Origin of the sequence: Rouxiella silvae (genome assembly GCF_002093625.1) — a bacterium.
GTDB classification, from domain to species: Bacteria; Pseudomonadota; Gammaproteobacteria; order Enterobacterales; family Enterobacteriaceae; genus Rouxiella; species Rouxiella silvae.
This window is the reverse complement of record NZ_MRWD01000010.1, coordinates 1-57671: the sequence shown is the minus strand read 5'-3', so window position 1 is coordinate 57671 and position 57671 is coordinate 1. Positions and strand designations below refer to the sequence as shown.

Below are 57671 nucleotides of genomic sequence, written 5' to 3'. Positions count from 1 at the left end.
GCGGCTTTCGCGCTTGCCCGGCTCACGCGCCAATCGCACGCAAAAGGGGCCGTCTTCGCGACTGGCCATCTCGTTAAGGGTGCGCTCAACGTCGGTGACATCGGCAAAATCATGCAGCCGATGGGTACGTGTGCGTAACTCTCCCGGCGTTTGCGCACCGCGCAGCAGCAGCGTGGCGGCGAGGGCCACTTCTGCAGGCGAAAATTTAAGATTCCCAAACTCGGAATTACAAAAACGATGTTCGTACTTCATGGTACGACTGCCGCTGACGGAGCGAATGAGGTGTTTACGCAGCAGTAAATCCAGCGTTTGTTGAACCTCTGACTCGCTGAGGTCCATCACGGGTTCACGATTGGTCTTTTGATTACAGGCGGTAGTGAGGCCGTTAAGGCTGAGCGGATACTGCTCCGGCGTAGTGACGTGCTTTTCTAACATACAGCCAATGACACGCGCTTCTTTGGCGCTAAATTCGAATTTCATGATGCTCTCGTTCCTTATCTCGGTGGCAGCCATTGATTGTCCGTTAAGGCCATCAAAACGTGGTCCTGCCATTTCCCATCAATCAGCAAAAAGTCCTTCGCATAGCCTTCACGCTCAAAGCCCAAACGCTCGAGCAGGTCACCGCTGCGATGGTTATGTGGCATGTAGTTCGCCATAATGCGATGCATTTTCTGCTGACGCTGCATGTAACGAATTAGCGACTGTAGCGCTTCGTGCATCAATCCCTGCCCCTGCCATTGCTGTCCGAGGGAATAGCCCAGAAAGCAGGCGTGGAAGGATCCGCGCAGTACGTTGCTAAAATTTGCCACGCCGCGGACCTGATTCTCATCGGAGTCGAGCAGAATAAAATAGTAGGCCGTTCCCTGTTTTTGCATCTCGTTAATCAGGCCAAGTCGCGCCTGCCAACCGGAAGGATAACAGTGGCTTTCATCCCTGATGGGTTCCCACGGCTTTAAAAACGCGCGGTTTTCCGCATAATAATCCGCAAGACGATGCGCGTCGCGTTCATAGACTAAACGCAGTACCATTCGGTCTGTAGTAAGCCTCACTTTTGGTGCTGCTGATCGATAGCCAAACATCCCTTCCCTCCACGTTATGTGCGGCTCGATAAGAACATTTCATAGGAAATAGTCGTCTTTCTTCCCGCTTGTCCAAAACCACCCGCACTGCCCCTCACTGCATCATAGCCGAGACCTGTACTCTATATTGAGTTAGCCGAAAATTTATTCAGTAGTTTCAGTCACTGGTCTCTGATTTTGCCAGTCTACTCGCCTATTGACGATAAAAAAATATTATCTATAGCGCCCTATCTAATTGCCTGTTTCGGGTTCAGACTGGTGTGGATTCTTTTTCTCGGCATCTTCCGGAATGGATGCCAATATTTGGTCAGGGTGACACATGTCTCTGGTATCGCAAGCGCGCAGCTTGGGAAAGTTTTTCTTACTGTTTGACAACGCTTTAGTCATATTAGGGTTCTTTGTCGTCTTCCCGCTTATCTCAATTCGCTTCGTTGACCAACTCGGTTGGGCCGCGATGGCAGTGGGCTTGGCGCTAGGGCTAAGACAGCTCACGCAGCAGGGATTAGGGATTTTTGGCGGTGCCATCGCCGACCGTTTTGGCGCCAAGCCAATGATTATCACCGGCATGCTGCTGCGTGCGTCGGGATTTGCCACCATGGCGCTGGCAGACAGCCCGTGGATATTGGTGTGTTCTTGCATTTTATCCGGCCTCGGCGGCACATTATTCGATCCACCGCGCACCGCATTGGTCATCAAGCTGATTCGTCCCCGTGAACGCAGCCGATTCTTCTCGCTGTTAATGATGCAAGACAGCGCGGGGGCGGTGATTGGCGCGCTGATCGGCAGTTGGCTGCTGCAGTATAATTTTCATTTCGTATGCTGGGTGGGTGCGGGGATCTTCGTGCTCGCGGCGCTGTTTAACGCCATTTTCCTGCCTGCCTATCGCATTTCTGCCGGACGCGCGCCAATGCGTGAAGGCATGATGCGCGTTCTGCGCGACAAACGCTTTATCAGCTACGTATTAACGCTGACCGGCTACTACATGCTCACCGTACAGGTGATGCTGATGTTGCCCATCGCGGTGAATGACATGGCCGGAACGCCAACGGCGGTAAAATGGATGTACGCTATTGAAGCGGCACTGTCTCTAACCCTGCTTTATCCGATTGCGCGTTGGAGTGAAACGCGTTTCAGCCTCGAAAAACGCCTGATGTGCGGCCTGCTAATTATGACCCTGAGTTTAATTCCCGTGGGCATGGTGAGCGGAATTAATCCTCTGCTGCTGCTGATTGGCTTCTTCTATATCGGGGCAATTATTGCCGAGCCCGCCCGCGAAACGCTGAGTGCCTCCTTGGCCGATGCACGAGCACGCGGCAGCTATATGGGCTTTAGTCGTCTCGGGCTGGCCATCGGCGGTGTGATAGGTTATACCGGCGGTGGATGGATGTACGACACGGGTCGCGCGTTGCAACTTCCTCAATTACCCTGGTTTTTACTGGGTATTGTCGGGCTAATCACTCTCGCCGGTCTCTATTGGCAGTTTTATCTGCGTCGTATCGAACCCGCGATGCTTAGCGGAAATCAGCTTCCCTAGGTGCCGTCCTAAAACCTGTTCGGTGGTTTGATCTCAGCACCAATCTTCACCATACTCATTAACTGACACGCCTCTGGTCACTGAAAACCTAACGGCTGAGGCCACGCCTCGGCCGGTACAAAAGGAGCGACGTACTATGAAGTTATATGTTTATGAACACTGCCCCTACTGCGTGAAAGCGCGCATGATTTTTGGGCTTAAAAATCTTCCGGTTGAAGTAAAAGCGCTGCTCAATGACGACGAGAAAACGCCAACGTCGATGGTCGGTCAAAAGATGGTCCCCATCTTGCAGAAACAAGATGGCAGCTTTATGCCAGAGAGCCTCGACATAGTAAAATATGTTGATAACTTAGACCGCAAACCTCTGCTCACCGGCCCACTCAGCGCCGCAGTCGAAACCTGGCTGCGTCATGTCTCTGAATATACACAAAAACTGCTGATTCCCCGCTTTGCCAGCGCGCCTTTTGAAGAGTTCGCAACCCCGCAGGCTCGTCAGTACTTCAGTGACAAAAAGCAGGCAAAAATGGGCGATTTCAAAGAGCATTTGCAGCATTCGACGGGACTCGTCAAGAAAATCAATCAGGACCTGCGTGAGTTGGACAAACTCATCAAGGAGCCTAATGCAGTGAACGGTGAGCTTTCAGAGGACGATATTCACCTGTTCCCGGTACTGCGCTCATTGTCGATTGTTAAAGGCGTCGAACTGCCGACTCGCGTACAGGCCTATCGTGACAACATGGCCAAGCAAACACAGATAAACTTGCTGACCAGCATCGCCAGCTAGCGCAATGTTTGCACAAGGACTGCGCTTTCGGTGCGGTCCTTGGTATTCACCTCCCTGATTATTTCCCTCGTCATTTAAAAAGCAGGCATACTAGGCGCCTTCTACCTGTCAATTGAGGAAGTCATGAGAAAGTTATTTTTAGGGGCCGCTGCCCTGATTTTTACCGGCCTACTTGCCGGATGTAATCACCTCACCCAATACTCGCTGAGCGAGCAGGAAGTTAATGATTACCTGCACAAACACAATGACTTCCAGAAACAGCTTGGCGTGCCCGGGCTAGTAGACGCACGCATTACGTTAACCAATTTGAGCAGCCAGATTGGCCGAGCGGAGCCTGGAAAAGTCACCCTAACCGGCGATGCCGATATTGATGTCAACTCGCTGTTCGGCGCGCAAAAGGCCAACATGACGCTCACGTTGAAGGCGACGCCAAGCTTTAACAAAGACGAAGGCGCGATTTACCTGAAAGATATGGAAGTTGTCGACTACACCGTTAAACCGGAAAAAATGCAGTCGGTTATCAAAGGTCTGATGCCTTACCTGAATCAGTCGTTGAAATCATACTTTGATCAGAAACCGGCCTACGTGCTGAGCAGCGATCGCAGTAAAGGTGAAGCGATGGCCAAAAAGTTGGCCAAAGGAATTGAAGTGAAGCCGGGCGAACTGGTGATCCCGTTTACTGATTAAAAGAAAACGCCTGAGTCTGTAATCATACAAGTTTGCACATCACCTCAGGCGTTTTTTACCCTCCTCTTTTCAGAAAGTCAGGGCTTACTGCTCGTCTTCTTCACCGTCTTCAATATCTTCAGGCAGTGCTTCTTCAAGCTCATCCCGCATGGCAGTGATGGCTTCACGGCTGATTTCAGACAGCGTGCGGTAAAAACCACTGGTTGCGTGGGCTTCTACCTTCCCCAGAAACTTTCCACACCACGGCAACATGTACTCATCAAACAGCGCAATTTGCGCCGCCGCTTCATCCTGCTGTGACTGGTCTTCAAGCCAGGAAGCGGCGAGCAACATTGCGCCAAAGTGGTCGGCCGGGGCTTCGCTCAATGGCATACCGCGTTGCTTGAGGAAAGTGCGCACTTCCTGCTCTGAATCGCCTTCCACATAGCTGCTGCGAAATGGAGAGACGGCGGATTCATTGCCCACGAACAGGTGATTAAACTCGGCGGCCAGCGCCTGCGGATCAGCGCTTTGCTGCAGGCGAAGCAGCAAGGCGTCCTGCTCCAGCGGCCAATGTTCGCGAAGCTTACCCTGCTGAATCAGGCCAAACAGTGGCACCAACAGCGGGTCTTGTGGCTGACGGTAAAACAGGGTGCCCAGCACGCGGCAGACAATCGAAAACTCATTCATAGTAAAACCCTGACTATGGTTGGCAACGTAAAAGTTGGCAAAGCAAAAATTTGCGTGACAATGTCACAGTTCGCTGAATTCTGCAATTGCCGGGCGACCGCGTCTTTGCAGAAAGTCCAGGAACCGGCGCGGACTGACGTTCAGAATACGATCTTCAGGAAAACCGACTTCCTTAATTATACGCTCACAGTGTTCAAAACCCCCCAAAGAATAGGCAATATGCGAATCTGATCCCAGGGCTAGCCAGCCACCGGCTTCTTTCACCGCCGCCACAATCGCCCGACAGTTTGGCTCACTGCCCTTGCGTGAATGGGTAAACGATGAATTATTCAGCTCTAGCGCCACGTCGTATTTCGCTGCCGCTGCGGCAATTGCAGGAATATCGACGGGGTATTTCGGGTTGCCCGGATGGCTGATAATATGCACTTCCCCCCCGGCCATGGCGGCAATCATCGCCTGCGTGTGAGTTTCTTTATCCACCGGCGGCATCACCGGCTCGTGGAATCCGGCAATCACAAAATCCACCGCCGTCAGCATAGGCCCTGTACAGTCGATATCGCCGTCTATATTTTTAATGTTGGACTCGATACTGCGCAAAATACCCACGCCGTCTATCACGCGTGGCCAAACTTGCATGTTCATAAAGTGCCAATAGTGAGGCGCATCGGCCATATCGGGGCCGTGATCGGTGATAGCAAACAGCTTGATGCCCTTTTGCTGAGCCTCATCAATATAGTCGTGCAAGGTGCTGTAGGCGTGAGTACTGGCAACGGTATGCATATGTAAGTCAACGGGAAACATAGCTCTGCTCCTGAAATAATCAGGCCGTCGCAGTGTAAGCAGCGACGGCGTTAATGGTCTGTCAGACACCTTCTGGCAAACGTTGAAGATGAGTTTGCCGCGAAAGTTAATATCCTAGCGTGCGGTCAACCAATCCTATCGGCTCACGCCCTGATTCAATGGCCCGGATATTGGCAACAATATTGTCCATGGCTTCTTCAGGCAACGTGTCGGCACCGATATGAGGCGTAATGCTAACACGCGGATGTGACCAAAATGGGTGCATGCGCTGCATCGGTTCTTCAACAAAAACGTCTAACGTCGCGGCAGCAATTTGGCCGCCGTCGAGCGCCTTAAGCAGGTCACCTTCAACCAGATGCATACCCCTACCGAGATTAATCAGATAGGCACCGCTGCACAGTTGAGAAAATAGATTTTTATTAAGGATGCCCGCGGTCTGAGGCGTGTTTGGCAGCAGATTAATCAACAGTTTGCAGCCTTTGGCAAAATCAGCCAGCCGATCATCGCCGTAAAAACTTTCAACGCCCGGCAGTGATTTTGGTGTGCGGCTCCAGCTGCGAACCTTGAATTTAAGTTCGGTTAATTTTTGCGCCACCGCACTTCCCAGCACCCCTGCGCCAAGGATGCCAATCGTAAACTCGCTGTGCTGATGCGCCGGAAGCGGTCGCCACTGTTTCTGCTGCTGAAAAAGCTGATATTCATCCATACGGCGGAAATAGCGCAGAACGCTAGCCAATGCATATTCCTGCATTTGCAGCGCCATGCCGGTGTCTTCGAGTCGGATAAGCGGTACGCCCGCGGGCAGCGTGCCGGGGTGACGCAGCTCTTGAGTGAGAATAGCGTCAACGCCTGCGCCCATCACAAAGATACCTTTTAGATCGATGCGCGGCGCCAGCATCTCCTGCGGCGGATGCCACACCAGCGCGTAGTCGGCAGGGTCCTGATCTCCACGGTGCCAGGCGCGAACCTTGGCGTCAGACAGTCGCTGATTGATGCCCTCAATCCATGACTTTGAATCAAATGTAGGGTGGTAGAAAATTATATTCATCTTGGTGCCTCCTTAGCCCTGTTAGATTTCATCTAAAATCACCAGGATGCAACCTTTGCTTGCAAAAAATTGCTTAAAAAAAAGGCCCTGAGAGTCAGGGCCTGAGCGTGCAATTTTCGCGTAGGTTACGCGGGAACCCGTTGAATTAAACGACGTAGCAGCGGAATAAGCAGCATCAGCACCACGCCGGTTGCCACCGAACCCCACCCTAAAACGTTGAATACTTCACTGTAGCCGGGATTAGTCAGCACTGGCGTACTGCCGGTATTGGCCGGCATCAGCCCCGAAACGTAGCTGGCCAGCACGGATGCTACCCCAGTCACCATCATCCAGCAGCCCATCATTACGCCCTGATAACGCGCCGGAGCAAGTTTGCCAATCATCGCGTAGCCGATGGGGGAAATCATCAGCTCACCCACACTCTGGAACACATAGCTGATCACTATCCATTTAAAGGCCATCAGGCCATCACTGCCGGCAAAGTGAATACCCAACGGCAGTACCAGCATGCCAATGCCGATGCAGAACAAAGCCCCTGAGAACTGCAGCGGAATATCAATACGCCAACCGCGCTGGCGAAGACGTTTGAACCACAGCGCCATCAGCGGGCCGCCCACGACGATGACCACGGTATTAATGTCTTGGATCCACTGCGGCGCTACGCGAAAACCATAAACATTAAGGTTGATGTTGTTTTCCGAGAACAGCATCAGTCCCATCGGGGCGAGCTGATACAGCGTCCAAAATACCAGAGAACCCGCAGCCAGTAGCAGATAAGCCACCATGCGGCTTTTCTCATCCTGCTGACGATGACGGGTGGTGACTACGCCCATAATAATAAATATTACGATACCCAACGCCACCACGAAATAGCTGCTGAAGGCTGCGTGCGTCAGCATGATGCGAATAATCGGCACCAGCACCACCAAAATGGCGATACCTATCAGCATGCGCTGTTTAAACTGGCGAGAGGTAGCCTGCTTAAGCGGTGTATTGATATCTTTTAGGATACTCCAACGTGACAGGGTCACTAAAATGGCAACTGCATTACCTAAGGTGGCAAACATAAACAGTGCGCGATAGTTGTCACTGAGTTGGAAATAACCTGCAACCGCAAAACCGATAAAGAAGCCAAGATTCATTCCGGCGTAGTTCCACAGGAAGGCGGACTCGCGGCGGTCGTCTTCTGGCGCAAAGCGCTGAGTCAGCATCATGTTAAGGCAGGTGACGTTTAGCCCGCTGCCGGTCAGGAACATCGCCAACCCCCAGTAGAGTCCACTCACGCCCGCGACAGCTATCAGTGCACAACCGATAACCTGCAGCACCATCCCGAGTACGAACAAGTTACGGTTACTCAGATAACGGCCGCCGAGGTAGCCACCAAACATGTGCAGGCCATAGTTGAAGGCACCAAAAACGCCCATAATGGCGTTGGCATCGTTTTCGCTAAAGCCTAGGCGCTTGGTGGCATACAGCACCAGCGTGGAATAAAGAACTGCAAACCCTAGGGTCGAGAAGGTTTGAATGAAAAATAGTGCGCCGGAACCCGCCGGTATCACCGAGCGATGATGTGATGTATTTTCTAGCTGACTCAAAAAGAACCCCTGTGCTGCCTTGTTAAAAGCTTATTGATGAGCTTGGTAAATAAGAACGTGATAATAAACGTGCTCAAAAACTCGGCGGATTTTTATGCTCTGGTTTTCAAGCCGACCCATGTTATACCGCTGCGTTGATGCAAATTCACAGCATTTATTGCGAAAAATCATTTCAAAGCGTTAGGCGTTGCTTTTATCTTCAAAACGGGCATCAGCTGTCGCGGTAAGCGTTAATGAATAAAAACAGCGTGGATTTACAATAGCGATAACCGGTTTTTTTGTTCTATAAATCAGCAAATTGCTTTTAATTTCGCTAATCAGAGCACAACGGTAAAAAGTCTGTTGACGCTGGCTGAAGATTTCCCTACATTAGCGACCGTTGAGCAGCACAGCGTGTTGGCTCGACTTACGGTGAGGTGTCTGAGTGGCTGAAGGAGCACGCCTGGAAAGTGTGTATACGCTAACGCGTATCGAGGGTTCGAACCCCTCTCTCACCGCCAAATTCATGTTAAAGGGTCCAGATGAAAATCTGGGCCCTTTTTCGTTTTGTGGGGAAATGACTCAGCGATGGCAAAGGCGTTTATTCCGCTCGCACTGCGCATAATGCGACATAAGCGTTCGTTTTTTAAACTTATTGTCGAACTCATAATCATACGCGTAGCATTCGGGAAATAATCCTTGACCCAAAAGGCTTGTCTCCCTATAGTACCGCCCCGTTGCACTGCACAGCGGCGTAACGAAACGGTGAGGTGTCTGAGTGGCTGAAGGAGCACGCCTGGAAAGTGTGTATACGCTAACGCGTATCGAGGGTTCGAACCCCTCTCTCACCGCCATCTTATAGAAAACGGCCCTGATGAAAATCAGGGCCTTTTTCTTTTTTGTTACCGCAAGAATCGCTTTAGTATTTTACGTTAAAGATTCGGTTTGCCTCGATGCTATTCGCCTCAAGAGAAAGTACAGCGGGTAAGTTGTCCGTTTTCCCCTCTATCCAATCATGAATTCGTGAAAAGTTTTCCTCAAATTCCTTATAGTTGCGATGTTTATGCTTGTCATCAGCATTAAACACCCGTGTCAGGCTTAACATGGAATGTTCCGTATCGGTGACCAAAACAATCAGCATCTGTTTCGCTAGTCCGGCAGCCACTGATTTGCCTAACGACTGGAACTCATCGCAGGAGAGCGTTTCTGACTGATAACGCTCTACGTCAATTCTAGAAGGCTTCACTGGCTTTCCTTCAGCTGATATCACGTCGCCAAACAAAAGAGGTGCAGCATTGAAGCGGCTAAATTCTCGTAGCTGTTTAATCGCCATAAGCATGTCGTGCGTAAAGCTTGAGATATCGAGTAATGACGATGTTACCGCATGAATGCTGCATTCCTTCTTGGAGCCTGCGGCTGCGGCTGCGAGAATGGTCTTGTTAACACTAAAGCGATAATCATCGAACTGATTTTTAAACAACAGTACCGATTCGTTATCTAGAGCAATATTATTAAAACGGCTAAGTCTTTCACAAAGATCTTCAGGCGAAGTTATAGCGGCATGCGGGAAATTATCGTGGGTGATTTTATCCCGCGAAATAGTGTTTGTAATTTGGGATTTATCAATCTTGTCATCCCCCTGAGAGCCATAAATAAAGGCCTTACTTTGCAATGTCAAAGCGGGTATGCTTCTCATTTTTCATTCCTTTGAGTATTTCAAATAACCTATCTAGTTAATATCCAATACTAGCTGCATGCAGAAGAGAAACTGTCGAAAACCGATAAAACCTTCTGTTTTCTGGTATAGAAAAGCCATTAAAAAAGGCGACCCACAGGCCGCCTTCAATGTTTTGAATCTGCGCGGGATTACTTGCTCGTGTCCAGAGCCGCGAAACTTTTTACCAGGTCGTCGATAGCTTTCATCTGCACCAGGAAAGGCTCAAGCTTCTCGAGCGGCAGTGCTGAAGGACCGTCACATTTCGCATTGGCAGGGTCTTCGTGTGCCTCGATAAACAGACCGGCAATTCCCACCGCCATGCCAGCACGCGCCAGCTCTGCAACCTGTGCACGGCGGCCACCTGAGGCTGCACCAAACGGGTCACGGGTCTGCAACGCGTGGGTCACGTCGAAGATAACCGGATGTCCGCCAGTGGCGTTAATCATGACGTTCATGCCGAGCATATCAACAACCAGGTTGTCATAGCCGAAGTTGCTGCCGCGATCGCAAAGAATAACCTGATCGTTGCCGCCTTCTTTAAATTTATCAACGATGTTACCCATTTGACCTGGGCTGACGAACTGTGGTTTTTTAACGTTAATGACCGCGCCGGTTTTCGCCATCGCTTCAACCAAGTCGGTCTGACGTGCCAGAAATGCAGGTAGCTGAATGACATCCACCACGTCCGCGACCGGCTGTGCCTGCCAGCTTTCGTGAACGTCGGTAATGATTTTCACGCCAAACGCCGCTTTCAGGTCCTGGAAAATCTTCATTCCTTCATCCAGGCCCGGGCCGCGATAAGAGTGAATTGAAGAACGGTTGGCCTTATCAAAAGAGGCTTTGAAAACATAAGGAATGCCGAGTTTGTCAGTCACTTTAACGTAGTGCTCACAGACGCGCATCGCCATGTCACGTGATTCCAGCACGTTCATGCCGCCAAACAACACAAACGGCAAATCGTTTGCTACGTTGATGTCCTTAATGCTAACCACTTTATGTTTCATGCTTTGGCCTTAATCTATTGTAAAGTAATGGTACAAAAGTCGATGTTACCGCCGCTTAGGCTGTTAATGTAACGTTATCTGTTTTTGTTCAATTGAGTGAATTTGGATTTTTATCACTTCTGAAATCGGATCTTCAGGGCACTGCTCGACGAAGTAATTGAGGTCGGAAATCGCCACATGATTACAGTCAAGCTGTGCATAAATCAGCCCGCGATCGCGAATTTCATAAGGATCGTCGGGATCAAACTCAAGAACCGCTTCGCTGGCACTTAGCGCCAGTTCCATCTGCTTTTCTTCCATTAGCGCGGCTTTAAGCGTATCCAGCATTTTACGAATAATCATTGTGTGGTCGGCTTCTTCGAGGTCATCATCCTCAATGACCGCGCTTACGCCGAGATTACCTTTGAGCCACACTTCCAAAATATGTTCACTCAGGGTTTCGCCGTTGAGCGGATTCACCAGCCACATCTCTTCATCGAGCCAGTCGGCACGCAGAATAAGCTGAGTCGGAAAAATTACCGGCATTAGCGGCAGCTCAAGCGCGTGGGCAATATGCAGGAAAATTACGCCCAGTGAAACCGGCGTACCCTGACGTGAGGCCAGAACCTTATCTATCCACATTGCATCGGACAGGCGATAAACGCCCCCAGCTCCGCCAAAACCCCAGGTGCGATAAAATAACTCAATCAAAACTTCAAGCTGCTGATCCTGACTCAGGTCTTCAGGTACTTTGCTTCGGGCTTCTTCAACCAGAACCTGCAACTGACGATTTACGTCATCGGCTTTAAAATCAAAGCGAATTGCCTGCGTTACCAGGATGACACCTGCGCTTAGTGGCGCTTCGTTAAATTCAAAATCAGCAATAGCGCTCATAGTTATCCCATTAGCAGCGGTACTTTTGTCATAGCCAGCTTAACAATCAAATACAAACAACCCAAGGCCAGAATAAAAGCCACCCAACGCGTCTTTTGACTGCGCGAACCGTTTTTGCCTGACCCCAGAGCCATAAATCCAAGAGCGATATAGATGATAACGCCAAAAAGCTTTTCGGTCAGCCATGAACCTTGTGAGGAAAATGGATAAAAATGGGTAATAATCACCAGCCAGATGCCGCTTATCAGCATAAAAGTGTCGATAATGTGCGGCACTATTTTCACCCAGCGTTTCTGCGCAATCGGTGAGTTTGCCCATTTCCAAAAAAATCGCAGAATAAACAGAACGATACTGACAGTAATTACAACGATATGGAAATTTTTCACCCAAATATATGACGACATTACTGCTTCCTTGTTATCAGGTTAACCTTGAGGCTCAATCACTGTGGACATTTCCCCCTGCTCGTTCATTCCGGCGCAGGAGATAAGGGCCTCAGCGTCAAACAGACGGCGGCGAACCAGGCCATTGTCCAAACGTCACTCGGTCATTATCGCCATAATCTTTTATGGTCTCGATTGCCGTAAAACCGGCAGTCATTAAGAGAGCCCTCACCGACTCACCCTGCTGCCAGCCGTGCTCCAACAACAACCAGCCCTGCGGATTAAGAAACGCCGGGGCGTGAGTGACAATATAGTCAATGTCCGCTAGCCCTTTATTGTCGGCAATCAACGCGGTGGCGGGTTCAAAGCGAACATCGCCCTCATCAAGATGCGGATCGGTTGCGTCTATGTAAGGAGGATTGCTGACAATGAGCTGAAAGATGCGGCCACTTACCGGTGTAAACCAGCTGCCCTGCAAGAATTCTGCATTGGGGATCGCCAGTTTATGGCCGTTATACTGCGCCAGCGCCACGGCCTCAGGCTGGAGATCCACGCCGGTGAACTCGCAGTCTGGACGCTCGCTGGCCAATGCCAACGCAATAGCACCGGTTCCCGTACCTAAATCCAATGCGCAAGCAGGTGTGCTGCCAAGGTGCAACAGGGCCTGTTCAACCAGACATTCTGTATCAGGACGAGGGATGAGTGTGGCGGGGGAAACGGACAGCGACAGTGACCAGAACTCGCGTTCACCGACCAAATAGGCGACGGGTTCGCCCTTCTCGCGTCGGCTCAGCAATGACTCAAGCTGTCGCTGCTGCGGGTCGGTGAGCACTGTTTCACCAAACGCCATAATGTAGGTTCTTGCACGGCCAGTAACGTGCCCAAGCAAGATTTCAGCATCTCGCTTAGGGCTGTCGCTGGCCGCCAGACGACCAATAGCTTGGGTCAGCCAGCGGGTAAAGTCCATTATTCCTGCTCGGACAACGCGGCGAGCTGGTCGGCCTGATATTCCTGCACAATCGGTTGGATAAGCATATCGAGCTTACCTTCCATCACTTCATCAAGACGATAAATTGTCAGGTTGATGCGGTGGTCGGTGACCCTTCCCTGCGGGAAGTTGTAGGTGCGGTTACGGTCAGAACGGTCGCCACTGCCCAGTAGGTTACGACGTGTGGACGCCTCTTCGAGCTGACGCTTTGCCACTTCTGCCGCACGAATGCGCGCACCCAACACGGACAATGCCTTAGCTTTGTTTTTGTGCTGAGAACGTTCATCCTGACATTCCACGACAATACCGGTTGGCAAGTGGGTAATACGGATTGCAGAGTCGGTGGTGTTTACGTGCTGACCGCCTGCGCCGGATGAGCGGAAGGTGTCAATGCGCAGGTCACCGGCGTTAATTTCCGGCATTTCTGCTTCTGGCACTTCTGGCATAACCGCCACGGTGCAGGCCGAGGTGTGAATACGGCCCTGCGACTCAGTTTCAGGCACGCGCTGAACGCGATGTCCGCCCGATTCGAATTTGAACTGACCATAGACGCCGTCGCCGCTGACTTTGGCAATTACTTCTTTATAGCCGCCGTGCTCGCCGTCGTTGGCGCTGATAATTTCTACACGCCAGCGGCGCGTTTCGGCGTAACGACTGTACATGCGGAACAGATCGCCGGCGAATATCGCCGCTTCGTCGCCGCCGGTTCCTGCACGAACTTCAAGGAAGCAGCCGCGTTCGTCGTCGGGATCTTTAGGTAACAGCAGCAGTTGCAGTTCTTGCTCAAGCTCTTCGAGTTTGTTCTGGCACTGTTTGATTTCATCCTGCGCCATTTCACGCATTTCGGGATCGTCGAGCATCTCCTGTGCGGCGGCCAAGTCTTCCTGCGCCTGACGCCAGGTCAGAAAACAGGCGGAAACGTCGCTCAACTGAGCGTATTCGCGGGAAAGATTGCGGAATTTGTCCTGATCGGCAATCACGGCAGCATCGCCGAGCATAGCCTCAACTTCTTCATGGCGCTCTTGTAACACTTCCAGTTTGGCAACAATAGAAGGCTTCATGCGTAGTGTTTAACCCTGTGATAATAAAAACTGAACCCGACATCCATCCAGACGCAGGTGTGTTGGCCGCCTTTCGGTACTCGACCTTTTGGGTAGTTTACTGATCTAACCCGAGACTATCGCGTAAAATTTGCAAACGCTCAACATCGCCATCGCTGGCTGCCTGCTGAAGTGACCGGGTAGGTGCATGGATGAGGCGGTTGGTGAGTTTATGGGCCAGGTCGTGAATAACGCTTTGCACATCAGCGCCCTGAGCAATTGCCGCTAGGGCTTTTGCTTCCATATCGGCGCGCACGAGGTCGGCGCGGGAGCGATAATCACGAATAATTTCAACCGCGCCCTGAGAACGCAGCCAGGCCATAAAATTAGAGCTTTCCTGCTCGACGATAGATTCGGCCTGAACCGCGGCCGCCTTACGTTGGGCAAGATTATTTTGAATAATACTGTGCAGGTCATCAACGCTATAGAGGTAGGCGTTGGCCAGTTTGCCGACTTCAGGCTCGATATCGCGCGGAACGGCAATATCAACCATCAGCATAGGCTGGTTGCGGCGCGCCTTGAGCGCACGCTCGACCATGCCCTTGCCGATTATAGGCAGCGGACTGGCGGTAGAGCTGATAATAATGTCGGCCTCGGCCAGGCGCGAATCAATGTCCTGCAGCGAAACCACTTCCGCTCCAACCTCATCGGCCAGCAGCTGTGCGCGCTCACGCGTGCGGTTGGCAATCATCATATGACGCACTTTATGCTCACGCAGATGACGCGCTACCAGTTCGATAGTTTCGCCCGCGCCAACCAGCAGCACGTTGACTTCAGACAGGGACTCAAAGATTTGACGCGCCAGCGTACAGGCAGCAAATGCGACGGAAACGGCGCTGGCACCAATGTCTGTTTCAGTGCGCACGCGTTTGGCGACCGAGAAAGATTTTTGGAATAAACGCTCAAGTTCGCCGGACACGGCCTGGCCGTGCTGTGATTCTGCAAAAGCTTTTTTAACCTGCCCCAGAATCTGCGGTTCACCGAGAACCAGCGAATCGAGACCGCTGGCAACGCGCATCAGGTGACTGACGGCGGCATTATCCTGATGCCAGTAAAGGCTCTTTTTGACGTCATCGGCACTCAGATGATGGTAATCACATAACCACGACACCAGTTGCTCATGCACTCCCCCTTTACCCTGCAGTTGCTCCTGCTGCTCGACGCTGAGATAAAGCTCGGTGCGGTTACAGGTAGACAACACGACGCCTCCCTGCACCAGCGGTTGCTGAAGCAGACTTGAGAGCGCCTGTTCGATAGTGTCTGGCGAAAACGTAATCTTTTCACGCAGAGATATCGGGGCGGTTTTGTGGTTAATGCCTAATGCAAGTAGGGTCATGGGAGCGATAGTCGAATTGAGACTTTTCTTTGTATGGGTTTACGTCTGAGGCGCATTCTACAAGATGCGCGAGATCAATTAAAGCCACACCGCACTATCTGTCCGGTTTTTATAAAAAGCTGTGATTAAAGGCACTTGGCAACGGAGAGTGATTATCATTTACAACATTTACACCCCCACAAACAGACAAAGCTGATTACAATTACCGACTGTTAAAGCCACGATGACTGCCTCACCATCGCGTGATTTTTCAAACTCAAGGATGACGGGCTTATGCTAAACTGCCTGCGTCTGCTACACGATTTTAATGAAAGGACCCGACTCGTTATGCCAATGCATAAAGTAAACCTGCTCCGCCTGCTCCCTCTCGCCAGTCTGGTGCTGACCGCCTGTACGACCTTCTCGCCGACCACCGGGCCGTCAACCAGTCCAACGTCCCCCGAGTGGCGTCAGCACGAACAGCAGGTTAAGCAGCTCGAGCATTATCAAACACGCGGTGCCTTTGCTTATATCTCTGATAAACAGAAAGTTTATGCGCGCTTCTTCTGGCAGCAATACTCCCCACAAAGCTACCGCCTGCTGTTGACCAATCCACTTGGCAGCACAGAAATGGAGCTAAAAGTGCAAAACGGCGTTGCACAGCTGACCAACAATCAGGGCAAACAGTACACCAGCGACAATCCTGACGACATGATTCAAAAACTGACCGGGATGTCGATTCCGCTGGTCAACCTGCGTCAGTGGATGCTAGGCCTGCCGGGTGACAGCAGCGACTTCAGCCTCGACAGTCAATATCGCCTGCGTCAGGTTAATTACAAACAGCAGGGCCTGAACGGCAGCGTTACCTATCAAAGTTACGACACCACCACGACACCTTCGTTGCCTAACCGCCTCGAGATGGCTCAAGGGTCGCAGAGAATTAAACTGAAAATGGACAGTTGGACATTAAACTGAGATGACGCAAATCTGGCCATCTCCGGCTAAACTCAATTTGTTCCTCTATATCACCGGTCAGCGTGCCAACGGTTACCATGACCTGCAAACGCTGTTTCAGTTTATTGACTACGGCGACAGCTTGGCCTTTACGCCGCGTGATGACAATAAAATTACGCTCATCCCCTCGATTGAGGGTGTGCCTGATGAACAGAACCTCATTGTTCGGGCAGCGAAACTGTTACAGCAGCATGCGTCTGCTGCCTGTGGGGCAGATATCGTCCTCGATAAACGTTTACCCATGGGCGGCGGTCTGGGCGGTGGGTCATCTAATGCCGCCACGACGCTGATTGCGCTGAACATGCTGTGGAACTGTGGACTTAGCGACCACCAGCTTGCCGAACTAGGGATAAGTTTGGGCGCCGACGTGCCGGTGTTCGTGATGGGTCACTCGGCATTTGCCGAAGGCATCGGTGAGGTGTTAAAACCGGTTTCACCCGCAGAAAAATGGTATCTTGTTGCTCATCCCGGCGTCAGCATTCCAACGCCGGCAATTTTTGGCGATCCTGAATTGATTCGTAATACGCCAAAGCGCTCGATTGATGTGCTATTGCACACAGATTACAGCAATGATTGTGAACCGATTGCAAGAAAACGTTTTTACGAGGTTGAACAGCTGGTTTCATGGCTGCTAGAATACGCGCCGTCGCGCCTCACTGGTACAGGTGCCTGTGTGTTTGCCGAATTCGACACAGAGGCGTCCGCCCGCGAGGTGCTGAGTAAAGCTCCGGCATGGATCAACGGTTTTGTTGCCCAAGGCGTTAACGTTTCGCCTCTGCATAAAACCCGCGCCGAGCTGATGAGAGCCGCAGCCAAAGCGTAGACAATCACAGTTTCCCGTTATTGTGTCTGTTCTTTGCCAGCCTCTTGGAATTTTTAGATTTAATCTGTATACCCAACAGACTTCCCCGCGCAGGGGGCAACGCCTGCAAGGGGAAAGAAGAAAGGTAAGATGTACGTATGTATATTGCTGTGGTTTCGCTCACCGCCCGGTGGAGCCATGTGCCGTATCTTCTCTGGACGCAAGCCTGAGGTTCTTCTCGTGCCTGATATGAAGCTTTTTGCTGGTAACGCCATCCCGGAACTAGCACAACGAATTGCCAACCGTTTATACACCAGCCTAGGTGACGCCGCCGTTAGTCGTTTCAGCGACGGCGAAGTAAGTGTGCAAATTAACGAAAATGTACGTGGCGGAGATATTTTCATTATCCAATCCACCTGCGCGCCTACTAATGACAACCTGATGGAATTAGTGGTGATGGTGGATGCACTCCGGCGCGCGTCTGCCGGTCGCATCACGGCAGTTATCCCCTACTTCGGTTATGCACGTCAGGATCGCCGCGTGCGTTCAGCGCGTGTTCCGATCACCGCCAAAGTTGTTGCAGACTTTCTTTCCAGCGTTGGCGTTGACCGCGTATTAACCGTTGATTTGCATGCAGAGCAAATTCAGGGCTTCTTCGATGTCCCGGTTGATAACGTGTTTGGTAGCCCAATCCTGCTCGAAGATATGTTGCAACAAAACCTGGAAAACCCAATCGTGGTTTCTCCAGACATCGGCGGCGTAGTGCGCGCCCGTGCCGTTGCCAAGTTGCTCAATGATACCGACATGGCCATCATCGACAAACGTCGCCCACGCGCAAACGTTTCGCAAGTAATGCATATCATCGGTGACGTTACCGGCCGTGACTGTATTCTGGTTGATGACATGATCGACACTGGCGGTACACTGTGTAAAGCCGCAGAAGCGCTGAAAGAACGCGGTGCTAAACGCGTCTTCGCTTATGCTACTCACCCAATCTTCTCCGGCAATGCGGTAGAAAACATCAAACACTCCGTGCTTGATGAAGTGATTGTTTGCGATACCATTCCGCTGTCAGCTGAAATTCGCGCCCTGAAAAACGTTCGTACTCTGACCCTGTCCGGCATGTTGGCTGAAGCCATCCGCCGTATCAGCAATGAAGAATCGATTTCAGCGATGTTCGAGCATTAATCACTGTTTCCACCCGGTGAGTGATTAATAACAAAAAGCCCCAGCGAAGGTTTAGCTGGGGCTTTTTAGTTTGTCAGTGCTGAAATCAGGGTTTAAGACACTACGTTTATCAATGCTTATGGTTTATGAATGCTTATGGCCCTTACGGCAGCGGGCATCATAATGACGCACCCAATAGTAACGGTCGGCTACGCCTTCGCGCCCGCCGATTCTGGCCCCGGTCAGCCACAGTAGCGCGCCGATAAAAATGCACATAATGGCGCCGTGAGCAAAGAACTGTGGTAAACCGAGATTCGGCAGCTGGTTGAGGATTGAGTATCCTACTCCGCCAATCATGGTCACTAATCCCAATCCCATTAACACATTGCCGCATACTGTTGCGTTTTTACGTTTCATACGTCGCCTCCGGTAATCCGTTGGGTTTCTTTGCGTCAGTGCAAAGCGTGAACTTCATCCTGTACAAATTATAGTCCGGCAAGAAGCAACAGGTTGCGGGGACGATCACAGTGTGGAGATGCAAAATGACAAATCTTTACGCTTCTTACTATTTATCTGATTGAAAATCTAATAGTTATTAATTGTAACTAATAGATTCTGAACTAATTAACGCTTAATTTCTTCTGTGGTTTGGCACGACGGCAAAGCACGGGTAAACTATCGGCCAGATTATTCCTTCAAGAAGCGAAACGAGCGTGAGCAGCATTAAATTAATCGTTGGCCTGGCGAATCCAGGCGCCGAATATGCCCAGACCCGCCACAATGCCGGCGCATGGTATGTCGATTTATTGGCGCGTCAGCATAACCAACAGTTAAAGGAAGAGAGTAAATTCTTCGGCTATACGGCGCGTTTGTCACTCAATGGGCAAGACGTTCGCCTGCTGGTTCCTACGACTTTTATGAACCTGAGTGGCAAAGCTGTGATTGCTATGGCGAACTTCTACCGCGTCGAACCTGACGAAATACTGGTTGCACACGACGAGCTGGATATTCCACCCGGCGTGGCAAAAATCAAGCTTGGCGGTGGAAACGGCGGTCACAATGGGCTGAAAGATATTCAGAACAGGCTGGGCAATAATCCAAATTTCTATCGTCTGCGCATTGGGATCGGTCATCCCGGCGATCGCAATAAAGTCGTGGGATTTGTTCTCGGCAAGCCCCCTACCAGCGAACAAAAGCTGATTGATGCCGCTATCGACGAGTCGCTGCGCTGTACCGATATTTTGATGAAAGATGGGTTGTTGAAGGCGATGAACAGACTGCACACCTTCAAGGCGGAAGTCTAAAATTCTTTGATTCCTTCCTCGTCGGGGGAAGGTTAGGATGGGAGAGCAGCGACTCCACTCTCCCCTCTGATTATTAAGGAATTACGTCCGTACTTTAAATGTCTCTTTACCGACTAATTTATCCTCAGTCTGGTAATCATCTTCCGCAATGTAATAATCTGGATCGTCAAGTTCGTGACTGCAGAACGGCCCCGCTTTGGCCAACAGCCTCACACAGTCGGCACTCAGATGACGGAGTCTGATGGTTTTGCCCGCCTCAAGATAACGCGTGGTAATTTTGTCAATCGCCTCTACGCCACTTGAATCCATGACGCGAGTGGAAGAAAAGTCCAGCACCACATTTTGTGGATCGCTTTCAGGCGTAAACAGTTCGGCAAAGGCCGCAGTAGAGCCAAAGAACAGGGGGCCTTCGAGTTTATACACTCCCCACTCCCCCTTCTGCTGACGACTGCGAACCCTAATACGCGCGTGCTGCCAGGCAAAGACTAGCGCAGAAATAATCACGCCGCTGATAACCGCCACCGCTAAATCGGTAAAAATAGTGATCAGGGTCACCGCTACCATCACCAGCGCATCCGACTTTGGCATACGGCGAAGGCGACGAAACGAGCTCCACTCAAAAGTGTTGTAACATACCACCAGCATAATACCCGCCAGTGCGGCTACGGGAATAAGCCCGATATATTCCGCCAGACTTACCACGAACAAAATCAGCAAAATCGCCCCGACCGTACCTGAAATACGGCCACGTCCACCTGAGGTGAAGTTAATAATCGACTGACCTATCATCGCGCAACCGGCGAAACATCCAAACAGACCACAAATTGTATTCCCTGCGCCCTGAGCAATGCTTTCACGATTACCATTGCCTTTTTTGCCACCCATTTCATCGAGCACCGTCATGGTAAGCAGCGATTCAATCAGCCCCACCAAGGCAATCACCACGGCGTAAGGCAACACCACTTTCAGCATATCCAGCGTGAACGGTGCGGTAGGAAGCGCAAAGCTTGGCAACGTTCCTGAAATATCGGCCAGGTCGCCAACGCGCAGCGTTTGCAGATGAAACCCGATAGCTACGGCTGAAACAATAATCAGCGCAGCAAGCGAGGAAGGGATAACGCGCGTGATTTTAGGAAAGACCACCACGACCGCTACGGCCAGCAGCACCAGCGCATACATCAACAGCCCCTGCCCAGCAATCATGTGCAACTGCGCCAGCATAATCACAATCGCCAGCCCGTTAACAAAGCCGTGGATCGCCGGCAAAGGCACCAGGCGAATGAATTTACCCAAACGGAAAACGCCAATCGCGATTTGAATCAATCCGGCAAAAAGCGTTGCCCACAACACGTATCCCATCCCGTGCTGCGCCGCGAGACTCATCAGCACCACCACAATCGAGCCCGCGGCGCCAGAAACCATTCCTGGTTTACCGCCAAACAGCGCCGTCACAATGCCGATAATAAAGGCCGTGTGTAGCCCGACAATGGGGGATAAACCGGCAACCAGCGAGAATCCCACCGCTTCAGGGATCATTGAAACTGCCACCACAAAGCCAGCCAGAACGTCATTTTTAACGTTCGCCGCCCTGAAGTTTTTCAGAGTTAACATCAAAAAAGTCCACTATCTTAGGTTAAAAGTTAGGTCAAAAGAGTGCAGCCCAAGCCGGTGCAGCTGACCAGCGGGCGATAAATCAGGGCGAATACCCTTAATATGTGGGTAAAAACTCAGGGTGGACTAAGCAAGAAGTACATCCGGCGTCGCTCTTATTAGTTAATTTTTAAAACAGTATCGGTAAATCATGCGATCGAGGCAACAATTAATGCCCGAAACGTTGTGGTAAAGCGCCATAATCCGCCTGTTTTAGGCCTTAAAAAAGATGCGGATCGAGTTAAGCACTCAAACTGTGTATAATGAGCGGAATTATGGTCATTACCTCAGGCAGATTAACTTAACTTCCTGATTATTAAGATATTAAGGTGATATAAACATGGGATTCAAATGCGGTATCGTCGGCCTGCCGAACGTCGGTAAATCAACTCTTTTTAATGCGCTGACCAAAGCGGGTATCGAAGCGGCCAATTTCCCGTTCTGTACTATCGAGCCTAATACCGGTGTTGTGCCAATGCCTGATCCACGTCTCGACAAACTGTCTGAGATTGTTAAACCACAGCGCGTTGTTCCTACTACCATGGAATTCGTTGATATCGCGGGCCTGGTAAAAGGCGCGTCAAAAGGCGAAGGCCTGGGTAACCAGTTCCTGACCAACATTCGCGAAACCGAAGCCATCGGCCACGTGGTGCGTTGTTTTGAAAATGACAACATCATTCACGTAAACAACAAAGTCGACCCGGTTGATGACATCGACGTTATCAATACCGAACTGGCCCTTTCCGACCTTGAAACCTGCGAACGCGCGATTCATCGCGTACAGAAAAAAGCCAAGGGCGGCGATAAAGACGCTAAAGCTGAACTGGCCGCGTTGGAAAAATGCCTGCCGCAGCTTGAGCAAGCCGGTATGCTGCGCGCGCTAGACCTCAGCGATGAAGACCGAGCGGCCATTCGCTACCTGAGCTTCCTGACGCTGAAACCTACCATGTATATCGCCAATGTAAACGAAGACGGTTACGAAAATAACCCGTATCTCGATAAAGTTCGCGCTATCGCTGATGCCGAAGGTTCTGTCGTGGTTGCCGTGTGTGCCGCCGTTGAATCTGACATCGCCGAGCTGGAAGACGAAGACCGCGCCGAATTTATGGCTGAGATGGGTCTGGAAGAACCAGGTCTGAACCGTGTGATCCGCGCTGGTTACGAACTGCTGAGCCTGCAAACCTATTTCACCGCAGGCGTAAAAGAAGTGCGTGCATGGACTATTCCTGTCGGCGCGACTGCACCACAGGCTGCCGGTAAGATCCACACCGACTTCGAGAAAGGATTTATTCGCGCACAAACTATCGGTTTTGACGACTTTGTGACCTTCAAGGGAGAGCAAGGCGCTAAAGAAGCCGGTAAAATGCGTTCAGAGGGTAAAGACTACATCGTTAAAGACGGCGACGTGATGAACTTCCTTTTTAACGTTTAAATTTTATAAACGTGAAGTTTTCCGCGTCGGAAATGCTCTGTAGATGACTTTTCTGACCCAAAACCCCCTGTCCACGAACAGGGGGTTTTGTTATGCGCGTTTAAAGCATTGCCGTTTAAAAAGTGACTCCCAACGTTTCGCCCTTCAACACATTCAACCCGTTGTCGATAATGAGGTGATATTGGAGAAGACTCGTGTTTGCAGGCGCAAATGTGGGTAAAGGCAGCTTAGACGTGCCATTTCGTAGGTAGTTATTGCCGAGTCGACAATAATCACTCATACCCATGCTCACTCCCCCTGACAGGTTAATGCCCTGAAGATCTTGCCAAGCCGCATAGCGTTTTAAAGCGCTAACTGAATCAGGCAATGGCTAACTCACGAGAAAACGGGCATGAAGCAAGCTACATCTGTGTAGCTGAATGATGAGACTCTCTAAATTCACCCAAAATCTGCCGGTTACCAGAGTGAAGCCGTTTATTCCTGATTATGAATGGATCAAATACGGGCAACTCATGTTCAAAACATGGATAAAATTTCTTTTTTAATGCGATTAAAAAGGTCTTTACATGTCTGCGGTTGATGAGTATTACAGAAGCGGGGTAAAGCCTCGCTTCTGTAATACACGTGTGAATGATAATGATTGAATAAATGACAATATTTGAGTCCACAACCTCATAATTCTTTAATTATTGGACGTCACTCACTTCTCAATTCTATTTCTTGTACTGCTCATCAGTGACCTTTTCCATCCACGTAACCGGGCTACCGTTCAGTGATTCAGCAATCGCTATATGTGTCATCGCGTTCTCGGGAGAGGCGCCGTGCCAGTGTTTAATCCCCGCGGGGATCCAGATAACATCACCTGGATTCATCTCAAGAATTTCTTCCCCCTCTTCCTGAAGCCAACCGCGTCCGAAAGTAATAATCAGCGTTTGCCCCAACGGATGAGTATGCCAAGCCGTGCGCGCACCGGGCTCGAAACTGACAGTCGCTCCACCGATTCGCGCTTCACCGCTGCCGCTAAAAGGTGAGTCGATGCGTACTTTACCGGTGAAATAATGATCAGGACCTGCCTGCGAAGCCGCTGTACCGTTAGTTGTGATTTTTACGTGCATGTTACTCTCCGTTTCTGCAAAGACGAGTGGGCTTAACATAGAAAAGACAAAGGCGAGGCAGCAAGAATGCGCTTAAGGCTTCGCTTCTCTAAATATTTACAATACTCGAAGAGACTCACAATGATTAGTACAAATTTAAGGAAAAACATATGAGTAAAATTCATAAGTTATAATAATTTCTATAACATTGGACACTTATCCGCAAGCGCGTGTTGCCTCTATGATGCCGCCAATAAAGTCAGTACCAACCGAATTTTGCGCATCCGACCCTGTGCCGGTACTGATTGCCAATGGCAATCACCCAGAATCAATGCCAGAGAGGTCATTAGGGAAGATCAAGGGAGCGCAGTCAGTCTGCGGGACGGTTTGTTTTCTTGCGCTCAGGCCAGCGTCAGATTAAACGGTTGATCATCCAATAATTGCTGGATATCTGTATTCAACCCTTTATCCGTAATAATGTCGGTCATTTCAGTCAGCGGAGAAACGCAAAATAGTGAGTAAGCGCCGTATTTACTGCTGTCAGCGAGCAGGACACGACGACGAGCATTTTTTGCAAGGTCCTGCTTTAGCCCCGCTTTTTCTTCCGTTGGCGTGGTGATCCCTTTGTCCAGGCTCCACGAATTACAGCTGATAAATGCGATATCCGGATAGATGCTCCTGAGCAACTTTCTGCCATGTTCACCCACGCAGGATTGACTGCTGTCGTCTATGCGCCCGCCGATGATGGTTACTTCAATTTGCTTGAACTCGGATAAAAACAGCGCAATTCGCAAATCCGCAGTGATCACCCGCAGCGGAAAATGTGTCAGGTTACGCGCCAGTTCGAGCATGGTGGTGCCTGCGTCTAACACGACGGCATCACCCGGTTTAACCATTGAAGCCGCAACTTCGGCAATAGCCTGCTTTTCTTGCAGGCTTAGTTGGAGTTTCTCATTGGTCGTTGGCTGGTTGGGAATAAAGCGATTAAGCGTAACCCCCCCGTGACTGCGGCTAATAACGCCCTGTTCATCCAATTTAATCAGGTCGCGGCGAATGGTTGCCGGGGATGCCGAAATAGCGGCAACCAGCTGTTCAACGGTGACCAAGTTATGACTTTTCAGAAAGTCCATAATCTGATCGAGGCGGCTTTGTCCGGTCAACGTAATTCCTTTTTCCCTGCGCTGCTGACGTAAGATTACGCCAGCTGAACGGCTAACTGAATTGATATCGCCATGCTCTCAGACTTGGCTTTTCCTGTCCACGCAATATCAAACGCAGTGCCATGATCTGCTGATGTTCGGATGAACGGCAACCCAGCAGTGATATTTACACCGTCATAAAACCCCATCAGCTTCAAGGGGATATGGCCCTGATCATGATACATTGCCACCACAATGTCGTACATGCCTTCATAGGTTTGAAGGAATACGGTATCCGGCGGGCATGGGCCAACGACGTTAAGTCCTTGAGCTTTCATTTTTTCGACAGATGGCCCGACAATGTTGATCTCTTCATCGCCGAACAGACCATTTTCACCGGCATGAGGATTCACACCGGCTACGGCAATGCGTGGGTTCTCGTAGCCGACGCGACGCAGGAAAGTATCGGCCATTCGAATAACCGTTTCGACGCGATCTTGATTCAGCGTATCGAGAAACTTGCGCAGTGCGATATGAGTCGTCACATGAATGACTTTAAGTTTTTCAGTAAAAAGCACCATGGCGTAGTCGCGACTGTGAGTCAGTTTCGCCAGTAACTCCGTGTGCCCCGGATAAATATGCCCGGCAGAATGCAATGCTTCTTTGTTAAGTGGTGCGGTCGCCACTCCCTGAACCTCTCCAGCCATGGCCAGCTCTGTTGCACGTTTCACACAGCGGTATGCCAAATCGCCCGCCTCTTTCTGCACTTTTCCAGGCACCAGCGCCTCAGGATGGGCCAGTGGCTCATCAATGACATTGATGACGCCTGGCGCAAAATGTGCCTGTGAAACCTCATTAATAATCCGTAACTCGGCCGCAGGGGTTATCCCCAATGCGAGGATACGGCGAAACGTAGCGGCACAGCCGACCACGACCGCTTTTGTCCCTGACAACTCACCTTCAGCTAGCGCTTTAAGGATGATTTCAGGGCCAATCCCTGCCGGATCACCCATAGTTACTGCAATAATTTTAGTCACTCAACTTCTCCTCAAAAAAGCGTAAAACTTCAAGTAGTGTATTTTCATGGCCGAATCCACCCGCTTTAGTCATCACGGGTAGACATTCAATCTGACTCTCTTGCAGATATCCCCAAGGTACGCAGCCTGCTATCTGGCCTTTAATCTCAAACCCTTTGGCCCCCAGTGCGCGCGCGACGGCCAGGGCTATGTCACCGCCGGACAAATAAACGCCGCTCGGCTGTGTTTTAATTGTTTGAAAAACGTATTGAATAAGCTGCCCGATAAATGTGGCAATGCTGTTCCCCATTTGCAGGCGACTGATTTGATTTTGCTGGCAAAATTGAGCAACGTACTGCCTCTGATCTGTGTTTTGACAAGTACTGACAATGCAGTGCCTTCCCTTCTCGATAGCGCTGCAAATCTGCATAGAGAGTGGGGTCAACAGTTCCGTCGCTCTGTCTGTAAAGAGCGTAAGAACGTCAATATTAATGAGCTCGGCCGAACGGTGCTGTAAAGCAAAAGCAATCTGTCCCGCGGCCGCTTCACTCATTGAGCCGACTACGGCCAGCACGGGAGCTGGCCTGCGCACCTCAAAAGGGGGGGATGTCTTAATTTCGTTCAAACAATGGCTGGCCAACGCCTGACTTAAACCGGAAGCGCCAACCAGCAGCGGTCTGAATGGCAGAGTCTCCGCCGCTCGGACAAGGCATGCCAAGTCTTCTGACGTTTGGCTGTCAACAATCACAATGCGAATACCCGCATCCACCAGCGCGGTAAGTTGGGTCTGAAAGTCATTTGCACGAAGCGCATTAAGTGAAACATGATGCTGACGCAGTGCCGTTTGCTCTGCGAAACGCATGCCTACGTTTGCCGTTTTCACCGGTGTTTTGGGGTCGGTACCAAATTCGGTGTCTGTTAGCAGGCAACCCTTGACATAACAGAGTCCCTCGATAACCACTCGGCCCAACTCAGGTACCGCCGTGGCAACTATTGCCAGCGGGCAATCAAGCGCTATCAAAGCAGCTTCTGTTTCTGCGCCAGGGTTTCCACGAAGCGTAGAATCCATTTTTTTGAACACCCAGCGGTGGCTCGTAAATGTCGGCAAAGCCTTCTCAATAGCCATTGTCACGCTTTTTGCCGCCTCAGCTGCGCTTAATGCGCGGCTGTCGGTGCTGTAAATTAATGCTCGCCCTGCCCCTTCTCTGCGGGTGCAATCGGTCAGATCAAACCGCACGCAAACGACCATCCCATGCTCAACCAATGCCACTCCGGTGTCGTTGGCACCGGTAAAATCGTCGGCGATAGCCAAAATTTGCGTTGGCGCTCGCAGGTCGGTGGTTGTCACTTTTTTGGCCATCGTGGCTCCGTGATGAATAAGTCAGGTTTGTTTGCTGAATATGATTATATTCAATCATGATTGATTATATGTGAGCAACTTCAAATTATTCAACTTCAATTTCGCCTATAAATTGCCCTGACGATGTGAGGAGTATCGACCTTTAATGATTGAGCTCACTCTTACCAAGACTTAATGACGGGAAATGCAAGCATGAATATAGACAGCACAATCATCAGTGGTTATCAGTCGTTGCATGACATCGGCTATTTACTGGCTGGAAAACATCAGGTCGTGCTGGTTAGCGATAAAAATATTATTGGGCTGGCACCGGTGCAATCGCTGCTTGCTCAGTTGAACAACGCCGGCTGCGGCGTGAGCATAATCGACAGCGTCCCTCCAGAGCCGAGCCAACATGACGTTGCTACTATCCTTGAAACGCTAAACAAGCAGCGCGTCGATCTGGTTATCGGTGTGGGTGGCGGTAGCGTACTGGATGTGGCCAAACTGCTGTCGCTGCTGTGCGCGGGGGATGTAAAAGTCACATTAAACGGCCTGTTGGCGGGTGAGAAACCTCAGCGCCGCACAACCTCTCTGCTCATTCCGACCACCGCCGGCACCGGTTCAGAAGCCACACCGAATGCCATTCTGGCAATCCCAGAAAAAGAAACCAAAATCGGCATTATTACACCGCTCATGCTGCCCGATTACGTGGCACTGGTGCCAGAACTGACGACCAGCATGCCCGCGCGGATCGCGGCCTCAACCGGCATCGACGCGCTGTGCCATTTATTCGAATGTTTCACGTCAGTGATAGCCAATCCGGTCAGTGACAATTACGCGCTGGTAGGAATGAAAAAGTTATTCGCCAGCATCGAAAAATCCGTTGCTGAACCGGAAAATCTTGAAGCTCGCTTGAATATGCTTTGGGCATCTTATTATGGCGGTGCATCGATTGCCCACGCGGGCACACATCTGGTACACGCTATGTCATACCCGCTCGGCGGGAAATATCATATTCCTCACGGCGTCGCTAACGCCATTCTGCTGGTACCCTGTATGGCATTTATCAGACCTGCCGCCGTGAGTAAATTTGCCCAGGCTTACGACTTAATCCCTGATGCTGACCTGCTGTTGGGTGAAGAGGACAAATCCCACGCCTTGGTGGAATATTTTGACGCACTCGTTCACCGCCTGGACTTACCGGTCAAATTAAGCCAGTTGTCCATCACACCTGATGACATTGCTTATTTGTCGCAAGGGGCAATAGAGGTACAACGTTTAATTAAAAATGTGCCCATGCAGATTGAGAAAAAACACCTAGAAGAGATTTATCAGAGTATTCGCTAACACTTTATTTCGTTTCTAATTACACCGACGTGAAGAGAATAAGATGAATAATATTACCGGAGTCTATACCGCGATAGTGACCCCTTTCTCCCCGAGTGGGGAGATCGACGGCGTCGCATTGCGCGAGCAGGTGAAACGTCAACAACAGGCTGGAAATAACATTTTCTGTAATGGCACCAACGGCGAATTTTTTATGCTCAATGAGCATGAGAAGACTCGGGTTACTGAAATATGTCTTGAAGCGGCGGGAGGTGATACCGGCGTCATGTCGCACGTCGGTGAGATTTCAACCTCCGCCACAGTCCGCTTAGGCAAACATATCGAGAAGCTCGGCGTACGCGCCGTGTCGGTTATTACCCCGTGGTTTGCGACGCTGCGCCCGCAGGAACTGATTGCACATTTTCGCGCGGTTGCCGATGCTCTGACCGTCCCAGTCTATCTCTATAACATTCCTGCGCGAACCGGGAATACGTTAACGCCTGAAATTGTGCGGGAGTTGGCCGAACATCCCAATATTAAAGGAATTAAGGACAGCGCCGGTTCGTGGGAAAGCCTGCAAGGGTTCCATGAAGTCAGTCAGCAATTTAGCGATTTTAGCGTGCTGACCGGACCTGACTCGCTTATTTATCGTGGGTTTACTGAAGGCAGCATCGGCTGCATCTCCGGGATTGCTAATATTATTCCAGCACAGGTGAATGCGGTTTATCGGCATTTGCAGGAAAAAAATGCCGCAGCGGCTGAAGCCGTTCAGGCAGACATCAACCAGATCCGTACCCTGCTCTACGGTATTGCTTTTTCACCGGCCGTCGTTAAAAAAGCCGTGAATTTGCTCGGCTATAACGTGGGTGAAAGCCGGTATCCGGTGGACTTCACGCAGGACGATACGAATAAGATCCTGGCCGTTATTAAAGATTTTAATTTGCGCGGTTAACCGCGCCTTACCTTCTGTCTCAACTCTACACCTGCGTATGAAAATGTGCAGGCGGGGTCCCCCTACGCGCTGTGTGAGGAAAAAATGAAAGAATTTAGCTCATCAGATACGTTTATCATTATTGGCATCGTATTAGCCTACATCCTGTTCACTACTTGGTTAACCTATCGATTACGAAGTAAAAATACCGGTGATTTCATGGAGGGATCGCGTGCGATGCCGGCCTTTATCGTCGGCGTACTGCTGATGTCAGAATATATTGGTGCAAAATCCACTATCGGCACGGCGCAGGCTGCGTTTGAAGGGGGATTTGCCGCCTCTTGGTCAATCCTTGGCGCAGCCATCGGCTTCCCCATCTTTGGTCTGCTGCTGGTGAAACGTATTTATAATACCGGGAAAATTACCATCTCCGGGGCGATTGCCGAGAAGTACGGCAACACCACTAAAAACATCATTTCGATCATCATGATTTATGCGCTGTTGCTCGTAAACGTAGGTAACTACGTCAGCGGTGCAGCGGCGATTTCTACCGTTCTGAAGGTTAATCTCCCGGTCGCGGCATTTATTACTGCCGTAGTCAGTACATTTTACTTCGCGTTCGGGGGGATGAAGGGCATGGCGTGGGTCACTATGTTGCACAGCGCCATTAAGTATATCGGCGTCCTGATTATTCTGGGTATCGCCCTGCATATGACCGGAGGTGTCATGCCGATGGTGAAAGAAATGCCTGACTTCTATTGGACCTGGGACGGCAGCATTGGCGCCAGCACTATTTTTGCGTGGCTGATCGGGACCATCGGCTCTATTTTTTGTACCCAGTTTGTCATTCAGGCTATTTCTTCCACCAAAAGCGCAGAATCAGCGAAGCGGGCGACGTGGGTTGCATTCTTTTTCTGCATTCCCATTGCGCTAGCCATTGGCATGATTGGTGTAGCGGCGAAATTCCTGCATCCAGAAATGAACAGTCTGTACGCGTTGCCCATCTTTATCCAGGACATGAATCCTTGGCTGGCAGGCCTGGTGACCACGTCTCTGGTGGCCTCGATTTTCGTCAGTGTCAGTACCGTTGCACTGGCTATAGCCTCGCTTATTGTGAAAGATTTTTATGTGCCATACCGCAATCCAACGCCCGAGCGCGAATTTAAAATGACCCGCTGGCTCTCATTGCTCATTGGTTTTCTGCCACTGATCTTCGTGCTGTTGGTCCCTGAGGTACTCAAGCTTTCTTTCTTCACCCGAGCTATCCGCCTGTCGATTTCCGTCGTCGCCGTCATGGCCTTTTACCTGCCGTTCTTTAAAAGTGCGCGCGGCGCTAATGTGGGCCTGATTGGAGCCTGTGTCGTGACCTCTGTGTGGTACCTGCTTGGCGATCCGTTCGGGATCAACAACATGTACATTGCGCTGGTCACTCCAGCGATCATTATGGTGATTGACCGCTTGATCCCTCAGCGTGCCGTGAAGAGCAAAAATTCGCAGATTATTCCAAAATCAGGAGCATTAAGATGACCCTTGAAACGTTAAGCGTCGACAGCATCGGATTGATTTATCCCGTAGAAAATGACGCAACACGTAGCGACGCCATGCTGCCGTCCGACTGTCCACAAAACCATGCCGCGAATCTGCTGCCTTTGCCCGACGGTAGCCTGTTATGTGCCTGGTTTGGGGGTACGCAGGAGGGAGTAGCCGATATCTCCATCTATATGTCGCGTCTTGACAACGGTGCACGCGCGTGGAGTCAACCCGTAAAACTGTCTGAAGATACCAGCCGCTCAGAACAAAATCCGCTGCTGTTTCTCGCCCCTGACAACGTTCTTTGGCTAATGTATACCGCGCAAAAATCGGGAAATCAGGAAACCGCCATTGTCCGCTTTCGACAGTCACAGGATTTGGGAAAAAGTTGGGGCGAAATAGGTACCCTGCTCGATCAACCCGGCACGTTTATTCGTCAGCCGATTACGGTGTTAGCAACGGGAGAGTGGTTACTCCCCGTTTTCTATTGCCGCACAAAGCCGGGGGAAAAATGGGTCGGTAACAACGACGACAGTGCCGTAAAAATATCCGCCGATAAAGGAAAAACCTGGCGAGATGTTCACGTGCCGGAAAGCACAGGTTGCGTGCATATGAATATCACCCCCTTGCTTGATGGAAGTCTGTTGGCATTGTACCGGAGTCGCTGGGCGGATTTTATCTATCAGAGCCGCTCCCATGACGGCGGTAACAGTTGGACGTCGCCACAACCCACTGAGCTGCCGAACAACAACTCATCCATTCAGGTGACCACCCTTTTCAACGGCCATTTGGCGCTAGTATTCAATAAAATGAGTGCCGCGGATGCCAGTGAGCGTCGTGCATCACTTTATGATGAAATCGAAGATGATGAAGGAGATGAACGCGCTGAGGCGACGGTAGAACCCGGCAAGCGAAGTGCTTTTTGGGGCGCTCCGCGTGCGCCGATGACACTCGCCATTTCCGAAGATGGCGGTCTCACATGGCCTCATCAGCGTAATCTAGAAACGGGTGACGGATATTGCATGACCAATAATTCTCAGCAAAAGCTGAACCGTGAATTTTCCTATCCAAGCATCAAACAGGGGCCAAATGGCGAACTGCACATTGCTTTTACCTATTATCGACAGGCCATTAAATACGTATGCGTAGATGAATCTTGGGTGAAAGGCTGAAACTTATTTTGCCCGCCTTACGCGGGCTATTTCATCAGGAGCATGAGCATGATTATAGGAAATCTACACTCACTGGAAATGGCTACCCTACCCAATGCCCTACTACAAATCCTGACATTGCCGGCATGTTCGCTTCAGGCACTTCACGCACGAGAGGATGGACGATTCCAACCTGTGGGAGCAGCCTGGTTTTGCAATATTGCTCATGCGAATACTTCACCAGCGCACGAGCGGCACACTGAGTTCCACCAGCAATGGTTAGACATTCAGGTGGTGCTGGAAGGGGAGGAAATTATTGGTTTCGATACCCGCAGCGTTGTCGGTCAGCATGCTGTAGAGCGAAAACCGGATTTATTTATCCTTGAAAATCCATGCTTATCCAACCAAATTTTGCTGCGTAGCGGTGACTTTGTGACTTTCGCCCCAGGTGAACCGCACCGTGCATTATGCTGCAATCAGCGTCCAGCGGTGGTACGTAAAGCGGTGTTCAAAATTCCATTTTCTACCATGAAAGGCTAAGCCATGAATGATACCCCCCAAAAACATGCGCTGGTAACGGGATGCAGTTCTGGAATCGGTGAAAAGATATGCCAGACATTGTTGGCTGAGGGATGGAAGGTGACCGGGTTAGCGCGTCGCGAAATGCTTGCCCCGCCCCCCCATTTCACTAGCCTGTCTGTGGATATAACCGATACCGTCAAGCTGTCTGACATACTCGAAGCGCTGCCGCCCATGGATGCCGTTATCCATGCCGCCGGTATAATGAAAGCCGCGCGCCTGGGTACGTTGGATTTTCAAGCGAGTGAAATGTTGTGGAAACTTCATATTGGCGTTGCCGAAGTACTGGCCGATCGTTTGGTGAATAAAATGCCGGACGGTGGGAGAATAGTGCTGCTCGGCAGTCGAACATCTTCAGGCATTGCGGGACGTAGCCAGTACGTGGCCACTAAGTCAGCGATGATTGGCATGGCCAGAAGCTGGGCTGCCGAATTGGCGCCGCGGGGTATCACGGTAAATATTGTGGCACCGGGTGCAACTCAAACACCGATGCTAGATACCCCTGAGCGGCAGAGTTCTCCGCCTAAATTACCCCCTATTGGCCGTTTTATTCAGCCACAGGAAGTTGCCTCTTTGGTCAGTTATTTACTGTCGCCGTCTGCTGCGGCTATTACTGGCCAGCAATTGGTTATTTGTGGTGGCGCATCATTATGAAATGACTGGCTTGCTGGATCCGGTCGAACATATCATTATCACAAGGGCCACGCGCTGACGGGGCTGGTGTCGGAGCCGTGCTGAAGGCTCCGCTTTTTAAATAGTTCGTGATGCCCTTCGCAAAAAATAATTTTCGCTGTTGCTGACCAGATAGCCTTATGGCGATACTCCAGACGCAACGGGTTCATGCCGGTTGCCAACGCATTTTTATTGAGGCGTGTTACTGCTCAGGCAGGCAAGACCAAAATAAGAATGCACTTCTTCTCAGGGGAGGTGCATTTTCATTTTGGTCTTTTTTTTTGCTTTTTTTCACCAGGGAAAACATATGGACTACACACAGCTGGGTATTGAGATTTTGACGCACGTGGGAGGCAAACAGAACGTCAATAAACTAACGCATTGCGCCACACGTTTACGGATGGAGTTTAACGATGACGCCAAGGTCAATGCAAAAGTTATCGAAGCGTTGCCGGGCGTGATAAGCGTGGTCGAGCGCGGGGGGCAATTCCAGATTGTGGTGGGTAACAACGTGCAGCAAACCTTCCGCGCGATGCAAAAAGAGATAGGCGATCTCAGCGGGCAAACCGGCATGCAGCAAAAGCAGAAAACCAAAGGCGGAATTATTTCGCAAATCATCAGCGTGATTTCGACCACTTTCACGCCGGTTATTCCGGCCATTACCGGCGCGGGGATGATCAAAGCGTTGTTGGCGATTTTAAAACTGACCGGCGTAATAAGCGCCGCCAGCCCGACCTATCACTTGCTGGATACCCTTTCTGACGCGGCTTTTTTTTTCCTGCCGGTGCTGCTGGCGTACGGTGCCTCGATCAAATTTGAATGTAATCCGATTCTGGCCATGACGATCGCGGGTGCGCTATTGCATCCTAATCTGGCGCAGATGAGGGCGGCGGGCACGGCGATTGATTTTATCGGGATCCCGGTACGTCTGGCTGATTATGCCGGTTCAGTGTTGCCGATTATTTTCACCGTCTGGCTGATGTCGTATATCGAGCGTTTTGCCGAGAAAGTCTCACCGAGTATGATCAAGTTCTTCACCAAACCAATGATTATCTTACTGGTTACTGCGCCGCTGGCACTGGTGGTGGTCGGACCGTTTGGTATTTTCCTCAATGACGTGGTGGCCAGCGGTGCAGCGGCCATCGATGGTAAAGCTAGCTGGCTGATCCCGATGTTGATGGGGGGATTGCAGCCGTTCCTGGTGATCACCGGCACCGCGTGGGCAATGACTCCGATTGCTACCGGACAGCTCACCAGGAATGGTTTTGAGATGATTAACGGGCCGGGCATGCTGGCTTCCAACATTGCTCAGGGCGCGGCGACGCTGTGCGTGGCGTTTCGCACTAAGAATAAAAATCTCCGTCAGCTAGCCTCTTCGGCCGGTTTTACCGCCCTGCTCGGCATAACTGAACCCTCGTTGTATGGCGTGACGCTGAAACTGCGCAGACCGCTCATTGCGGCGATGATCGGCGGCGGATGTGCCGGTATTTATGCCGGGTTGAGTGGGCTGGTTCGCTACGCGTTTGTCTCGCCAGGGCTGGCAGCATTACCGGCATTTATCGGCGAAAACCCGATGAACATCGTCCATGCGCTGATTACCTGCGCGATCGCTATCGTTGTGACGTTTGCGTTGACCTGGATTTTAGGCTTTGACGATCCGGTGGATGACGTGGCAGACCAGCAGGATGCGACACCGATACGCGCCGCACAACAACCGATAGCTAGCCCGCTCGCCGGTGAGTTAGTGGCACTGGATCAGGTGAATGATGATGTCTTTTCACAAGGACTTTTAGGACAAGGTATCGCAATTATCCCTCACGAAGGGCTGTTGCGCGCACCGGTTGATGGTGAAGTGGTGACGTTTCTGCCCTCCCGACACGCTGTCGGGATACGCGGCGAAAAGGGTGTGGAAATTTTGATGCATATCGGCATTGATACCGTCAATTTGGCCGGTCAGCATTTTACCTCTGAGATTCAGGTGGGGGATCGCGTCAAAGTGGGTGATGAACTGGTGCGTTTTGATATTGCCGCCATCACCGCATTGGGCTACGAGATCATCACACCGATACTGGTGGTTAACAGTGAAGAATATCCGCAACTGATGTGCCGCAACCCGGGGAACGTCGCTTTTGGTGAGCAGATCATCACGCTGAACGATGATAAGGAGAACGCATGATTTTTCAGACACTGGAAGGGTTTCCAAAAGATTTTTTGTGGGGCGCGTCGACGTCGGCTTATCAGGTAGAAGGGGCATGGAATGAAGACGGTAAAAGTCCGTCGGTTGTTGACATGCTGATTCATCCTGAAGAGACCGCCGATTTTACTGTTGCCAGCGATCACTACCACCGTTTTCGCGAAGACGTTGCTCTCTTCGCTGAACTGGGCCTGAAGGCCTACCGTTTCTCGGTTGCCTGGACGCGTATCCTGCCGGCGGGCACCGGCGAGGTAAATCAGGCTGGGCTGGCATTTTATCAGCAACTGATTGACGAGTTACTGCTCCACGGTATTGAGCCGGTGGTGACGCTCTATCATTTCGATCTGCCGTACGTGCTCGAACAAAAAGGAGGATGGGCGAACAGAGAGACGATCGATGCGTTTGTGGAGTACGCCGACGTTTTATTCACCGCCTTTGGCGGCAAAATAAAATACTGGCTGACCATCAATGAACAAAATACGCTGATTCTGCACCCAGGCGCGATCGGGTTGCCTAAGGGGGGCGAGTTACCGCCGAAGAAGGTGTTGTACCAACAAAATCATCATATGATGGTTGCGCAAGCCAGAGTGATGGCGCGTTGTCATCAGCGCTGTCCTGCGGGGAAAATCGGCCCCGCCATTAACACAACGTCGATGTATCAGGAAACCTGCCATCCGCTGGATGCCCTCGCTGCCCATAACTGGGAAACCCTGCGTTGCTGGAGTTTTCTTGATGTCGCGGTTCATGGTCGTTACAACGCGCTTGCATGGCGCTATCTCGAAGATCGCGATTTGGCGCCGGTGATGGAACCCGAGGACGCATTGCTCCTTTTGCAAGGGAAGCCGGATTATGTGGCGATCAACTACTATTCAACGGCGACCCTCGCCGCCAGCCGCGGTGATGCTTCAGACATCAGCGCGCGGGCGGGCGACCAACAAATTATGCTGGGAGAACCGGGCGTCTATCGCGCCGCAGAAAATCCGTTTGTGGCTAAAACGCAGTATGGCTGGGTGATCGATCCCGTGGGGTTGCGTCTGACATTGCGCAAAACCTGCGAGCGCTATCACCTGCCTATTTTGATTACGGAAAATGGCATTGGCGCGCCGGATACCTTGCTGCCGGATGGGTCAATCAATGATGATTACCGCATTGAATTTATGCGTCAGCATGTTGAGCAGATGCAGCTTGCGATCAACGATGGTGTTGAGCTTCTTGGATATTGCCCGTGGGCCGCTATCGATGTAGTCAGTACGCATCAGGGCTACGCCAAGCGTTACGGATTTATCTACGTGAACCGGGGTGAAAAGGACTTGATGGATCTGCGACGTATCAGAAAAAACAGCTTCGGCTGGTATCAGCGCTTAATCGCGTCAAATGGCGTACATCGCTAAATAAAAGAGGTTTATGGCTGAGAAGATGAAGGTCATTAAGGTACTCAATAATAGCCTGGTGCTATCAACGGATAGCGATAACAACGAAGTTATCGTCATGGGCAAGGGTATTGGCTTTGGCGACAAAGTGGGTGACGTTCTCGACCCGGCCAGCATCGAGAAAATTTATGCGGTACAAGATAATCAGAAAGGCCGTGAATATCTTCGTCTGATAGAGGATACGCCGGAAGCGCATATTGAGATTGTGCAGATGATCCTCGGCCTGGCGAATGCCGGGCTGAAAGGAGGCGTTAACGAACAAATCTTTTTCACACTGGTCGATCATATCAGTTTCGCCATTGAGCGTTATCACAAGGGCATCAGCATCCAGAACCGATTGTTGTTCGAGGTGAAGCGTTTCTACCCCCATGAATTCACCGTGGCCCTGCAGGCGCTGGCGTATATCAATCAGCGCCTGAATATCCAGCTTCCGGAAGAAGAGGCGGCTAATATCGCCTTTCATCTGGTCAACGGCCAAACCGATGTGCAAAACATGGAACATACACTGCTGGCGGTGAAAATGCTGAAGGATATTTTCAATATTATTCAGTATCACTTTCGCATCAGCATCGACACAGACTCGCTCAATTACGCCCGCTTTCTGGTTCACATGCAGTTCTTCATCCAGCGGATGGTGGAAAAAAAGCAGGTGGTTTCCAAGGATGATTTCATCTTCTCGCAGGTCATCCGGGAATATCCCCACGTTTACCGCTGCGCGCTGCTGATCCGCGATTACATTAAAAACCTGCTGGAAATGGTGATGTCCAACGATGAGTTGCTGTATCTGGTGATTCATCTGACGCGTATTACAGAGAAAGAAGAGTGAATACATATGAAATAATGAATATGTTGTTGACTCAACACTGACAAGAAGCGACACTTGCTTTAATCCTTTACTCAGGAATTCTCATGCCGCAACTTCTGCCCCTGCAACTTTTCAAAAATCTGTCTGACGATACGCGACTGAGCCTGGTGCTGCTACTGCGCGAGAAAGGTGAGCTCTGCGTCTGTGAGCTTTCATCCACCCTGAAAGAAACGCAGCCCAAAATATCCCGGCACCTTGCCCTGCTGAGAGAAAGCGGTCTCCTTCTCGACAGGCGTGACGGCAAATGGATCCATTATCGTCTGTCACCACACATGCCTGCGTGGGCAGCGGTAGTCATTGAGCAGGCTTACCTGTGTCAGCGGGATGACATTCTTAAGCTCAGCCAGCAAGCCGAACGCGACAACGGCACTCCCTACGGCAAGCCTGTCTGTATTTAAAATTTTGCCTTAACACATTCGTTTAAACAAATATGTTATGCCTCAATTTTCATCATCCCGGTTTTGCGGCAGTTATCTTTAAGGAGAAACGGTTATGTTTCTGGCGATCGCGATATTTGTCCTGACGTTGGTTTTGGTCATCTGGCAACCCCGCCTGCGGGACGTCCCGTAATACCCTGGCGTTAATCCGCAACAGCGGCTTCGAACCGGCAGTCATTCTGTATCTGGAAACGCCGCCGACCCGCGATGAGTTAAAAAAACTGATTGCGGATATGGGGATCAGCGTGGGCAAACTCCTTCGCAAAAATACCGAGCCCTATACGCAGCTGGGGCTGGCGGAAGGCCGGTTCAGCGATGACAAGCTGCTGGACGCCATGTTGGCTCATCCGATCCTGATCAATCGCCCGATGGTGGTGACTTCGCTTGGCACCAGGCTCTGTCGCCCGTCAGAAGTGGTTCTGGTTATTCTGCCGGACCCGCAGCGGGGGGCGTTTGCCAAAGAGGACGGTGAAGGGGTAATTGACGAGCGCGGCCATCGCGTCAGCCAATATTAATGAATCGGACTAATAAACCCTAGCTGATTACCCCACCTAATCCAATAAAACAGTTTGCGTTATGCTTTCCTACATAACAACGGAAGGATAACGTCATGCAAACTGTAAAACTGAACAACGGTATTGAAATGCCCCTACTGGGTTTTGGTGTATTCCAAATGACGGATGCTACGGAATGCGAGAGAGCCGTTATTGATGCCATCGAAACGGGATATCGCCTGATCGATACTGCAGCCTCTTACCAGAACGAAACCCAGGTCGGGAACGCACTGAAGCAGAGCGGTATCGCACGTAGGCATCATTTTCACACCGCTTGCTCGTGATGAACTTAATGGCCCACGCGGACCGGGATACAGAAAAATGCTCGAGGGCAGCGCCGTCGGACGCGGCGGGACACCTGATGAAGTGGGCAACGTGGGTGCTCTACTGATGGGGGAAGAAGGTGCCTTTATTACGGGCAGCGATTTCCTGATGGACGGGGGCGTTACGGCAGAATATTGGTTTGGTGACCGCTCAGAAAATTAACACCGCTGCAGATTATTGTATTAATAACGTGTATTCATGACAGTAAACGCCAATATATTTAGATTTATTTATTTGCTCAAGTCTCTTATCGAGAGGAGACGTGATATTTTTCCTGGCCTATTAATGCCCCAAACACAGCCAATGTCATGGGCCTCAATGAATACTGTAGGAAAAGCCTTGAGCAGAAAATTTGACTTTAAGACGGTGATTGACCGCCGTTCACGCTTGTCCACTAAATGGTTGGAGGTCAATGAATTTACCGACAGCCTGTCTGGACCGGTGATCCCACTGTGGATTGCCGATATGGATTTCAAATCCCCGCCCGTGGTGGTCGACGCCCTGCAGCAGGCGGTTGAGCACGGCATTTTTGGCTACAGCGAGTGGCCAGCGGACTTTTTTGCACTCTTTTGCGGCTGGCAGGAGGTTCGTCACGGCTGGAGAATCGACCCACAATGGGTGCTGCCCTGTGAGTCGGTTATTAGCGCGATGGATATTGCCATTCGAGCCAATAGTCAGCCCGATGACGAGGTGATTATCTTCTCACCCGGGTTCAGCACGTTTAATCGTATTATCAAGCATACCGGCCGCCGCGTTATTGACGTGCCGTTAGTTGAAAATGAACGCAGCTATTCACTGGATATCGCCCGCCTCCACGCCGCAATTACGTCGCGTAGCCGAATATTGATCCTGTGTAATCCGCACAACCCGATTGGCAAAGTTTGGCGGTCAGAAGAATTAAGGCAGATTGCCGAGCTTTGTCAGCACCACAGATTATTACTCCTGTCCGATGATGTGCATCAGGACCTGATTATCGGCGATACGCCCTACACGCCGGTCGCCAGCCTCGATCCACAGTTTGCTGATTTAACCATTACCTTTACATCCCCCTGTAAGCCTTTCAATCTCAGCGGTTTACCGATTACCCATCTGGTGATTAAAAATGCCGAAATCAGAAAAAAGCTGAGTGATGAGTTAGAAGAGTTAAGCGTTCATCAGCCGAATATGCTGGGGATGATTGCCTGCGATGCTGCCTATCGTCATGGAGCGCCCTGGCTTGATGCGCTGATTGAAACACTACGCGGTAACTATGCGCTGCTTGAAAAAGGGCTGCAAGATATCGCCAACGTGACCTTATTCCACACCGAGGGCACCTATCTGGCGTGGCTGGATTTCAGAAAAAGCGGTTTAACGCATGCTCAATTGCAGCAACGTCTGATTAAAGATGCGGGTTTGCTACCCAACAGCGGACTTAAATTTGGGACTAACGGCGAGGGTTTTATGCGTCTTAATTTTGCCCTGCCGCAGTCTGAGTTGGTCAAGGTTATTGACCGTTTGGCGCGCTGTTTTAGCCGCAGCCATTAGCGGCCTTAAATTCCCTGAACGCGCGTAATATCGGGCTGCTGCGCCTTCGTTTTTTTGTTCATCCATTTCCCGGCAACTGCCGCCAGCGTAGCGCACAGCAGGTAATAGATAAGCCCAATGAATAGGAAAATCTCCGCCGGATAGATTTGCACGCGGTTATTGACCTGGCCGGCAACGGTGGTCAGCTCCGGGACATTGACGATAAACGCAAGTGAGGTGTCTTTTAGCAGCGAAATCAGCAACCCAAGATAGGATGGCAACAGGTTCGACAATGCCTGCGGTAATAGCAATACCCACAGTATCTGCCACTGGCTGAAACCCGATGCTAATCCCGCCTCGCTCTGTCCGGCAGGCAAAGACTCTAGTCCGGACAGCGTCGAATGCATCACCGCTGCTGAGGTGAACCACGCCAGCGCTAATATCACCGTCAGCGTACCGGGGATGGCGCTGCCAAACACCACCGGCATCAGGAAGTAGAGCCAAAAAATAACAAAAATAAGAGGAATACCGCGAATAAAGTCAGCCCAGATAAATAGCGCACGCCGCGTCCAGCCGCCAAACCGCCACGCCAGTGCGGCCATCGCAACGCCCAAAACCAGCGAAAGAGCACCCGCAGATATCGCCATAATCAGCGTCAGCAATACGCCGCCCGGATCGCCGTCGGCCACTCTCCCCCACAGCAGATAGGTGAAATTGTCGTGCAGTACCGAATAATCAAACGCCATGACCTTCTCCCTGCGCTTTCACCGCAGCCAACAGTAGCGGCTGGCGCTTATTTGGCCGACGTGGGCCGAGCGCCATCATTAGCCAACCCATCACCAAACCGAGCAGCAGATAGAGCACGGTGCCGACGGCAAACCCTTCCAGTGCATGGGCGTTATAGCTCTCAATCTGGCTAATCTGGTAGGTGAGTTCAGAGAAACCAATACCTGTCGCCAGCGACGAAAGCTTCATTAGATTGAGATACTGCCCGGCTATCGGCTGCCAGGCGTTAATCAGCCCCTGCGGCAACAACACGTGGCGCAGCATCGCCCAGCGGCTAAACCCCTGAGACATCGCCGCTTCGGTCTGCCCGTGAGGCACTGAATTGAGTCCGGCCTGTACCTCTTCGAGCAAAAATGCCGCGCTAAAGAGCGCCAGCCCCCAGCCGGCGCAGAGAAATTCTGGCGTCAGCCATGAAACATTAACCGGTAGAACTGCCCAAAGATGCACGTCGCCGATGTATAACCTCAGCCCCTGCGGCAGCGCACCGTAAGCGGCGAAGTACCAGAACAACAGCTGCACCAGCAAGGGTGTATTGCGAAAAATAGAAACATACACCGCCACCACACTGCGCCCAACGCGCCCCGGCGCTAAACGCAGCGCCAGCAGCAACAGCGTCAGTAAAGTCGCCAGTGCGCTGCCCGCAATGGTCACGTAAAGCGTGGTGAGAAAGCCGGAGATGATCCACTGCAGCGGCTGACCGGTTAATACCCCGGCCCAATCCAGATGCCACGTCATCAAAGCTCCCTCCCGGTTGCCGCCTGTAATGGGAACAAGACTTTTTGCAAGAAACGCTGTGCACGTGGGTGCACCGGACGGGTGAAAAAACTCTCCGGATCCGCCTGCTCGAGAATTTCCCCGCCGTCCATAAAAACGACACGATCAGCAATCTCACGAGCAAAACTCATCTCGTGGGTGACCACAATCATGGTGATGCCACTGTGCGCCAGCGCTTGCATCACCTGCAGGACTTCGCCGATCATCTCTGGGTCAAGTGCCGAGGTCGGCTCATCAAAAAGGATAATTTTCGGGTCGGTCACCAGCGCTCGGGCGATCGCCACCCGCTGCTGCTGACCACCGGAAAGCTGCGAAGGAAAGTGATGTGCACGGTCCGCCAGCCCTACGCGCTCCAGCAGTTCGCTGGCCTTTTGGCGCGCCTGTACCGGCTTCCAGCCGTGTACTTTCACCAGCGCCAGACTAACGTTGTCCAGCGCATCAAGATGGGCATAGAGATTGAACTGCTGAAATACGAAACCGATGTGGGTGCGTAATTCACGCAGCGCTTTGCCGCTCAGCCCAGATGTCGGCTGAGTGTGAACCAGGATCTCGCCGCTGGTCAGCGTCTCAAGATGATTAATCATACGGATCAGCGTGGATTTCCCCGAACCAGACGGGCCACACACCGCGACCACTTCACCGGCGGTAACGCGCAAATCGACATTGCGGATCACCTGATGCGGGCCAAACGATTTACTGACCTGACGAAACTCAACCGCGACCGGTTTGCCGTCAGGCTGTGGATACGAAAAAACCGCAGACGAGTCTGCGGTTGTTGAAGAAGGTTGCTGCATTAGCTGCCTGCCTGATTATTTTGCTTCGATCTTAAACAAACGCGGTTGGGGTGATTTAGTTTGTGGTCCAAACCAGACATTATAAATTTTGGTGGCTTCACCCGTTTTTTCCAGACTCAGCAACTCATCGTTTACCGCTTTCAGCAGGCTGGTTTCACCTTTTTTAACACCCACGCCGATCTCTTCTTTGCTCAACAATTCAGGCAATACTTTGTATTTTGCTTTGTCCGGCGCACCATCGAGCAAACCGGCCAAAATGGTGCTGTCCTGAGTGATGGCCTGTACGTTGCCGCTACGGAGGGCAGAAAGCGCCAGCGGAATATCGTCATACGCTAACACGCGCGACTGAGGGAAGCGGGTATGCAACTCCTGTTCGCCGGTGGTGCCCTTCACTGCACCGATGCGCGCCGTAGCGTAAGCATCCAGTTTGTCAGGTGAAGCTGCCGGGACCAAAAATTGCTGACCGGTCACGAAATAAGGTACCGAGAAGTCCACCACTTTGGCACGTTCTGGCGTGATAGTAATATCGGCAACGATAATGTCAGCCTTGCCAGACTGCAGCAGTGGAATACGGTTAGCAGGATTGGTCGGCACCAATTTGAGCTTCACGCCAAGGGATTTGGCAAGCGCTTTAGCGAAGTCTACATCGTAGCCCACAATGTCATGAGTTTTAGCATCGACTGAACCGAACGGCGGATTTGAGTCAAAGGTAGCTACGTTGATAACACCCGCTTTTTTAATATCCTCCAATTGGTCAGCATGGGCGGCGAAGGTGGTGACACCGCTCAGTACCAGCAGCGTCAGCGCGGAAAGGGAGGACAAAGAACGTGCGTTAATAGCCATGTGTTTTCCTTATAAGACACCGCCAAATTGGCAGAAATTGTTAACCGCAGACCCTGCGCCAGCGGGCATTTTTATCTTGTAAAGCAGAGGATTACACAGGCTATAAAACTGCACTACGAACAAAAACTCATATCAATAGCTGCATACTATATAAGCAAAACTTATTAACAAAGAATTAACCTTCTAAAAAATATCAACTCAATACGTTGAGGTAAATTTCTCAAAACTGGCCACCAGACTGTCGATGAAAACGCGGGTCCGTGATGGCATTAAGCGTCTTCCGGGGAAAACGGCCCAAACCGGCACGCCCGGACATTCCCAATCCTCAAGTACTCTAACCAATTCTCCACTCGCCAGAAAAGGATGGGCAAAATGTGTCGTTACGCTGGTTATCCCCGCGCCAAGACGCGCCAGATTAATTAACACGTTCGGTGAGTTAGCGACTGCACGCACCGGGGGGCTTCCCTCCCAAGACTCTCTGCCTTGAGTGAGTTTCCAGGGCGCTATTTCCCCTACGCGGGTGCGCAGTCTCAGTACGGCGCGCGCCATTAACTCCTCGGGATGGTGAATAGCCCCATGCTTATTGATAAATGAAGGAGCCGCATAGAGCGCCACTCGAAAGGTGCTTAGCTGCCTGGCCACCAGCGTTGAATCGTTTTGCAGGTCGCCCATCCGCAACGCAACATCATAACTTTCACCAATAATATCCACGCGCTGCTGAGAGGAATCGATATCCAGCGTCACGTCTGGATACCTCTCGATAAAGTCCGCTAACAGTGCACCAATCATATTTTGAGAGAAATCGCCGGGCAGAGATATGCGTAACTGCCCGGAAGGCTTTGCCTGCCGGTGCTCGGTGAGGGCCAGCATGGCTTCCATTTCGGCTGAAATTTGCTGCGCATGACGCAGGACAGCCTTCCCGTATTCGGTGATGACCATCTTGCGCGTAGTCCTTATCAGCAACCTTTCACCGAGCTGATTCTCCAGCGTGGAAATACGCCTCGACACCGTTGAATTTGGAATATCAAGACGTTCGGCGGCCCCTGAAAAGCTTCCTTCCTCAACCACGTAGGTAAACAACACCATGTCTGCCGGATCGAATCTCATCATTATGCCATTTTTGGGAATATGTTATCCATTTATGCAGTTTATGCCCATTAACGAAGGAGTTAAAGTGCGTTCAGCGCCGAGTCCGCAGCGAGGCATTTAGCATCATTGTCGGCGCTCAGTTACCGAATCTAAGAACAAGTTTGAAAGTCGTGTTGAGAAAGTCTTAGGTCTTTGTTTTAAGGCCTGAGAAAAACGATGACACTTGATCGCATTAAATCAATTGCTTAAATAAACAGGAATATAAAATGCGCTATTTTTCCATTGCCAAATACAGTGATGCCACACTGCTCGTCACGCGCATACTGCTGATGCTTTTATTTGTTATTTTCGGCTATGAAAAACTGGTCGGATTCAGTGGGACAATCACTTATATGAGTTCAACCGGCTCCCCGTTTCCAACGTTATCGGCCATTGTGGCGGTCGTGCTCGAGTTTTTTGTCGGTATTGCCCTAATCTTGGGTTTTTACACCCGACCACTGGCGCTGATTATGGCCGCCTATACGGTGGTCACAGCGTTAATTGGTCACCCTTTCTGGACCATGACTGGCGCAGCGCATTATGCGAATGAGATTAACTTTTACAAGAATGTGGCGATTGTCGGCGGCTTAATTTTGCTGGCGCTTATTGGCCCGGGAAAATATTCCCTCGACCGCAAATAGATTGGAATACGTTGATTCTGTTGTTTGTGGTTGGGTTGACGTTATGACGTTTTGAGTGATGTTTCACACAACATTCGACAACGCTTAAAGGCCATGAATGCCACATTCAGGGCCTTTTTCATTCCTCAATGCGGCGTTTTATCGTATCGATACCGCAAGATTAATTCCCGTCGCCCTGCTCTCAAATGTTTGCCAACGCCGGTTTTTGCATCACACGCGTTATGCTAATGATCGCCGCGCTTACCGCCAATGTACCTGCCAGCATGAGAGAGGCGTAAGTTCCATGGGTTAAAAACAGGTTAAACATCAGTGCAACCAGTGCTGCACCCACAGTTTGCCCCAGTACGCGCGCCGTGCCTAACAGCCCGCTGGCTCCCCCGCTCCTGTTGCTCGGCGCCGATGAAACGATGGTGTGGTTGTTGGGAGACTGGAATAAACCAAAACCTGCGCCGCACAGGAGCATGCGCCAAACAATATTTAAATGTGCAGGGTCTGGTGGCAGCAGCGCTAAAGCAAACAGGCCGCTAGAAAATATAAGCAAGCCTATTCCACCCAGCACGCCAGAATGATAGCGCCCCACCAAACGGCCAGAAAAAGGCGCCATCAACATCGTCGCCAATGGCCAAGCGGTCATTAATAACCCGGTAGAACCGGCATCCAGGCGCAGGGAGTTCTGCAAGAAAAACGGCAGAGAAACAAACGCCAGCGTATAGGCGGCAAAAGAACACATTGACGTGCACAGGGACAAGCTAAAAATAGGAATACGCAGTAAATCTAGCGGTAAAAGAGGCAGCGGACGGGAGAGTTCTCGACGAATATAAAACCCACCGATAATAATTAAGCTGACTACCTCAGCCAATATCAAATGATGATTAACCCCCTGAGCATAGCCGCTGATAGCACTAATAAATAAACCAAACGTTAGCGCATTCAGCAGGCTGCTAATAAAATCAAACCGTCGCCCAGGGTTTTTAAGCGGATTTTCCGGCAAATATTTGAACCCCATACACAGTGCAATTATTCCAATTGGCAAGTTAATGGCAAATAGCCAAGGCCAGGAAGCGATTGAGAGTATGATCCCCGCCACGGTAGGGCCTGCAGAGGCCGAAACAGAAACGATAATAGCGCCAGTCGCTATTCCACGCGCCAGCAGTTTTTTCGGGTAGATGATTTTAATCATTGCCATATTGACACTCAGAATGGCAGCCGCTCCAAAGCCTTGTAAGATTCTGGCGACGGTAAGCGAGAGCAGTGAATCTGACATTGCGCAGCCCAGCGACGTAAAACTAAAGACCAGTAGCCCAATCTGATAAACCCGTTTATAGCCAAAGATTTCCCCCAGTGAAGCGAGCGACAGCAATGACACGGTGATAGCGAGCTGATAAGCATTGACTATCCATATCGATGACGCGGCACTGGCATTGAAGTCGCGAGCAATGGTGGGTAGCGCCACATTGGCTAGCGAACTGTCTAATACCGGCACGGTAATACCCAGCGCCAGGGTCAAAATAGCCCCTAATCGCTGTGGGTTAGGAAGTCCATCTTCAAGCACGTTTTTCATAAATTAATGTCAAATTTTGCCAATCGCATGAGAAACATCAGTCTGTATAGTGACCCCTTCAAATGACGCCGGAGAAGCAACGGCGGTCAACGCGTCAGCGGAACAAGCCTTTTTTCAATCAGTCTTGCAAACAACGTTGCGCCCACGGGCAAAATAGCATCGTCGATGATGAATCCCGGATTATGCACCGGCTTCTCTCCGCTATGGCCCAGCGTAAAGAAAGCGCCCGGCGCATGCTTGAGCATATCGGCAAAATCTTCACTGCCCATGCTCGGTTTTGAGATGTTCGACACGCGGCTATTTCCCAACACCTCACGCCCTACTTCACTGACAAATTCCGCAGCCTCTGCATCATTGCTCAGCACAGAGAAAACGTCTCGAATGTCGACCTCGGCCGTGAGGTTGTGAGCCGCCGCGGTATTAGACGAAATTTCACGAATACGCTTACGTATTGCCTCACGAACGCTGTCAGAAAATGCCCGTACGGTGCCAGAAAGAACTGCACTTTCGGGGATAACGTTGTAGGCAGAACCTGCCTCAATGCGCGTAATTGACACCACGGTAGGATCTGAGGGAGAAATATTGCGACTGACTATGGTTTGCAGTGCCTGAATCAGCGCGCCCACGGCGGGAATAGGATCATAAGCAGCATCGGGGTGCGCGGCGTGGGCACCTTTGCCCTTTAGGCGAATGTCGAAGAAATCGGCCCCCGCCAATGACACCCCGGCAGAAACGCGAAGCAAATTAGGTTGTGAATAGGCCGCTGGCGCGTTGTGCAGGCCGTAAATTTCATCCATTGGAAAATCGCGGAACAGACCATCGGCAATCATGGCTCTTGCGCCACCCAGCCCCTCTTCCGCCGGCTGAAAGACAAAAATGACCGTACCAGAAAAATCACGTGTCTGGGCAAGATAACGGGCCGCGCCAAGCAGAATGGTGGTGTGCGCATCGTGACCACAGCCGTGAAACTTGCCGGGGTAAACCGAGGAAAACGGTAATCCTGTGTCTTCGTGCATGGGTAACGCATCCATATCGGCGCGCAGTCCCACTGTGCGTTTATTATCGGTATGCTTGCCCCGAAGCCTGCCAATAACCCCCGTGCCACCATAACCACGAATGACCTCTATTCCCCATGATGCCAGCTTTTCGGCTACAATTGCCGAGGTTCTCACCTCTTCAAAACCAATTTCTGGGTGTTGATGAATATCATGGCGAATGGAAATCAGTTCAGGAAGATAGCTGGCAATTAAGGGAATAATTTGAGGCGCAACGTTTTCAAGAGTTTCATCAATGAATTTCATGTTTTTCCTTAAGGATAAATTGAGCGTTTACTCAAAAATAATAACGGCTCTTATCAATAACACTCAGGGTTTACTACCCCATTTTGCGAATGTGATTACTTTACCCATAAAAGTATTTTACAAACCAGAACTTTCAAAAAAATTAAGTCAATTCGTCGTCATATCCATTATATCGATAATCTATTAAGAAATTAAGATAAACAAACAGTGAATTTGAGCACAAAATGGAGAACGAATTAAAATAAACATGAAATAACAGGACGCCCAATTACGCACTCTTTGTCCTCACAACTTATCCACTGCGGTGACGGCCCGTTTTTGGCGGATGCCGATGAGGTAAAGTGCGCATCCCAACGCGGCAAATAGCATAAGGAAATAGAATATCGCCGAGGGCCGAGCGAGATGGCTATCAAGTAAATAGCCAAACAGTATTGCGTTCGCGCCTCCGCCTAACATCGAAATATTCTGTACGCCAAAGTAAGCGCCTTTCATATCGTCTCTGGCAATCGCGTCGATAAACAGAAATTCGGAGGGAACAATAATCACCTCACCCAGAGAAAACAACACGGTGGCGATAATCCAGAATATAGTCAGCTCCGATACCTGATAAAACAACAAGCCGCATATCAACAAACCGCTGCCAATCATTACGCTGAACACCATATTCTTATGGGTTATTCTTTTCCCTATTACGTATTGCAGCATAATAACGGTCGCGGCATTAATGCTCACGATCAGCGTAATCAACCTTAGCGCCTCCGACTCACTGACCACATACCCTAAATACTGCGATAAATAAGTGGCGAATCGCGCATATACCAATGCGCTAAACAGGCCTCCGAGCACAAAAAGTTGCAGCCGATTATCCGTCGCCAACACTTTAAAAGTCTGCTTCAGGCTGGTTTTAGGACCGCGTTGCGGACGAACTACCCGCAGATGCGCATGATAGCGACGATAGAACATCAGGAGGATCAGCAACGAAATGAAACTCAATCCTCCCGAAAGCCACATCGGTGCACGAACGGCAAACTGGCTGATGGTGATGCCCAGAATCGGCGCACTGCAAAAGGCAATATTAATGAGCGTATAACTTATAGAATACGCCGCGCCGCGCTGTTCAGCGGGCAATAAACCGGTCAAAAGTGACTTGACCGAAAGGTGCATCGTTGTGAAGGCCACCTCAATAATGACCAGCAGAATAAACACCTGAGTAAATTGGCGAGAAGCAGGCAGCACGGCATAGACCAGTACAGAGATCAAAATAGCCAACAGCAGCGCGCGCAAGGGGGTAAATCTGTCGACCAAGATGCCGCAATAGACTCCCGCCAGCGTGGCTACCACCAAACTGCCACCCAGCGCGTAGCCTGTCAGTAGCGGATTAAAGCCTAGCGAATGAGAGAGATAAATCGGGAAAAAGGTGAAGGTCAGCGCCCGGCTAAAATGTAAAATAAAATCCAGGATAAACAGCGGTCTTAAAAAAGAATTTCTAATCATATTGCAACAACTCCTTGTGACCAAACTGTGCCGATGCCGCATCAATAGCCCCCGCCAGATCAACAGGATGCCCCAATGCTTCAAGGGATTCGCCAAGCGCATTGACCAGGCGGAGTACGTTTGCAGGACGGCATTGCTCACCCATTTGTCCAATACGTAGTAGCGGAGATCCAAAAGAGGCAGAAATTTCAACATGGTGCTGCTGCAGCAGATGGTCGATTAACGCCGCTGAAGAGAGCCAAAGCGGCAGATGAAATCCAACCACCGCATCCAGCCGAGTTGCAACCGGTGCCGCCAACGTCAGTCCAAATTTCACGATTGCCTTTTGTACCCCCTGCGAACTCCGCCGATGGCGCTCAATACGCAGAGGAAGCGTCTCTTCGTTTAGAAGCCGCAGCGCCTCATGCAGAGCAAAAATACCGTTCACCGGTGCGGTGTAGTGATATCGATGGTGATGCCAAAACTCCTTCGCCAGCAATGCGTCATAGCACCACTGAGTCGGGATAAAGTTGCGCTGAACCACGCTCTCCCACGCCTCGGGCGAGAAGGCAATCAGCGACACTCCGGGGATCGACGACAGCCCCTTTTGCCCACCGCAAAACACCACGTCCAACTGCCAGTTATCCATCAATACTTCGGTTGTTCCGAGCGTGCACACCGTATCAACCACCACCAGCGCGCGGTGCTTCTTACACAGCGCAGCAATTGAAGACAGCTCGGGATTGAGAGTCGTAGACGATGTTTCGCCGTGAACCAGCGTGACCACGTCAAAATCTTGCTGTTCAAGCAGTGCGCGAAGCCTGTCCAACGGGAACGCATCCTTGCCGTCGAACTCAAAGAGTATCACCGAGGCTTTATGCCGTTGTGCCATCTCGAACATGCGCAAACCAAAATGCCCGGAGCTAATTGCCAGCACACGTGAGCCGCGATGAACCAGATTACCGATTGCCATTTCCGCCGCCGCGGAGCCGGGCCCGGAAAGGCCAAAAACCCAAGGGGTAATCGTCTGAAAGGCATAGCGCGCCATCGCCTTAAGTTGCTCAACCACCCCATCCATCCTTTCTCCGAGGTGGCTGGCAATGTGCGTATTCGCCTGTCTTACGGACGGGGGTTGTGGAACGGGCCCCGCCCCCATCAACAAGGTTTCATGAGGAAAAAAACTGCTCCCCAACGCTGGGAATTTTTTTGCAGGGATCATGCGACCTCCTCGGGACGAGAAAAACGCAGGTCCTCTACCAAACGAATTTTTCCGCTGACCGGATGACGCGCAAGTTGTTCGACCTGCACGACCCTGACGCGAAAATCCAGCAGCTCGATTGACACGCCGTCACCCGGGCGCAGGGAGGGTAAGGCTGCCTGCAAATTTTGCTCAAGCGCCTGTGTATCCAACGGCTGGGGAGCCTCAATGCTTACCTGCAACGTTTCCTGATGCCCCTTTTGACTAATGGTCAGCTGCAGCTGACCAATACCAGCCTCAGACAACACATCTGCAACCTGTTGATAATAAATCGCTTTACGACCATTAAGAATGATTAGACCATCGCTACGCCCCAAAAACTCGAGTACTCGACCGCCATCCCGCTGCGGGACAATGCGCCCAACGTCACCGATTTTGTAGCGAATAAGTGGGTATTCAAATTTTTGCCAATTGGTCAGTAAAATATGCCCACGCTCGCCGTCGGCCACGGGGTTTCCGTGGTCATCAGCTATTTCAACATAGTTATAATCATCAACCAGATAATGCTCGACGCCCTGCAATGGCGGAGACTGGTAGCCAATCTGCGCACCGTCATTGGCCGCCAGAATACTGTGAAACGTCTTAATACCCAGCATCTCGATTAACGCTTCTTTACGGTGTTCAGGCCATAGCGCCCCACCATAAATGACTTTTTCAATGCGGAACTGTGGGTCGATTTGTTTTGCCTGCGAAAGCAGCGTGTCGAGCAGGCTGGGGATGCCAATAATAGTATTGATATCAAACGTCTGATATAAGTAAACCAACTCTTGTGGCGTAATATTCTGACCTACTGTGTAGGCCTCCACCGGCATCAGCGCCAGCTCCTGAGAAGAGGTCAGCATGCCACCATACATATGGCCGCCGTAAAGCGTATTAACCACTCGGTCACCCGCCACCAGCCCGATGTCATAAAGGGTTTGTACCGCTTCATGGATCATGCTTTGCCAGTCATCGCGCGAGTAAGGAATATAGCGCGTCTTGCCGCCGCTAGACCCTGACACTAGCACCTCGCCGGAAGGCGGTGCCTGAGACGCCATTGCTCTACCATACGGCGGCGAGCCCTGTTCCAGCGCCTGCTTGGTCAACACCGGCAATTGGTGCAGCTCTGCCACTGTTTGCGGCTGTGCAACCTGCTGGTAATGAGGTAGCCGTTGGGTCTTATAGAGTAGGAAACGCAGCCGACTGTCGAGCCGCTGGCGACGTTCGTCGGGACTTAATTGACGGCGAGCTTCACTTAGGGAAACGCCTGCGTGATGCACTTTTACAATCAGCGGTGCGCTCCAGGCATCCAGTAAATCCACCGACAGTGCATAAGGCGCGCTGGCTCCCGGAGCAACCTGATAGCGGATCCCAGCTTTCCCCTGCACGCTGGCGTGGGTCTGTTCGGGAATAAAAATGACCGGCGTAGAGTCTTGCGGCGCATGGGTCAGCGCAAGATTGAACGGCGCAAACGTCTTCAGTCGAGATGCTCTTTCAATTATTTGCTGCCAAAATGGTTCAAAACCGCTGGCCAGAGAGACCTGATTACCGGTCAGCCACGCGAGCAGCACTCCGCGCACCTCACCTTCCAGACTGGCGCTTTTCAAGGTTACAGACCCGAGCGGCAACAATTCGGTTACCTCGTTGGTGTAGGGATAATAGACCCACGGAAGTGCATGCACATTTCCTAGCCTTATTTGCACCACCTGCTCTAACGCCGTTGCATCCAGCAGCGCCCTGATCTGCTCAGCCTGCCTGGCCGTGAGGGGATCCGCCCACTCGGCGTGTTGTTGTAAATCGTCGAACAGCGCCGCCAGCGTGATAATACGATCGGTCAAAAATTGCATGATGTCACCCTGCTAAAGTTATTGGATAAATTGTGTTTTTCGGTGAACTCAGTGAGTCGAAATTTCCGTTAAACATCGCTGCAGGAAGAGTTGTAATTGGTGTGGCGTCTCTGCGCGAGCAATCAGTGACAGAGGCAGAAGGTCTTCGTTATAGGTAAGAATATCGGCCTGTGCGCCTGTACGTTGAAAACTGACCAGATGAGGGCTGCCCAATATTCCCTCAGGGATATTCAGCGTTTGCGCGTCGAGCGAGTGATGAGCTGGATAGAGCAAAAATCCAAAATAGTGCGTTGAAGCCGGCTGTTGACGAGGCAAAGGCAGTGCAAGGTAATCGCTTATTTCCACCGAAGGCAGATGCACGCCGGTTCTTGAGCGGTGGGTCTCTACGATACGGGCACCGCCGAGGCGATTGGCAGCCTCAAGAAATATGCATGTTTCTCCATCGTAAAATGCCTCGATGTGAAAGCAACCGCGCACTATTCCAAGTGCGGCAATCACTTCATCGATGAACCGGCGAAACGTATCGTTTAGCACCACCTGGAAAGATCCCACTGGCACACCGGCGAGGTACTTCAACGGTGAATTGATGTAGCGACTGGCCAGCAGGTGCTGAACCTCCCCTGCGATAACCACGCCGTCAAAATGATAAAGCGGTGCATCGATAAACTCTTCAAGCTCGTAGTTGTTCCATCCCGTTTTATCCTCAACATACTCCACCGCTGCCGCAAAGCTTTCATGCAGGGTGATCCCCTGACTCGAAGCCCCGTCACGCGGCTTACTGATCGTTTTCCCCCTCCAGCCTCCCTGGATAACTTGCTCTGGAGCATCAATAAAACGCGGGTAACGCAGTGTGCCCCGAGCAGCAATCCGCTGCTTCATTTTTACCTTGTCTCGAACCACTTCGATTTGCTCATAGGACGGTCCGGCCAGCCCCAGTTCTGCGCGAATATGGCAAGCCTCAAGGATGCCATATTCCGACAGGGCAAGCAGTGAGGAGTAGTCATCACTTGGACTCACCCGAGCCAGCACTTCAGACACCAGATTCTTTTCCGCCGCGGGCGGGAGCACTATTTTTTGATAACGCAACGCCTCAGGCAGGTCACTCAGATGCTTCGCTAATCCGATATAGGTGACCTGATGCTGCTGGTGATCGATGACATGGTCATAGCGCATCTTTTTGAAAGGGGCCTGGTGCAAAATCAGTATTTTCATCGAGTCACCTCAAACAGGGAAATTCCCCAGCTGAATCCCATCGCACTGGTAGCCATCGCCAGCATGTCGCCCTTTTGCAATCGTTGCGTTTTCAGCAGTTGGCGCAGCGCTATCCAGTTATCACCGCCGCCCAGATGACCGTTGGCATGATAGTTAAATACACTGCGTTCACTGGGCAATGCCAGTCGCGTAAGCAAGGCGTTATGGACATTGATATCGCCCTGATTAATGAGCAAAAATCTAATATCGAGCAAATTCAGACTCGTTTTCGACAGGCTGCGGTCAAGTAATTGGCTGAGCATCTCCACATACACCTGCAGCAGGCCTTTACGGGTATAGTTTTTACGCGCAAACACCCGCCCCTGGCGATACTCCCCCTGATACATATCGCACCATGTCGGGTCAGTCTGCATATCGCAGGCCGACAGAGTAAGCAAAGGACGTTCGACGCCAACCAGCAGCGCCGTCGCGCTATCGCCAAAATTAAACAAGGCACGAGATGCGGAGTCAGCATGGTCTATCAAACCACTTAACCGATCGCAGATAATCACCAGCGCCGTTTTCTCGGGATTGGCATTAACCCAGCCGGTAGCAATGGCAATACCCGTTGCCCCCGCATTACAGAAGTTAACGACTTCAAAACAGTGCGCCTGAGTCGCACCTAACTGTTCTGCGACTTTGGCGGCGGGAGACCAAAAAGGCTTATCCCACACGCCGGAGCCGCAGTAGATAATCCAGTCCAGCTGCGATGCAGCCACATTCTTCTGATCCAGCACCCTCCGCGCAGCCTCGGTCGCATACTCCCAATCGCTTTTGTCGGTGTCGAATACAGAGAGAAAAGGAGCAGGAAGAATTTCCTCCAGCTCTTTAGCGTCCACACCCGACAGCCGTGCAATATCCTGCCGGGACACGTTGCCCGGCGGGATGACGGTTTCAAACGCGATAATGCCTGCGCGCGTCATTATTTCACCGCCACTCGGTGAACTGTTCTTGACTGATTATCTTCGACGTCGGTCACTGCATGGTAGGCCGTCTCGGTTTTCCACAGCAGCAGGTCGCCCTTAGTCCACTTATGTCGATAGCCATGACCAGGATCGGTGACTAACGCTTCGACTAAATTGAGAAACTCCTGGTTTTCATTGGCATCAAAACCAATAACGTAGTCGAGATAGTCTTTAGCACCGTATAAATACGGTAGTTTGGTATAGGGATCGATTTTCACCAGTGGATGAGTGACGGGAGGATGGAGTTCATCGGCCTTTTTCATTAATTCGGTAATAGAATATCCGGCGTGCTCTGGGCGGATTTTAAAACGTTTCCTGACCGTATGAACCGCATCACGTCCGGCAATTTTGTCTTTCCAATGCGGTGAGAGCCTGTCATAAACATTCCCCGCGCTGGAAAAAAGCGTGTCCCCGCTCCATTGCGGAATATTGATACCGTGCAACAGCGTGTAGGTCGTCGGATTATCGGTATAAGACGAATCCTGATGCCAGAAATTACCCACTCTCGGCACACCGTAAGCCTTACCGTTAACCACCTCATTGGAGGAGATCATTATCTCCGGGTGTTCAGGGTGACGATATTGACTCATTACAAAGGGTACTGGTTCCCCGATTACACGTGCCAGTTCAACCTGTTCCCCAGGGGAAATATCGAGCCCTTTAAAAATAAGCAGTTCATTTTCGTGTAATGCATGCAGTACGCGGTCGCGAACTTCAGGTACACGAATATCGCGAATAGAAACATCATGAATTTCTGCACCGATATAATTGCTAACTTTTTCAATTCTCATTTTTAATTCCTCAGGAAAGATCGAGTGCGCTTTTTAAGGCGGAGGCAAAACGCTCTATCTGCTCAAGTGAATGATCCGGCGTCACGGTCACGCGAAAACGCTCTTGTCCGCGCGGTACGGAAGGATAATTAATGGGTTGCACATAAATTTTAAACTGCTTGAGAAGCTTATCGGAGACGGCTTTTATTCTGGCTAATCCAGGAATAATAATGGGCAGGATATGGCTTTCTGCATCAATAAAATCAATCTGGTGCCGACGCAGTGCTGCTTTCAAATGGCGCACGTTTAGAAATAATTTCTTTCGCCTGCCGGGGGCGGCTACTACCTTATTGATGCTGGTCAGCGTAGCCTCCAGTAATGCCGGTGGCAGTGATGTAGTGAAGATAAAACCGGGAGCAAGGCTGCGGATGCAGTCAACCGCATCTCTGTCGCCGACAATAAACCCGCCCGTGGTGCCTATAGCCTTACCAAACCCACCCTGAATAAAGTCAATATCTCTAACCTGTAGCGCTTCAATTAATCCTAATCCGCGCTCACCTAATACGCCGAAAGAATGTGTTTCATCGATAAAGGTTAAGGCATTATATTTCTTGGCCAAGCGTACAATCTCTTCGACGGGTGCGAAATCACCGTCCATGGAATAAATAGACTCAAACACAATAATCTTAGGCCGTTCAAAAGGCTCAAGAGAAAGCCCAATCTCTAGATGTTTTAAATCATTATGTTTGAATATATACTTCTCGACCTTACTCTTTTTAAGCCCCTCAATAATAGAGCGGTGATTCAGTTCATCGGAGTAAACCTTAATGTTATCAAATAGCCCGACCAGAACACCTAAACTTTCCGTATTGGCTAAATATCCATTATTAAAAACCAGAGCACTCTCTCGCTGATAAAGATCGGCCAATCTCTTTTCCAGAGCTACGTGCGCCAGGGTGTTCCCCGAGATATTACGTGACCCCCCAGAACCCGCACCATACCGGCTCAGTGAAGCCTTAAAATCATTAATAACTTGCTGATCCTGCCCCATTCCCAGATAGTCGTTACTGCACCAGACTTCAATCTTTTCATTCTGATAATCGGCCAGAGGAAAATGGCCGGCGCTGCGAGAGAACTCAAGGAAGTGACGATATGCTTCCGTAGATTTCAAATACTGCAACGTATGGAAAAAAGTATCATTATAAATATCTTTATTCCCTACCTCTATTATCGACATAACTCACCTCTGCTATAAAATACAGTCATTGATAAAGCACACCCTTAACAG

Annotated in this window: 54 protein-coding genes, 2 tRNA genes and 2 pseudogenes (1 of these 58 running past the window's edge); 25 read left to right on the top strand and 33 right to left on the bottom strand. The window is 50.9% G+C overall.

Going from position 1 to position 57671, the window contains the following annotated elements:
* Both BS639_RS05970 and rimJ read right to left on the bottom strand, forming a co-directional pair.
* Positions 1–480 carry the 5' portion of a DUF480 domain-containing protein gene (locus BS639_RS05970; protein WP_055771061.1) on the bottom strand. Its footprint begins 183 nt before the window's first position, so only the first 480 of its 663 coding nucleotides appear in the window; it begins with the start codon at positions 478–480; its stop codon lies beyond the left edge, outside the window.
* Between the two features lie 14 nt (positions 481–494).
* Positions 495–1079, bottom strand: a complete 585-nt coding sequence (rimJ, locus tag BS639_RS05965; RefSeq protein WP_055771058.1) for a ribosomal protein S5-alanine N-acetyltransferase — start codon at positions 1077–1079, stop codon at positions 495–497.
* 319 nt (positions 1080–1398) lie between these two features.
* Here rimJ and mdtH point away from each other — a divergent pair, with 319 nt between their 5' ends.
* From mdtH to BS639_RS05950, 3 genes are all read left to right on the top strand, one after another.
* On the top strand, positions 1399–2613 hold the full coding sequence (gene mdtH / locus BS639_RS05960) for a multidrug efflux MFS transporter MdtH (protein WP_055771053.1): 1215 nt from the start codon (positions 1399–1401) through the stop codon (positions 2611–2613).
* 136 nt (positions 2614–2749) lie between these two features.
* The gene (gene grxB / locus BS639_RS05955) at positions 2750–3397 is read left to right on the top strand and encodes a glutaredoxin 2 (protein WP_055771050.1); all 648 of its coding nucleotides are present in this window, start codon (positions 2750–2752) and stop codon (positions 3395–3397) included.
* 123 nt (positions 3398–3520) lie between these two features.
* Entirely contained in the window at positions 3521–4084 is a 564-nt protein-coding gene (locus BS639_RS05950) for a lipoprotein (RefSeq protein WP_055771047.1), read from the top strand.
* A gap of 84 nt (positions 4085–4168) precedes the next feature.
* Here BS639_RS05950 and BS639_RS05945 read toward each other — a convergent pair whose 3' ends face one another.
* The 4 genes from BS639_RS05945 to BS639_RS05930 all read right to left on the bottom strand — a co-directional run bounded on the left by BS639_RS05945 (position 4169) and on the right by BS639_RS05930 (position 8197).
* Positions 4169–4753, bottom strand: a complete 585-nt coding sequence (locus tag BS639_RS05945) for a TorD/DmsD family molecular chaperone (RefSeq protein WP_055771044.1) — start codon at positions 4751–4753, stop codon at positions 4169–4171.
* Positions 4754–4816: 63 nt separating this feature from the next.
* Positions 4817–5554 carry a phosphatase gene (locus tag BS639_RS05940; protein ID WP_055771041.1) on the bottom strand — a complete coding sequence of 246 codons (738 nt, stop codon included), beginning with the start codon at positions 5552–5554 and terminating at the stop codon, positions 4817–4819.
* A 106-nt stretch (positions 5555–5660) separates the two neighbouring features.
* Complete coding sequence (gene ghrA, locus BS639_RS05935) at positions 5661–6602, bottom strand: glyoxylate/hydroxypyruvate reductase GhrA (protein WP_084982515.1); 942 nt, start codon at positions 6600–6602, stop codon at positions 5661–5663.
* 125 nt (positions 6603–6727) lie between these two features.
* Positions 6728–8197, bottom strand: coding sequence for a peptide MFS transporter (locus BS639_RS05930; RefSeq protein WP_084982514.1), 1470 nt, complete (start codon positions 8195–8197; stop codon positions 6728–6730).
* 410 nt (positions 8198–8607) lie between these two features.
* On the opposite strand from BS639_RS05930, the gene BS639_RS05925 reads away from it, so the two are divergent.
* Both BS639_RS05925 and BS639_RS05920 read left to right on the top strand, forming a co-directional pair.
* A tRNA-Ser gene (locus tag BS639_RS05925) sits at positions 8608–8697 on the top strand.
* Between the two features lie 243 nt (positions 8698–8940).
* Positions 8941–9030 (top strand) — tRNA-Ser (locus BS639_RS05920).
* Between the two features lie 65 nt (positions 9031–9095).
* Here the strand turns inward: BS639_RS05920 and BS639_RS05915 are convergent.
* The 7 genes from BS639_RS05915 to hemA (BS639_RS05885) form a co-directional block, all read right to left on the bottom strand.
* Positions 9096–9872, bottom strand: a complete 777-nt coding sequence (locus tag BS639_RS05915; RefSeq protein WP_084982512.1) for a hypothetical protein — start codon at positions 9870–9872, stop codon at positions 9096–9098.
* Between the two features lie 170 nt (positions 9873–10042).
* The gene (gene kdsA / locus BS639_RS05910; protein WP_055771030.1) at positions 10043–10897 is read right to left on the bottom strand and encodes a 3-deoxy-8-phosphooctulonate synthase; all 855 of its coding nucleotides are present in this window, start codon (positions 10895–10897) and stop codon (positions 10043–10045) included.
* Positions 10898–10960: 63 nt separating this feature from the next.
* Positions 10961–11770, bottom strand: a complete 810-nt coding sequence (gene sirB1 / locus BS639_RS05905) for an invasion regulator SirB1 (RefSeq protein ID WP_055771027.1) — start codon at positions 11768–11770, stop codon at positions 10961–10963.
* A 2-nt stretch (positions 11771–11772) separates the two neighbouring features.
* Positions 11773–12174, bottom strand: a complete 402-nt coding sequence (locus BS639_RS05900; protein WP_055771024.1) for a SirB2 family protein — start codon at positions 12172–12174, stop codon at positions 11773–11775.
* A 97-nt stretch (positions 12175–12271) separates the two neighbouring features.
* Positions 12272–13120: a peptide chain release factor N(5)-glutamine methyltransferase gene (gene prmC, locus BS639_RS05895; protein WP_055771021.1), complete on the bottom strand. Its 849-nt coding sequence runs from the start codon at positions 13118–13120 to the stop codon at positions 12272–12274.
* The gene (gene prfA, locus BS639_RS05890) at positions 13120–14202 is read right to left on the bottom strand and encodes a peptide chain release factor 1 (RefSeq protein WP_055771019.1); all 1083 of its coding nucleotides are present in this window, start codon (positions 14200–14202) and stop codon (positions 13120–13122) included. Before prfA ends, prmC begins: the two co-directional genes overlap by 1 nt.
* Before the next feature lie 97 nt (positions 14203–14299).
* Complete coding sequence (hemA, locus tag BS639_RS05885; RefSeq protein ID WP_055771015.1) at positions 14300–15577, bottom strand: glutamyl-tRNA reductase; 1278 nt, start codon at positions 15575–15577, stop codon at positions 14300–14302.
* A 327-nt stretch (positions 15578–15904) separates the two neighbouring features.
* On the opposite strand from hemA (BS639_RS05885), the gene lolB reads away from it, so the two are divergent.
* From lolB to prs, 3 genes are all read left to right on the top strand, one after another.
* Positions 15905–16531, top strand: a complete 627-nt coding sequence (gene lolB / locus BS639_RS05880) for a lipoprotein insertase outer membrane protein LolB (protein WP_055772428.1) — start codon at positions 15905–15907, stop codon at positions 16529–16531.
* A 1-nt stretch (position 16532) separates the two neighbouring features.
* Positions 16533–17393, top strand: coding sequence for a 4-(cytidine 5'-diphospho)-2-C-methyl-D-erythritol kinase (ispE, locus tag BS639_RS05875; RefSeq protein WP_055771013.1), 861 nt, complete (start codon positions 16533–16535; stop codon positions 17391–17393).
* A gap of 219 nt (positions 17394–17612) precedes the next feature.
* Positions 17613–18560 (top strand): ribose-phosphate diphosphokinase, encoded by a 948-nt coding sequence (gene prs / locus BS639_RS05870; RefSeq protein ID WP_139804047.1) that lies wholly within the window; start codon positions 17613–17615, stop codon positions 18558–18560.
* 123 nt (positions 18561–18683) lie between these two features.
* Here the strand turns inward: prs and ychH are convergent, their stop codons facing one another.
* Positions 18684–18956 carry a stress-induced protein YchH gene (ychH, locus tag BS639_RS05865; RefSeq protein ID WP_055771010.1) on the bottom strand — a complete coding sequence of 91 codons (273 nt, stop codon included), beginning with the start codon at positions 18954–18956 and terminating at the stop codon, positions 18684–18686.
* A 296-nt stretch (positions 18957–19252) separates the two neighbouring features.
* Here ychH and pth point away from each other — a divergent pair, with 296 nt between their 5' ends.
* On the top strand, positions 19253–19843 hold the full coding sequence (gene pth, locus BS639_RS05860) for an aminoacyl-tRNA hydrolase (RefSeq protein ID WP_055771007.1): 591 nt from the start codon (positions 19253–19255) through the stop codon (positions 19841–19843).
* 81 nt (positions 19844–19924) lie between these two features.
* On the opposite strand, the gene BS639_RS05855 is transcribed toward pth, so the two are convergent.
* The gene (locus BS639_RS05855; protein ID WP_084982511.1) at positions 19925–21454 is read right to left on the bottom strand and encodes a SulP family inorganic anion transporter; all 1530 of its coding nucleotides are present in this window, start codon (positions 21452–21454) and stop codon (positions 19925–19927) included.
* Between the two features lie 379 nt (positions 21455–21833).
* Here BS639_RS05855 and ychF point away from each other — a divergent pair, with 379 nt between their 5' ends.
* Positions 21834–22925, top strand: coding sequence for a redox-regulated ATPase YchF (ychF, locus tag BS639_RS05850; RefSeq protein WP_084982509.1), 1092 nt, complete (start codon positions 21834–21836; stop codon positions 22923–22925).
* Between the two features lie 713 nt (positions 22926–23638).
* Here the strand turns inward: ychF and BS639_RS05845 are convergent.
* From BS639_RS05845 to dtnK, 4 genes are all read right to left on the bottom strand, one after another.
* Entirely contained in the window at positions 23639–24040 is a 402-nt protein-coding gene (locus tag BS639_RS05845) for a (R)-mandelonitrile lyase (RefSeq protein WP_055770993.1), read from the bottom strand.
* A gap of 380 nt (positions 24041–24420) precedes the next feature.
* Positions 24421–25179 (bottom strand): DeoR/GlpR family DNA-binding transcription regulator, encoded by a 759-nt coding sequence (locus BS639_RS05840; RefSeq protein WP_139804046.1) that lies wholly within the window; start codon positions 25177–25179, stop codon positions 24421–24423.
* Between the two features lie 35 nt (positions 25180–25214).
* Positions 25215–26195 (bottom strand): D-threonate 4-phosphate dehydrogenase, encoded by a 981-nt coding sequence (locus BS639_RS05835; RefSeq protein ID WP_084982508.1) that lies wholly within the window; start codon positions 26193–26195, stop codon positions 25215–25217.
* Entirely contained in the window at positions 26188–27534 is a 1347-nt protein-coding gene (dtnK, locus tag BS639_RS05830) for a D-threonate kinase (protein ID WP_084982506.1), read from the bottom strand. The genes BS639_RS05835 and dtnK overlap by 8 nt, the downstream gene beginning before the upstream one ends.
* 192 nt (positions 27535–27726) lie before the next feature.
* Between dtnK and BS639_RS05825 the strand changes: the two genes are divergently transcribed.
* The 14 genes and pseudogenes from BS639_RS05825 to BS639_RS05760 all read left to right on the top strand — a co-directional run bounded on the left by BS639_RS05825 (position 27727) and on the right by BS639_RS05760 (position 41033).
* Positions 27727–28863 (top strand): iron-containing alcohol dehydrogenase, encoded by a 1137-nt coding sequence (locus BS639_RS05825; protein WP_084982504.1) that lies wholly within the window; start codon positions 27727–27729, stop codon positions 28861–28863.
* Between the two features lie 43 nt (positions 28864–28906).
* A complete protein-coding gene (locus BS639_RS05820; RefSeq protein WP_084982503.1) occupies positions 28907–29794 on the top strand; it encodes a dihydrodipicolinate synthase family protein in 888 nt (295 codons plus the stop codon).
* Positions 29795–29878: 84 nt separating this feature from the next.
* Positions 29879–31300 (top strand): sodium:solute symporter family protein, encoded by a 1422-nt coding sequence (locus BS639_RS05815; RefSeq protein WP_055770975.1) that lies wholly within the window; start codon positions 29879–29881, stop codon positions 31298–31300.
* Positions 31297–32475, top strand: a complete 1179-nt coding sequence (locus tag BS639_RS05810) for a sialidase family protein (RefSeq protein WP_084982501.1) — start codon at positions 31297–31299, stop codon at positions 32473–32475. Before BS639_RS05815 ends, BS639_RS05810 begins: the two co-directional genes overlap by 4 nt.
* Positions 32476–32523: 48 nt before the next feature.
* Positions 32524–32994 carry a YhcH/YjgK/YiaL family protein gene (locus BS639_RS05805; protein ID WP_055770969.1) on the top strand — a complete coding sequence of 157 codons (471 nt, stop codon included), beginning with the start codon at positions 32524–32526 and terminating at the stop codon, positions 32992–32994.
* A gap of 3 nt (positions 32995–32997) precedes the next feature.
* Positions 32998–33687, top strand: coding sequence for an SDR family NAD(P)-dependent oxidoreductase (locus BS639_RS05800; protein WP_055770966.1), 690 nt, complete (start codon positions 32998–33000; stop codon positions 33685–33687).
* A 325-nt stretch (positions 33688–34012) separates the two neighbouring features.
* Positions 34013–35881: a beta-glucoside-specific PTS transporter subunit IIABC gene (locus tag BS639_RS05795; RefSeq protein ID WP_084982500.1), complete on the top strand. Its 1869-nt coding sequence runs from the start codon at positions 34013–34015 to the stop codon at positions 35879–35881.
* A complete protein-coding gene (locus BS639_RS05790; RefSeq protein ID WP_084982498.1) occupies positions 35878–37290 on the top strand; it encodes a glycoside hydrolase family 1 protein in 1413 nt (470 codons plus the stop codon). Before BS639_RS05795 ends, BS639_RS05790 begins: the two co-directional genes overlap by 4 nt.
* A 25-nt stretch (positions 37291–37315) precedes the next feature.
* Complete coding sequence (gene licT / locus BS639_RS05785; protein ID WP_084982554.1) at positions 37316–38155, top strand: BglG family transcription antiterminator LicT; 840 nt, start codon at positions 37316–37318, stop codon at positions 38153–38155.
* 83 nt (positions 38156–38238) lie between these two features.
* On the top strand, positions 38239–38592 hold the full coding sequence (locus BS639_RS05780) for a metalloregulator ArsR/SmtB family transcription factor (RefSeq protein WP_084982497.1): 354 nt from the start codon (positions 38239–38241) through the stop codon (positions 38590–38592).
* Between the two features lie 146 nt (positions 38593–38738).
* Positions 38739–39146 (top strand): annotated as a pseudogene (gene arsC / locus BS639_RS05775) (arsenate reductase (glutaredoxin)); the annotation flags it as partial.
* A 95-nt stretch (positions 39147–39241) separates the two neighbouring features.
* Positions 39242–39457, top strand: a pseudogene (locus tag BS639_RS05770) (aldo/keto reductase); the annotation flags it as partial.
* A complete protein-coding gene (locus BS639_RS05765) occupies positions 39444–39671 on the top strand; it encodes an SDR family oxidoreductase (protein WP_084982494.1) in 228 nt (75 codons plus the stop codon). The pseudogene BS639_RS05770 and the gene BS639_RS05765, both read left to right, overlap by 14 nt.
* Positions 39672–39848: 177 nt before the next feature.
* Positions 39849–41033 carry a MalY/PatB family protein gene (locus BS639_RS05760; protein WP_233427625.1) on the top strand — a complete coding sequence of 395 codons (1185 nt, stop codon included), beginning with the start codon at positions 39849–39851 and terminating at the stop codon, positions 41031–41033.
* A 5-nt stretch (positions 41034–41038) separates the two neighbouring features.
* On the opposite strand, the gene BS639_RS05755 is transcribed toward BS639_RS05760, so the two are convergent.
* The 5 genes from BS639_RS05755 to BS639_RS05735 form a co-directional block, all read right to left on the bottom strand.
* Positions 41039–41758, bottom strand: a complete 720-nt coding sequence (locus BS639_RS05755) for an amino acid ABC transporter permease (RefSeq protein ID WP_084982490.1) — start codon at positions 41756–41758, stop codon at positions 41039–41041.
* Positions 41748–42533 (bottom strand): amino acid ABC transporter permease, encoded by a 786-nt coding sequence (locus tag BS639_RS05750; protein WP_084982489.1) that lies wholly within the window; start codon positions 42531–42533, stop codon positions 41748–41750. Before BS639_RS05750 ends, BS639_RS05755 begins: the two co-directional genes overlap by 11 nt.
* On the bottom strand, positions 42533–43366 hold the full coding sequence (locus BS639_RS05745) for an amino acid ABC transporter ATP-binding protein (protein WP_084982487.1): 834 nt from the start codon (positions 43364–43366) through the stop codon (positions 42533–42535). The genes BS639_RS05750 and BS639_RS05745 overlap by 1 nt, the downstream gene beginning before the upstream one ends.
* 15 nt (positions 43367–43381) lie before the next feature.
* Positions 43382–44209 (bottom strand): ABC transporter substrate-binding protein, encoded by an 828-nt coding sequence (locus BS639_RS05740; RefSeq protein WP_084982486.1) that lies wholly within the window; start codon positions 44207–44209, stop codon positions 43382–43384.
* 198 nt (positions 44210–44407) lie between these two features.
* Positions 44408–45319, bottom strand: coding sequence for a LysR family transcriptional regulator (locus BS639_RS05735; protein WP_228779628.1), 912 nt, complete (start codon positions 45317–45319; stop codon positions 44408–44410).
* Between the two features lie 245 nt (positions 45320–45564).
* Here BS639_RS05735 and BS639_RS05730 point away from each other — a divergent pair, with 245 nt between their 5' ends.
* The gene (locus tag BS639_RS05730; RefSeq protein ID WP_084982483.1) at positions 45565–45978 is read left to right on the top strand and encodes a DoxX family protein; all 414 of its coding nucleotides are present in this window, start codon (positions 45565–45567) and stop codon (positions 45976–45978) included.
* 181 nt (positions 45979–46159) lie between these two features.
* Here the strand turns inward: BS639_RS05730 and BS639_RS05725 are convergent, their stop codons facing one another.
* The 9 genes from BS639_RS05725 to hemA (BS639_RS05680) form a co-directional block, all read right to left on the bottom strand.
* A complete protein-coding gene (locus BS639_RS05725; protein ID WP_084982481.1) occupies positions 46160–47539 on the bottom strand; it encodes an MFS transporter in 1380 nt (459 codons plus the stop codon).
* 86 nt (positions 47540–47625) lie between these two features.
* The gene (locus BS639_RS05720; RefSeq protein ID WP_084982479.1) at positions 47626–48840 is read right to left on the bottom strand and encodes a M20 aminoacylase family protein; all 1215 of its coding nucleotides are present in this window, start codon (positions 48838–48840) and stop codon (positions 47626–47628) included.
* Between the two features lie 285 nt (positions 48841–49125).
* Positions 49126–50334 carry an MFS transporter gene (locus BS639_RS05710; protein WP_084982476.1) on the bottom strand — a complete coding sequence of 403 codons (1209 nt, stop codon included), beginning with the start codon at positions 50332–50334 and terminating at the stop codon, positions 49126–49128.
* On the bottom strand, positions 50327–51532 hold the full coding sequence (locus BS639_RS05705; RefSeq protein WP_084982475.1) for a pyridoxal-phosphate-dependent aminotransferase family protein: 1206 nt from the start codon (positions 51530–51532) through the stop codon (positions 50327–50329). The genes BS639_RS05710 and BS639_RS05705 overlap by 8 nt, the downstream gene beginning before the upstream one ends.
* Positions 51529–53397 carry a phenylacetate--CoA ligase family protein gene (locus BS639_RS05700; RefSeq protein ID WP_084982474.1) on the bottom strand — a complete coding sequence of 623 codons (1869 nt, stop codon included), beginning with the start codon at positions 53395–53397 and terminating at the stop codon, positions 51529–51531. Before BS639_RS05700 ends, BS639_RS05705 begins: the two co-directional genes overlap by 4 nt.
* A gap of 48 nt (positions 53398–53445) precedes the next feature.
* Positions 53446–54609, bottom strand: coding sequence for an ATP-grasp domain-containing protein (locus BS639_RS05695; protein ID WP_084982473.1), 1164 nt, complete (start codon positions 54607–54609; stop codon positions 53446–53448).
* Entirely contained in the window at positions 54606–55571 is a 966-nt protein-coding gene (locus BS639_RS05690) for a 3-oxoacyl-ACP synthase III family protein (protein ID WP_084982472.1), read from the bottom strand. Before BS639_RS05690 ends, BS639_RS05695 begins: the two co-directional genes overlap by 4 nt.
* Complete coding sequence (locus BS639_RS05685) at positions 55571–56404, bottom strand: TauD/TfdA dioxygenase family protein (protein WP_084982470.1); 834 nt, start codon at positions 56402–56404, stop codon at positions 55571–55573. The genes BS639_RS05690 and BS639_RS05685 overlap by 1 nt, the downstream gene beginning before the upstream one ends.
* Before the next feature lie 10 nt (positions 56405–56414).
* Positions 56415–57620: a 5-aminolevulinate synthase gene (hemA, locus tag BS639_RS05680; RefSeq protein WP_084982468.1), complete on the bottom strand. Its 1206-nt coding sequence runs from the start codon at positions 57618–57620 to the stop codon at positions 56415–56417.
* Positions 57621–57671: the final 51 nt, after the last annotated feature.

Coding starts and splice junctions, on each gene's coding strand:
- BS639_RS05700 (WP_084982474.1), bottom strand. CDS start 53,397: ATGCAATTTTTGACCGATCGTATTATCACGCTGGCGGCGCTGTTCGAC.
- BS639_RS05685 (WP_084982470.1), bottom strand. CDS start 56,404: ATGAGAATTGAAAAAGTTAGCAATTATATCGGTGCAGAAATTCATGAT.
- lolB (WP_055772428.1), top strand. CDS start 15,905: ATGCCAATGCATAAAGTAAACCTGCTCCGCCTGCTCCCTCTCGCCAGT.
- BS639_RS05950 (WP_055771047.1), top strand. CDS start 3,521: ATGAGAAAGTTATTTTTAGGGGCCGCTGCCCTGATTTTTACCGGCCTA.
- BS639_RS05845 (WP_055770993.1), bottom strand. CDS start 24,040: ATGCACGTAAAAATCACAACTAACGGTACAGCGGCTTCGCAGGCAGGT.
- rimJ (WP_055771058.1), bottom strand. CDS start 1,079: ATGTTTGGCTATCGATCAGCAGCACCAAAAGTGAGGCTTACTACAGAC.
- BS639_RS05820 (WP_084982503.1), top strand. CDS start 28,907: ATGAATAATATTACCGGAGTCTATACCGCGATAGTGACCCCTTTCTCC.
- prmC (WP_055771021.1), bottom strand. CDS start 13,120: ATGGACTTTACCCGCTGGCTGACCCAAGCTATTGGTCGTCTGGCGGCC.
- BS639_RS05730 (WP_084982483.1), top strand. CDS start 45,565: ATGCGCTATTTTTCCATTGCCAAATACAGTGATGCCACACTGCTCGTC.
- BS639_RS05940 (WP_055771041.1), bottom strand. CDS start 5,554: ATGTTTCCCGTTGACTTACATATGCATACCGTTGCCAGTACTCACGCC.
- BS639_RS05855 (WP_084982511.1), bottom strand. CDS start 21,454: ATGTTAACTCTGAAAAACTTCAGGGCGGCGAACGTTAAAAATGACGTT.
- ychF (WP_084982509.1), top strand. CDS start 21,834: ATGGGATTCAAATGCGGTATCGTCGGCCTGCCGAACGTCGGTAAATCA.
- dtnK (WP_084982506.1), bottom strand. CDS start 27,534: ATGGCCAAAAAAGTGACAACCACCGACCTGCGAGCGCCAACGCAAATT.
- BS639_RS05755 (WP_084982490.1), bottom strand. CDS start 41,758: ATGGCGTTTGATTATTCGGTACTGCACGACAATTTCACCTATCTGCTG.
- BS639_RS05740 (WP_084982486.1), bottom strand. CDS start 44,209: ATGGCTATTAACGCACGTTCTTTGTCCTCCCTTTCCGCGCTGACGCTG.
- grxB (WP_055771050.1), top strand. CDS start 2,750: ATGAAGTTATATGTTTATGAACACTGCCCCTACTGCGTGAAAGCGCGC.
- BS639_RS05790 (WP_084982498.1), top strand. CDS start 35,878: ATGATTTTTCAGACACTGGAAGGGTTTCCAAAAGATTTTTTGTGGGGC.
- BS639_RS05915 (WP_084982512.1), bottom strand. CDS start 9,872: ATGAGAAGCATACCCGCTTTGACATTGCAAAGTAAGGCCTTTATTTAT.
- ispE (WP_055771013.1), top strand. CDS start 16,533: ATGACGCAAATCTGGCCATCTCCGGCTAAACTCAATTTGTTCCTCTAT.
- BS639_RS05745 (WP_084982487.1), bottom strand. CDS start 43,366: ATGCAGCAACCTTCTTCAACAACCGCAGACTCGTCTGCGGTTTTTTCG.
- BS639_RS05690 (WP_084982472.1), bottom strand. CDS start 55,571: ATGACGCGCGCAGGCATTATCGCGTTTGAAACCGTCATCCCGCCGGGC.
- ychH (WP_055771010.1), bottom strand. CDS start 18,956: ATGAAACGTAAAAACGCAACAGTATGCGGCAATGTGTTAATGGGATTG.
- sirB1 (WP_055771027.1), bottom strand. CDS start 11,770: ATGAGCGCTATTGCTGATTTTGAATTTAACGAAGCGCCACTAAGCGCA.
- BS639_RS05900 (WP_055771024.1), bottom strand. CDS start 12,174: ATGTCGTCATATATTTGGGTGAAAAATTTCCATATCGTTGTAATTACT.
- hemA (WP_055771015.1), bottom strand. CDS start 15,577: ATGACCCTACTTGCATTAGGCATTAACCACAAAACCGCCCCGATATCT.
- BS639_RS05805 (WP_055770969.1), top strand. CDS start 32,524: ATGATTATAGGAAATCTACACTCACTGGAAATGGCTACCCTACCCAAT.
- BS639_RS05705 (WP_084982475.1), bottom strand. CDS start 51,532: ATGATCCCTGCAAAAAAATTCCCAGCGTTGGGGAGCAGTTTTTTTCCT.
- BS639_RS05720 (WP_084982479.1), bottom strand. CDS start 48,840: ATGAAATTCATTGATGAAACTCTTGAAAACGTTGCGCCTCAAATTATT.
- kdsA (WP_055771030.1), bottom strand. CDS start 10,897: ATGAAACATAAAGTGGTTAGCATTAAGGACATCAACGTAGCAAACGAT.
- prfA (WP_055771019.1), bottom strand. CDS start 14,202: ATGAAGCCTTCTATTGTTGCCAAACTGGAAGTGTTACAAGAGCGCCAT.
- BS639_RS05725 (WP_084982481.1), bottom strand. CDS start 47,539: ATGAAAAACGTGCTTGAAGATGGACTTCCTAACCCACAGCGATTAGGG.
- BS639_RS05750 (WP_084982489.1), bottom strand. CDS start 42,533: ATGACGTGGCATCTGGATTGGGCCGGGGTATTAACCGGTCAGCCGCTG.
- BS639_RS05735 (WP_228779628.1), bottom strand. CDS start 45,319: ATGATGAGATTCGATCCGGCAGACATGGTGTTGTTTACCTACGTGGTT.
- BS639_RS05780 (WP_084982497.1), top strand. CDS start 38,239: ATGCCGCAACTTCTGCCCCTGCAACTTTTCAAAAATCTGTCTGACGAT.
- BS639_RS05695 (WP_084982473.1), bottom strand. CDS start 54,609: ATGAAAATACTGATTTTGCACCAGGCCCCTTTCAAAAAGATGCGCTAT.
- BS639_RS05945 (WP_055771044.1), bottom strand. CDS start 4,753: ATGAATGAGTTTTCGATTGTCTGCCGCGTGCTGGGCACCCTGTTTTAC.
- BS639_RS05795 (WP_084982500.1), top strand. CDS start 34,013: ATGGACTACACACAGCTGGGTATTGAGATTTTGACGCACGTGGGAGGC.
- BS639_RS05800 (WP_055770966.1), top strand. CDS start 32,998: ATGAATGATACCCCCCAAAAACATGCGCTGGTAACGGGATGCAGTTCT.
- BS639_RS05815 (WP_055770975.1), top strand. CDS start 29,879: ATGAAAGAATTTAGCTCATCAGATACGTTTATCATTATTGGCATCGTA.
- BS639_RS05825 (WP_084982504.1), top strand. CDS start 27,727: ATGAATATAGACAGCACAATCATCAGTGGTTATCAGTCGTTGCATGAC.
- BS639_RS05710 (WP_084982476.1), bottom strand. CDS start 50,334: ATGATTAGAAATTCTTTTTTAAGACCGCTGTTTATCCTGGATTTTATT.
- hemA (WP_084982468.1), bottom strand. CDS start 57,620: ATGTCGATAATAGAGGTAGGGAATAAAGATATTTATAATGATACTTTT.
- mdtH (WP_055771053.1), top strand. CDS start 1,399: ATGTCTCTGGTATCGCAAGCGCGCAGCTTGGGAAAGTTTTTCTTACTG.
- BS639_RS05810 (WP_084982501.1), top strand. CDS start 31,297: ATGACCCTTGAAACGTTAAGCGTCGACAGCATCGGATTGATTTATCCC.
- licT (WP_084982554.1), top strand. CDS start 37,316: ATGAAGGTCATTAAGGTACTCAATAATAGCCTGGTGCTATCAACGGAT.
- ghrA (WP_084982515.1), bottom strand. CDS start 6,602: ATGAATATAATTTTCTACCACCCTACATTTGATTCAAAGTCATGGATT.